This window comes from Streptomyces sp. NPDC057307, from assembly GCF_042667665.1.
Taxonomy (GTDB): Bacteria; Actinomycetota; Actinomycetes; order Streptomycetales; family Streptomycetaceae; genus Streptomyces.
Genome location: NZ_JBHUZM010000058.1, coordinates 1 through 44,050, shown reverse-complemented (window position 1 = coordinate 44,050; position 44,050 = coordinate 1). Strand labels below are relative to the sequence as shown.

Here is a 44,050-nt window from a genome sequence, read left to right as displayed (position 1 = left end):
GGTGCGTACCCGCGGCCCCTCCGGCGAACAGGGCCTAGCCCGCTGGCTCCCGCTCCGCCATGTCCGCCTCGGACAGGCCGAGTTCGGCCAGCACCTCGGCGGTGTGCTCCCCCAGTCCGGGCACCCTCCGGCCGCCCGGCGGCTCCGCCGTGCGGTGCAGCGGTGAGGTGACCACCCGGACCGCCTGTCCGTCCGGCAGGGTCGCCTCCGACCAGCGCCCGGTGGCCGCGGCCTGCGGATGGGCCAGTACGTCGGCGATCTGGTTCAGCCGCGCGTGCGGTACGTCCGCCGCTTCGAGCCGGGCGGTGACCTCGGCGGTGGACAGGGTGATCAGCCGGGCCTGCACGGCCCGTTCGGTGCGTTCACGGTGCCGTACCCGCGCGCTGTTCGAGCGGAAGTCCGGGTCGTCGAGCAGTGCCGTATCGGCGAGCACCGTACGGCAGAGGCGCTGCCACTGCCCCTCGTTCTGCACCGCGATCAGCACGTCCTGGCCGTCGGCCGTCGTGTACGGCCCGTACGGGGCGATGCTGGCGTGCCGCAGTCCGGCGGGCGCGGGCGCCGACCCCGAGTGCAGTTCGGCGAGCAGCAGCGGGCTCATCCACTCCAGCAGCACGTCGAACAGGGCGATGTCGATCCGCTGCCCCAGGCCGGTCCGTTCGCGCGCGTACAGGGCGGAGGTGACGGCGCTGAGCGCGTACGACCCGCCGGCCAGGTCCGCGAGGGAGACCCCGGGCTTGGCGGGGGTCTCGGGCGTGCCCGTGGCGGAGATCGTGCCAGCCTCGCCCTGCACGAGGGCGTCGTACGCCTTGCGGTCGGCGTACGGGCCGGCCGGCCCGTATCCGGAGAGGTAGCAGCGCACCAGGCGCGGGTTCAGCTCCGCGAGCGCCTCGTCGGTGATGATCCGGTTCAGCGCGCCGGGCGCCAGATTGCAGACCAGTACGTCGGCCCCGGCGAGCAGTTGGCGCAGCGCGCGACGCCCCGGCTCGGTCTTCAGGTCGAGTACGACGCTGCGCTTGCCCCTGTTGAGCCAGACGAAGTGGCTGGCCAGGCCGTGCACGCTCTCGTCGTAGCCGCGTGCGAAGTCCCCGCCGCCGGGCCGTTCGATCTTGACGACCTCGGCGCCGAGGTCGGCCAGATGGCGGGTGCACAGGGGTGCGGCGACGGCCTGTTCGACCGCGATCACCCGGATGCCCCGCAGGTCGCCGGTCATCAGCGGCCGAAGCGCAGCACGGTGCCGACCGCGGGCTGCACATAGTTGGCGGACATGTCGGTCGACAGTCGGGTGTGGGTGCGCAGTCCGCTGCAGTGCATCGGCATGACGGTGGCGACCTCCAGCTCGGCGAACGCGGCGGCGGTCAGGTCGACGTTCTCGGCCGGGGTGGTGGGGAAGCCGAGGTGGAAGCCGCCCATCACGGCGCGGACGGGCTTGGGCCCGCACACCGCGCGCGCCTGCTCGATCGTGTTGACGACCCCGGCGTGCGCGCAGCCGGTGAGGACGACGAGGCCCGCGCCGCGTACGTCGATGACGAGGCCCATCTCGTCCATGACCTCGTCGCGGCGGAGCTTTCCCTCCGGCGAGACCTGGTAGAGGCCGGGGTCGCCGGGCTTGAACGCCGGTGCGGCGCCCGCCTCGAAGGCGACCTTCCGGGGGATCACCCCGGTGGTGTGCACGCCGCAGCCGAGGTCGAGGGAGTCCTGGGTCAGGACGGGTACGCCGCCGGACCTCTCGACCTCGCCGAACCGGAACGCGGCGTTGTAGACGGACGAGGTGCGGCCGTCGCCCATGACCGCGTAGCGCGGCAGTTCCGCGTCGGCGTGGGTGGCGACGGGGATACGGCGGCCGGCGAGGTCGAGAAAGCGATGGATTCCACCGAAATGATCGGGGTGGCCATGGCTGATGACGACATGGTCGATGGAGGCGGGGTCGACGCCGAGTACGCGCATGTTGTGTTCGAGCACGGTGCCGGTGAGGCCCACGTCGAACAGGACGCGCACGCTGTGCCGGCCCCGTACCGCCTCGACGAGGAAGCTGATGCCGTTCTCCGCCTGGGGTGGCACGCGCTTGGGGTCGAAGTGCTCGATGAGGCCGTACCGGGAGACGCAGTGGTCGTCCACGGCCCCGTCCGCGCCGCCGGTTCCGTCGCCGGTGGGGCTGGCCTGGTCGGGCAGCAGCATGTCCACCTGGTTCTCGACCAGCACGGTAATCGTCACGCTGTCGGCTTCGAACACGCCGCGGTCCTCCCGTAGTTACGAGTCCGGGTCACGGGCCCGGGCGCCTCGCCCGCTTCCGTACGCGGCACCGGACTTGAAGTATGGTGAGTCGCAAGCTACATCATCGTCATGGAAAATGCATCATCTGATTCATGATGTGCAAGGAGAGTCCATGCCAGTGCCCAGTACGACGCCCGGACCAGTACCCACGCCGCTGCCCGTGCCCGGTCGGCCGCCCCGTTCCCATCTCTATGTACCCGCCGACCAGCCCCGCTTTCTGCGTGCCGCGCCGCGTTCCGGGGCGGACGCGCTGATCCTCGATCTGGAGGACGCCGTCGCGTCGGCGCGGAAGGACGCGGCGCGCGCCGCCGCCGTCGCTTTCGCCGCCTCTTTCGCCGAGGAGCACCCCGCCGGAGGCCCGGAGCTGTGGGTACGGATCAACGAGGGCGCCCGTGGTCGGGACGACGCCCGCGCGCTGGTCGCCACGGGCCGCTTCGACGGGCTCTGGATTCCGAAGGCGACCGCCGGTGCGGACCTGGACGAGCTGATCGGGCTCGTCCCGGACGGGGCGGTCGCGCTGGGGCTGCTGATCGAGAGCGCCACCGGGCTGCTCTCCCTCGGCGCCACGGCGGGCCGCCCCGGCGTACGGCACCTGCAGCTCGGCGAGGTCGACCTGCGGGCGGATCTGCGGATGACACCGGATCCCGGCCCCGGGGACGATCTGCTCGACTGGGCGCGCGGCCTCACGGTCGCGCACACGGCGGCGCACGGTCTCCTCTCGGCCGTCGCGCCCGTCTCGGTGCACACCTCGGACCCCGAGGCGTTCCGCGCGTCGAGCGTGCGGCTGCGCGCGCTCGGCTTCCAGGGGCGGGCCTGCATCCATCCGGCCCAAGTCGCCGTCGCCAACGAGGTGTTCGGCGTCGACCCCGGCGAACTGGCCGACGCGCACGCCCTGCTCGATCTCTTCGAGCACCGGATCGGCGCGGGCAGCGGTGTGTTCCGCGACGGCGAGGGCGCGATGGTCGACGCGGCGACGGTCCGCCGCGCCCGCGAACTCACGGGCAGGACGGGCTGAACAAGCCGGACGGGCTAGGGGGTGTCGCCTGGCGCCGTCTCGGCCGCCAGCCAGGCGAGATACGGCGCGTTGCCCCGTACCACCGGAATCGCCAGGATCTCCGGGGTGTCGTAGTCGTGCGCCGCCGTCAGATGCGCCTCAAGTGCCTCGTAGCGGGCGGCGGTTGTCTTGAGGAGCACCTGCCACTCCTCCGTCGTCTCGATCGCGCCCTGCCAGTGGTAGACGGACGTGACCGGCGCGGAGATCTGCGCGCACGCGGCGAGCCGGGCCTCCACCGCGCCCCGGGCCAGGGCGTCCGCCTTCGCGGCGCTGTCGGTGGTGGTCAGTACGGTCAGAAACTCCGGTCCGGTCATGTGCGCCTTCTCCTTCGGTCGGGTTCAGGCCGCCGCCGCGAACTGCGAGGCGTACAGACGGGCGTACGCGCCCCCGGACGCCAGCAGTTCGTCGTGGGTGCCCTGTTCCACGATATGGCCCGCCTCCATCACCAGGATCACGTCCGCGTCCCTGATCGTGGAGAGCCGGTGCGCGATCACGAAGCTCGTACGGCCCTCGCGCAGTGACGACATCGCGCGCTGGATGAGGACTTCGGTACGGGTGTCGACGGAGCTGGTCGCCTCGTCGAGCACCAGGATGGACGGTTCGACGAGGAACGCCCGTGCGATGGTGAGCAGTTGCTTCTCGCCCGCGCTGAGGCCGCCGCCCTCCTCGTCCACGACGGTGTCGTAGCCGTCGGGGAGCGTACGGATGAACCGGTCGGCGTGCGTGGCCATCGCCGCCTCCATGACGCGTTCGCGCGAGACGTCGCCGGACACGCCGTACGCGATGTTGTCGGCGATGGTGCCGCCGAACAGCCAGGTGTCCTGGAGGACCATGCCGATCCCGGAGCGCAGTTCCTGCCGCGACATCGTGGAGATGTCGACGCCGTCGAGGGTGATCCGGCCGCCGGTCACCTCGTAGAAGCGCATCAGCAGGTTGACGAGGGTGGTCTTGCCCGCGCCGGTCGGGCCGACGATCGCGACGGTCTGGCCCGGTTCGACGGACAGGGACAGCTCCTTGATGAGCGGTTCCGCGACCTCGTAGCTGAAGGCCACCTTCTCGAAGGAGACCCGGCCTGCGGACCTGCCGGGCGCCCCGCCCTGTCCGGTCGGCTCCGCCGACTCCTCCTCCGCGTCCAGCAGATCGAAGACACGCTCCGCCGACGCGACCCCCGACTGGAGGAGGTTCGCCATGGACGCGATCTGGGTGACCGGTCCGTTGAATTCGTAGGAGTACTGGACAAACGCCTGCACGTCGCCGATCGACAGCGTCCCCGACGCGACCCGCAGCCCGCCGACGACCGCGATGAGGACATAGTTGAGATTGCCGACGAAGGTCATGGCCGGCTGGATGAAGCCGGAGATGAACTGGGCCCGGAAACTCGACGCGTACAGCGCCTCGTTGTGCTCCTCGAAGGTGCGTACGGCGTCGTCCTTGCGGCCGAACACCACCACCTCCGCGTGGCCCGTGTACATCTCCTCGACATGCCCGTTGAGCTTGCCCGTCACGGCCCACTGCCTGACGAACTGCGGCTGTGCCCGCTTCCCGATCAGTACGGCGCCGAGCACCGAGACCGGCACGGTCGCCAGCACCACGAGGGCCAGCAGCGGTGAGATCCAGACCATCATCACCAGTACGCCGACGAGGGTGAGCAGCGCCCGCATGATCTGGGCGAAGGCCTGTTGCAGGGTCTGGGTGATGTTGTCGATGTCGTTGGTCGTGCGGGAGAGGACCTCACCGCGTGGCTGCTTGTCGAAGTACGCCAGGGGCAGCCGTGCGAGTTTGCGCTGGGCCCGCTCGCGCAGCCGGTGGCCGGCCCGCTGGACGAGTTCGGCGGTGAGCCGTATCTGCAGCCAGGTGAGCCCGGCGGACACGGTGACCAGGGCGAGTACGAGGAGAAGGCTCTCGCCCACGTCGCGGAAGTCGACGCCACCGGGCCGGCCCGCGCCGGAGACGACGAGGTCGGTGGCATGGCCGAGGATCTTCGGGAGGACGACGGACAGGGCCACCGCTCCCGTACCGGCGGCGAGGATCGAGAGGAGCAGGGTGCGTTCGGTGGCTCCGGGGGTGACCATCCGCAGCAGCCGGAGGCCGGAGCGGCGGAAGTCCAGGGAGCGTTCGAGGGAGGGGGTTCCGGTCGTGCCGGGACCGCGCTGGGGCGCGGGGCCCCGGCGTGCTGGGGCGCTCATGCGGCTTCCTCCTCGCTGAGTTGGGAGAGGACGATCTCCCGGTAGGTGTGGTTGTCCCGCATGAGCTGTTCGTGGCTGCCGGTGCCGACGACCCGCCCCTGGTCGAGGACGACGATCCGGTCCGCGCCACGGATGGTGGACACCCGCTGGGCGACGATCACCACGGTCGCGCCGGTGGCCTCCGTCTCCTCCGCCAGTGCCACGCGCAGTGCCGCGTCGGTCGTGTAGTCGAGCGCGGAGAAGGAGTCGTCGAACAGATACAGCGCCGGTTTGGTCACCAACACCCGTGCGATGGCGAGGCGTTGGCGCTGTCCGCCGGAGAGGTTGCCGCCGCCCTGCGAGACGGGCGCGTCGAGCCCTTCGGGCAGCGCGGAGACGAACTCCCAAGCCTGCGCGGTCTTCAGGGCCTGCCACAGCTCGTCGTCGGTCGCGTCCGGCTTCCCGTAACGGAGGTTGGAGGCGACGGTGCCGGAGAAGAGGTACGGCTTCTGCGGGACGAGACCGACGGTGCGGGCGAGCAGTGCCGGGTCCAGGTCCCGTACGTCGACTCCCCCGATCCGTACCTCGCCCGCCGTGGCGTCGAACAGCCTCGGCACCAGATGGAGCAGCGTCGTCTTGCCGCTGCCCGTGGAGCCGATGACGGCGGTGGTACGCCCCGGAGCGGCCGTCAGGTCGATGCCGGTCAGCACCGGTTCCTCGGCGCCGGGGTAGCTGAAGCCCGCGCCGCGGATCTCCAGCCGGCCGGGCTCCGCGCCACGACCACGCAGTGCGGTCACGGACGCGCCGGCGGACGCCGCCACGGAGGGGGACGGCGGCACGACGCTCGACTCGGTGTCCAGGACCTCCCGGATGCGTTCCGCGCTCACGGCCGCGCGCGGCACCTGCATCAGCAGGAACAGCGTCATCATCACGGCCATCAGGATCTGCATCAGATAACTCAGGAAGGCGATCAGCGAACCGGCCTGCAGCTCACCGGAGTTGATCCGGTGCCCCCCGAACCAGATGATCGTGACCGTCGCCAGCTCCCAGACGAGGATGACGGACGGCATCATCAGCGCCATGAGCCTGCCGACGCGCAGGGCGACGGTCATCAGCTCCCGGTTCGCGCCGCCGTACCGCTCCTGCTCGTGCTCGTCCCGTACGAACGCCCTGATCACCCGGATGCCGGTGATCTGCTCGCGCATCATCCGGTTGACGTTGTCGATGCGCTCCTGCATCCCGCGGAAGAGCGTCGGCATGCGCAGGAGGATCACTCCGACCACTCCCGCGAGGAGCGGGATGAAGATCAGCAGGAGCAGTGCCAGCGGAGGGTCCTGATTGACGGCCATCACGATGCCGCCCACCCAGGTCAGGGGCGCCACGACGAGCACGGTCAGGGCGAGGACGGTGAGCGTCTGCACCTGCTGCACGTCGTTGGTGGTGCGGGTGATCAGCGAGGCGGTGCCGAAGTGGCTCATCTCCCGTGCGGAGAAGTCCTGTACGCGGGAGAAGACGGCGGACCGCAGATCACGGCCGACGCCCATCGCGACGCGGGCGCCGACGTAGACGGCGGCCCCGGCACTGACGATCTGGAGCAGGGTCACGGCGATCATCACGGCCCCGGAGGACAGGATGTGGTCGGTCTCGCCGCGCAGGACGCCGTTGTTGATGATGTCGGCGTTGAGGGTGGGCAGATAGAGCGTGGCCAGGGTCTGGATCAGTTGGAGCACGACGGCGAGGGCGAGCAGTCTTCTGTACGGGCGCAGTTGGGCGCCCAGCAGTCGGATCAGCATGTCGCGCCCCCATCAACCGGCGTACGCGCGGACGGACTTGGCGTCCCGCAGGGCCAGGCCCCACCAGGCGAGCTGGTCGAGCATCGTGGTGGCCGCGGCGTTGGGGCGGTCCGGGTCCAGATGCCGGCCCTCGTCGTCGAAGAGCGCGCCGGCGTTGTGGAAGGAGACGGTGTCGCGTACGGCGACGGCGTGCAGCTCGCCGAAGACCTGCCGCAGATGCTCGACGGCACGCAGCCCGCCGGAGACGCCGCCGTAGGAGACGAAGCCGACGGGCTTGGCCTGCCACTCGGCGAAGTGCCAGTCGATCAGGGTCTTGAGGGAGGCGGGGTAGGAGTGGTTGTACTCGGGGGTGACGACGACGAAGGCGTCGGCCCCGGCCAGCCGGTGGGTGATCCTGTCGAGCTGGTCGCGGACGGGGGCCGTCGGGTTGAAGGAGAGGGCGGTCGGCAGGTCGGTGTCGGCGAGGTCGATCAGCTCGACGGTGAAGTCGTCGCGCCCGGCGGCCCGGGAGACGAACCAGTCGGAGACGACGGGGCCGAACCGTCCCTCACGGTTGCTGCCCATGATGACGGCGAGCTTGAGCGGCGCCCGATCGGGCTGGGCGGCGTCGGCTGCTGGAGCTGCCTGCCGAGCCTCGGTGGTTTTCGGGGTCGCGTCGGTCGTGGAGTTCTGCGTCGTGGAGTTCTGCGTCGTGATGTCCATGGCACGAGCGTGATACTTAAACCATGGTTCAGGTCAAGCTACTCTTGGCCGTATGACCCAACTCGCCTGGAACGCCAAGGAAGCCACAGTCGGTGAACTGGCCGAACGCAGTGGCGTCGCCCCCTCCGCGCTGCGCTTCTACGAGCGCGAGGGCCTGATCACCAGCCGCCGCACCACGGGCAACCAGCGGCGCTACAGCCGCGACACCCTCCGGCGTGTCGCGTTCATCCGCACCTCGCAGCGCCTCGGCATCCCGCTCGCCCTGATCCGCGACGTGCTGGCGCTGCTGCCGGAGGACCGTACGCCCACCGAGGAGGACTGGGCCCGGATCTCCCAGTGCTGGCGCGCGGACCTGGAGGCTCGGATCCGGACCCTCCAGCGGCTGCGCGACAACCTCGCCGACTGCATCGGCTGCGGCTGCCTCTCGCTGGACCGCTGCGTGCTGTCCAACCCCGGCGACGAACTGGCGTCGCACGGCCCCGGACCCCGCAGGCTGATCGAGGACTGACCGGTCCTACCGTGGTCCCATGGCGCCTTCCGAAGCATTCGAAGTCATCGAGGTCAACGGCGAGCCGGCCACGGAGGCCGCGCTGCGGATCCCCGCGCTCAACGGATACGGGCACTTCACCGCGATGCAGGTCCGGGGCGGCCGGGTACGCGGACGGGACCTCCATCTCGCCCGGCTCGACTCGGCCACCCGCGAGCTGTTCGGCGCGGGCCTGGACGGGGAGTACGTACGGGAACTGCTCCGGCACGCGCTCGGTGACGTGTCCGACGCCTCCGCCCGGGTGTATGTGCACTGGCCGGACGGCGACAAGGAGGCGCGGGTGATGGTCACCGTCCGGCCGCCGCAGACCAAGGCCGACCGGCCGCACGGTCTGCTGTCGGTGCCGTACGCCCGCCCGGTCCCGCACATCAAGCACCTGGGCGGCTTCGGACAGACGTACCATCTGCGGGCCGCCGAACGCGCGGGCTTCGACGAGGCGCTGCTGACCGCGCCCGGCGGGCTGGTGACGGAGGGCGCCATCACGAACATCGCCTTCTGGGACGGCACGTCCGTGGTCTGGCCCGAGGCGCCCTCGCTGCTCGGGATCACCATGGCGCTGCTGGAGCCGCGGCTGCCTTCCGTACGGCGCCCGGTGACGCTGGCCGACCTGCCGTCGTACGCGTCGGCGTTCCTCACGAACTCGCAGGGCATCGCGCCCGTCGACCGGATCGACGAGGTGCGGTTCACGGTCGACGCGGAGCTGATGGGGACGGTGTCGGCGGCGTTCGAAGCGGTGGAATGGGACGTGATCTGACCCGCCGCCACTCCTCGGCGGTCGCTCACCCATTCGGCACGACGGGTGACCCGGCGTGTCCCGCGTCCAGCATTCCGCCCTTGACCTGCGGAAACATCAACTGGCAAGCGGGACACGCCGTACGGAACCGGCCAATCTGATCCTCCATCAGCAGGCGTGCGCGCCGGGCTGCGCCTTATCTCGGAAGAGACGAGAACCGCGCCGCCCCGGAGGAAAACCATGCGCACCACCGCCCGCCTGCTGACCGGTACCGCGCTGGCGGCCACCACGCTCGGAGTGTCCCTCGTGGCCTCCACCGCCGCGTTCGCCGGCGACCGGGGTGAGCTGGATCTGTACCCCTCGACCTCCGCGCCCGGCGCGACCGTCACCGTCAACACCACCGCCTGTGGCAAGGACGGCCACGGCAAGGGCGACGCCAGTTCCCTGGGCGCCGGCGATTTCCATCTGCGGCCCGGCGACTACAAGGACATCGTCGTCGGCCAGTTCCGGGTGCCCGAGAACACCCGGGCGGGGAACTACACCATCTTCGTACGCTGCGAGAACGGCCGGGAGGCCCGCGGTGAGCTGACCGTCGAGCACCACCGCGAGCAGCAGCAGCCGTCCGGTCACGTACGGACGGGGGTCGGCGGCAGCGTCGGACCCGACACCACCCAGATCGCGGCGGGGGCGGCCATTCTGGCCGCGGCCGCCGTCGGCGGGACCTGGCTCCTGCGCCGCCGGGCGAGCGGCGCGCAGGGCAGCTGACGGAATCGCGGCCTCCACCGCCTTCCCTGTCCCGCCGTGGCCCCCGCCTCCGTCATGCTCATCGCTGCCGGGGGCGGGGGAACATCTTCCGGAGAACTCATGATCGCGAAGGTCGAACCATGACCGCCAAGGGCAAGGTCTGGCTGATAGCCGGCGCCGCGTGCGTCGGAGTGTGGCTCGTACAGAACGGCTCCCAGAACATCACCCCGCCGATCCCGTCGGCCGCCCAGGCGTTCGCCGCCGGGCCCGGTTTCCACACGGACGCCGCCGCCGACCCGATGCCGGTCTCCTCGCCCGTACGGCTGCGGATACCCGAGATCGGTGTCGACGCGCCCGTCACCCGGCTGGGGCTGACGAAGGACGGCGCTCTGGATGTGCCGCCGGCCGAGAACGGCGATGTCGCGGGCTGGTACGAGCGCGGCGCGACCCCGGGCGCCAAGGGCACGGCGATCGTCGCGGGCCATGTGGACAACGCGCGCGGCCCGGCCGTCTTCTACAGCCTGGGCACCCTCAAGAAGGGCCAGCGGATCGAGGTCACCCGCGAGGACGGGCGGACCGGCGTCTTCACGATCGACGCGGTCGAGGTGTACGACAACGAGGACTTCCCCGACCGGAAGGTCTACGGGAAGACGGACCGCGCCGAGCTGCGGGTGATCACCTGCGGCGGCGGATTCTCCGAGAAGACCGGCTACCAGGGCAACGTCGTGACGTACGCGCACCTCATCGGCGTCCGGCAGCCCTGACGGCGGGCCCGACGGCGGGTCGTCAGGCCCGTCACACCGTCGTCACACCGTTACGCCGTCACGTCGTCACGTCGTCGCACCTTCACGCCGTCCACTGGTCGAAGGCGAGCTTCGCGACCAGCGAGAACACCACGACGAGCAGCACACCCCGGACGAACTCGCTGCCCTTCTTGAGCGCCATCCGGGCGCCGAACATGCCGCCCGCCAGGTTGAACACGGCCATCAGCGCGGCCAGTTGCCACAGCACGGTGCCCTGGTACGCGAACATCGCGAGCGCGCCGCCGTTGGTGCAGACGTTGACGATCTTGGCGGTGGCCGATGCCGTGACCAGATCGAGGTGCAGCACGGCCGTCAGCGCCAGTACGAGGAACGTGCCCGTGCCGGGACCGAACAGCCCGTCGTAGAAGCCGATCCCACCGCCGACGAGGACGACCGCGGTGATGTGCCGGCCACGGGTGGCGGGGCCGCCCGCCTGTGCCCTGCCGAACGCGGGCCGCAGCATCACGAAGGCGGCGACGCCGAGCAGCACCACCATGATCACGGGGCGCAGGACGTCGCTGCTGATCCCGGCGGCGAAGAACGCTCCCGTCATCGACCCGGCGAGCGCCATCAGCCCGATCCGTACGGCGCTCCTCACATCCACCGGCGCCTTGCGCACATAGGTCACGGCGGCGCCCGTGGTGCCGACGATCGCGACGGCCTTGTTGGTACCGAGGATGTGCGCGGCGGGGACGTTCGGCAGACCGAGCAGCAGCGCGGGCAGGAGCAGCAGCCCGCCCCCGCCGACCACGGCGTCGATCCAGCCGGCGGCGGCTGCCGCGAGGCAGAGGACGACGAGCATGGTCAGCGATATGTCGGGCATGATCACGACCTTATGGGACACCTTGGCCGCCCTTCACATCGGCTCGTCCGGCCCCACACCTCGCCCCACGCCTCGCCCGACACTCCGCCTTACGTCTCGTCCCGCACTCCGCCTCACACCCCGCACCGGCCCGCGCTGAGGGCAGCGTTCCGAGCGGGAAACAGTGGTGGTGCCGCCGGGTAACACCGGCCGCGCAGTCTGCGGACATGGCTGCTGGCGGCGGGGCGACGGAGATCGTGGTGATCGGCGGGGGCACGGCCGGGGTCCGGCTGGCCCAGCGCCTCGCCGCGTCCGCGCCCGACTCCGCGTCCGGCTCCGCGCCGAGGGTCACCCTGCTCGGCGAGGAGCCGCACGCCCCGTACAACCGCGTCCTGCTCGCCGAAGTACTCGCCGGGCGGTACGGCCCCGAGGTCGTCGCCCTCCCGCCGGTCCCCGGCGTCGAGCGGCGCGGTGTCCGGGCGGTGCGGATCGACCGGGCCGAGCGGCTGGTGAGGTGCGACGACGGCAGCGTCGTGCCGTACGACCGGCTGGTCCTCGCGACCGGCTCGAACCCCGTGCTGCCACCGCTGCGCGGACTCCGGAAACCTGACGAGGCCGGTCTGCCCGCGGGCGTGCACCCCTTCCGGACCATGGATGACTGCCTGGCGCTCTCGGCGGCCGTTCGGCCGGGGACCCGCGCCGTCGTCATCGGCGGCGGGCTCCTCGGGGTCTCGGCCGCCCGCGCGCTCGCGGAGCGGGGCGCACAGGTCGTGCTGGCGCAGCAGGGCGAGCACCTGATGGAACGTCAACTGGACCGCACGGCATCGCTGTTGCTGCGGCGGAAGCTGGAGTCGTGGGGAGTGGAGGTCCATACGGAGTGCCGGGTACGCGGCCTCGTGCGTACGGACGACGGCGCCGGGGTGGCGGCCGTCGAACTCGCCGACGGCTTCCGTCTCGACGCCGAACTCACCGTTCTGGCCTGCGGCGTACGCCCCCGCACCGGCCTCGCCCGCGCCGCCGGGCTGGATGTCCGGCGAGGCGTCGTCGTGGACGACGAGCTGCGGACGTCGGACCCTCGCATCCACGCGATCGGCGACTGCGCGGAACACGGCGACCGGCTCTACGGTCTCGCCGGTGCCGCACTCGAACAGGCCGACGCACTGGCCCAGTTGCTCGGCGCGGACCCCGCGGCCCGCTACACGGGCACCCGCACCCTCACCCGGCTCACCCTCGCCGCCCTCGGCGGCCACCCGCCCGAAGCCCCACCCGAAGCCCCACCCGAGTCCCCTCCCGAAGCCGCGCCCCAAGCCTCGCCGGAGTCCCCGCCCTCAGCCCCGCTCGACCTCGCCGCGTTCGGCGAGACGACACCCCTCCCCGGCGACGACATCGTCCAGCTGACCGATGCCACCCGCGGCTCCTACCGCAGGGTCGTCGTCCGGGGCGACCGGCTCGTCGGCGGCGTGCTCCTCGGCGATCTGGCCACGATCGGCGCGCTCGCCCGCACCTGGGAGGACGACGAACCGCTGCCGCCCACCACCCCGCTGCTCCACCTGCTCACTCCCGACGGAGGCTCCTGAGATGCCCGACACACTGTCCCGCCCCACCATCGTGGTCGTCGGCCACGGCATGGTCGGCCAGCGGTTCCTCGAAGCTCTCGCCGAGCGCGGCACGACCGGGAGGGCGCGGGTCGTGGTGCTCTGCGAGGAGCCGCGCCCCGCCTACGACCGGGTCCGGCTCACCTCGTACTTCTCCGGCCGCACCCCGGACGAACTCTCCCTGGTCGAACCGGACTTCATGGCCCGTCACGGGATCGAGCTGCGTCTGGACGACCCGGCCGAGTCCGTCGACCGCGCCGCGCGCACGGTCACCTCGCGCGCCGGGCTGACCTTCACGTACGACACGCTCGTGCTGGCCACCGGCTCGTACCCGTTCGTGCCGCCCGTGCCGGGCATGGACGCGACCGGCTGTTTCGTCTACCGCACCATCGAGGACGTACTGGCGATCGAGGAGTACGCGAAGACCGCCCGTACCGGCGTCGTGGTGGGCGGGGGGCTGCTCGGTCTGGAGGCGGCCGGCGCGTTGCAGAGCCTCGAACTCGACACGCACATCGTGGAGTTCGCGCCCCGGCTGATGCCCGTCCAGGTGGACGACGGCGGCGGCGCGGCACTGCTGCGCAGCGTCGAAGGGCTGGGGCTGACCGTCCGTACGGGCGTCGGCACACAGGAGGTCACGACGGACGCGGCGGGCGCCGTCAACGGCATGACGCTGTCGGACGGTTCGGTCCTGGCGGCGGATCTGGTCGTCTTCTCGGCGGGCGTACGGCCCCGGGACCGGCTCGCGCGCGACGCGGGGCTGCGGGTCGGCGAGCGCGGCGGCATCGAGGTCGACGAGCGGTGCCGTACGTCGGACCCCCGGGTCTTCGCGATCGGCGAGTGCGCGCTCGCCGCCGACGGGCGGGTGTACGGACTGGTGGCGCCGGGCTACGAGATGGCGCGGACGGCGGCGGACGCGATCGCCGAAGTCACCGAGGGCGCGGCCGAGTTCACCGGCGCCGATCTGTCCACGAAGCTCAAACTGCTGGGTGTGGACGTCGCCTCGTTCGGGGACGCGCACGGCGCCGCCCCCGGCTGCCTCGACGTCGTGTACGCGGACTCCCGCTCGGGCGTCTACAAGAAGGTCGTCGTCGGCGCGGACGGCACGCTGCTCGGGGGTGTGCTGGTCGGTGACGCCGACGCGTACGGGACGCTGCGCCCGCTGACCGGCTCCGTACCGCCCGTACCGCCGGAACAGCTCGTCCTGCCGCCGGGGGCCGGGGCACCGGTCGCGCTCGGCCCGGCGTCACTGCCGGACACCGCCGTGATCTGCAGCTGTCACCACGTGACCAAGGGCGCGATCACCGCGTGCGCGACGCTGCCCGAGGTGAAGAAGTGCACCAAGGCCGGTACGGGCTGCGGCAGTTGTCTGAAGGTGGTCGGCCAGCTCCTGCCCACGGCGGGCGACGGCGGGCTGTGCGGCTGCTTCCCGCACACACGGGGCGAGTTGTACGAGATCGTGCGCACCCTGCGCGTGACGTCGTACGCCTCGCTGCTCGACTCGCACGGCCGCGAGAGCGCGCGCGGGAGCGACGGCTGCGAGATCTGCAAGCCGGCCGTCGGCTCGATCATCGCCTCGCTCGCACCGACGCTGGGGGTGAGCGGCCATGTCCTGGACGGTGAACAGGCCGCGCTCCAGGACACGAACGACCACTTCCTCGCCAACTTGCAGCGCAACGGCTCGTACTCGATCGTCCCCCGTATCCCCGGCGGTGAGATCACACCGGAGAAGCTGATCGTGATCGGCGAGGTGGCACGGGACTTCGGGCTCTACACGAAGATCACGGGCGGACAGCGCATCGATCTCTTCGGCGCGCGCGTCGATCAACTGCCACAGATCTGGGCGCGGTTGGTGGCGGCCGGTTTCGAGTCGGGGCACGCGTACGGGAAGGCGCTGCGCACGGTGAAGTCGTGCGTCGGACAGACCTGGTGCCGGTACGGCGTACAGGACTCGGTGAAGATGGCCATCGATCTGGAGCTGCGCTACCGGGGTCTGCGGGCGCCGCACAAGCTCAAGTCGGCCGTCTCGGGCTGCGCGCGGGAGTGCGCGGAGGCCCGCGGCAAGGACTTCGGGATCATCGCGACGGCCGAGGGCTGGAATCTGTACGTCGGCGGCAACGGCGGCGCCGAGCCGCGCCACGCGGATCTGCTGGCGCGGGATCTCGACGACGAGGCGCTGGTGCGGCTGATCGACCGCTTCCTGATGTTCTACATCCGCACCGCCGACCGCCTTGAGCGCACGTCGGCGTGGCTGGGCCGGATCGAGGGCGGTCTCGACCATGTGCGGGACGTGGTCGTGCACGACTCGCTGGGCCTCTGCGGGGAGTTGGAGAAACTGATGGCCGATCATGTGACGGGCTACCGCGACGAGTGGGCCCAGACGCTGGACGACCCGGAGCGGCTGCGCCGTTTCGTCTCCTTCGTCAACGCGCCGGACGCGCCGGATCCGACGGTGCGGTTCGTGCCGGAGCGCGACCAGGTGAAGCCGGATCTGACGTTCCTGACCCTGGAAGGAGTGCCGGCCCGATGAGCCCGACCCGCTGCCCCGTACTCCAACTCCGTCTGGGCGACGACTGGTTGCCGGTCTGCGAGCGGTCCGCGCTCATTCCGGGCCGGGGCGTGGCCGCGCTGCTGCCGGACGGCCGGCAGGCCGCGCTGTTCATGGACCGGGCGGGCCGTACGTACGCGATCGACAACCGCGACCCGTACTCCGGCGCCCACGTGCTGTCGCGCGGGCTGACCGGCACCCACGACGGTCGCGCGTTCGTGGCGTCGCCCCTGCTGAAGCAGCGGTTCGATCTGGAGACGGGGCGCTGCCTGGACGACGAGTCGGTGGCGGTGACGGTCTACGCCTCCCGTCTCACACCTCCAACCGTCCTCACGCCGCCATCCATCGAATCTTGACCGAGCGTTCCACAAAGGCTTACTGTCGAGCCTGTGGCCAGGACCAAGGAATTCGATCCGGACGCCGCGCTCCAGTCGGCCCTTGAGCTGTTCTGGCGCCGCGGCTACGAGGCGACGTCCATGGCGGACCTCGTCGAGCACCTCGGCATCGGCCGCGCCAGCATCTACGCGACGTTCGGCAACAAGCACGAGCTGTATCTGAAGGCGCTGGACCGGTACGGAGAGACGCATGACCCGCCGCTGCTCGACGCCCTGTCGAAGCCGGGGGCGGCGCTGCCCGCGGTGCGGGCGGTGGTGCGGATGTTCGCCACCGAGGCGGCCACCGATTCACGCCGCGAGAAGGGCTGCTTCATCACCAACACGGCCGCCGAGCTGGGGCCGCACGACCGCGAGGCGGCCCGCCGGGTCGAGCTGAGCTGGCAGCACATCGAGACGCTGACGCACGCGGCGCTCGTCCGGGCCCAGGGCCAGGGCGAGTTGCCGGCCGACCGCGATCCGCGCGCACTGGCGCGGCTGCTGCTCGTGCTGATGCAGGGCCTGCGGGTGGTCGGCAAGACCTCGCAGGACCCGGCGCGGGTACACGACGCGGCCGAGCAGGCGCTGACCCTGCTCGACTGAGAATCCCGGCGGGACGGCCGCCGGTCTCCACGAGCCCGCCCGAACTCCCCGCCGCCAATTTCCGCCGCCTTCCTTCCGGCGCCTTCTTTCCGCTGCCCTCATAACAGAACGATCGGTCAAGATAAACAGGGGGACGGTACGACCGTGAGCACGACCACCACACCCGGCGTCGGCACGCCCGTCCGGCCGGCCGCCGCGTTCGCCCTCCTGGGCACCGTCCAGGCGACGCTGATCTTCACGCTCGCCGCGCTCGCCGTACCGCTGCCCGACATCGGGCGGGAGTTCGCCCTCGACCGCTCCCAACTGATCCTGCTCAGCGCCGCGTACGGACTCACCTTCGCCGGACTGCTGCTCCTCGGCGGCCGGTTCGCCGACCGGTACGGCGGGCGCCGCGCGCTCACCGCCGGTCTGCTGGTCTTCGCCGCCGCGTCGGCCGCCGCCCCGCTCGCCCCCGGGTACGAGGCACTGCTCGCCGGCCGCTTCGCCCAGGGCGTCGGCGCCGCGCTGGTCGCACCGGCCGCGATGAACGTGCTGCGTACGGTGTTCGGCTCGCCCGCCGCGTACGGCAGGGCCATGGCGACCTGGGGCGGGCTCTCGGTGCTCGGCGCCACCGCCGGCAACCTCGGCTCGGGCGTCATCTCGGCGCTGCTGTCCTGGCGTTGGAGCTTCGCCGTGCCGCTGCTGGTGGCGGGCGCGGCCCTCGCGCTGGCGCCCCGGCTGCTGCCGGACACCCCGCCCGGCGCGGGCCGTTCGCTGGATCTGCCCGGCGCGGTCCTCGCCACCGGCGGGATCACCCTGGCCAGCTACGGCCTCGTGCTCACCGACGCCCACCCATGGGGTTCGCCGGCGGTGCTCGTACCGCTGACGGCCGGAGTGGCGCTCTGCGCGGCGTTCCTGTTCGCCGAGCGCCGCGCCCGTGACCCGCTGCTGCCGCCGCGCTTCGTCCTCGACCGCCGGCGGGCGACGGGCCTCGCCGCCATCGCGCTGACGGCGGCGGGCACCTCCATGACGTTCGTGCTGCTGTCGCTCCATCTCCAGCAGGTGCGCGGCTACTCGGAGTTGGAGACCTCGGCGGCGTTCGTGCCGTTCGCCGCCGCGCTGCTGGTGTCGGGGCGGTCCGCCGGACCGCTGATCGACCGGTACGGGGCGCCGCTCGTCACGGCGGCGGGGCTGGCGACGGGCGCGACCGGTCTCGCGCTGCTCGCGGCGACGGGGCTGGGCACGGGAGCCGTGCCGTACGTCCACGGGCTGCTGCCCGGCCTCGTCCTGCTGCCGGCGGGCGCCGCCGCGTCCTTCGCGGGGGCCGCGGTGCTCGCGACCGACGGGGTCCCCGAGCGGCAGACCGGTCTGGCGGGCGGCGTGCTCAACACGGCCATGGAACTGGGGCCGACGGTGCTGTTCGCCGCGCTGCTGGCCCTCGGCGGCGACGCGGTCTCGCTCGCGGCGACGGCGGGCGCGTTCGTCGCGCTCTCCTGCGCCACGGCGGCCACGGCCGCGCTCGCGGCCCGCACTCACCGTCCATAGCGAAGCCCTCTCACAATCCGTCTCGAAATCCGTCTCACAATCCGTCTCGAAATCCTTATCCGACAAGGGAGTTACCGTGTCCGCTCGCTTCACCGACAAGACCGTCCTCGTCACCGGCGCCGGTTCCGGCATCGGCCGGGCCGTCGCCCTGGCGTTCGCGGCCGAAGGCGCCTCGGTCGTCCTCTCCGGCCGGGGCGCCGCGCCGCTGGAGGAGACCCGCGCCCTGATAACGGCGGCGGGCGGCGACTCGCTCGTCGTCACCGCCGACGTCTCGCGGGCGGCCGACGTACGGGCCCTGGTGCGGACAGCCGTCGACCACTTCGGCGGTCTCGACGTCGCCGTCAACAACGCGGGGATCTTCCGCGGCGGCGCGCCCCTCGCCGACCTCCCCGTCGAGGACTGGCAGGCCCTGCTCGACATCAACGTCACCGGTGTCCTGCACTGCCTCCAGGCGGAGATCGCCCATATGCGGGCCAACGGCGGCGGCGCCATCGTCAACGTCTCCTCCAACCTCGGCGCGCACACGCGCATCCCGAACGTGGCCGGCTATCTCACCTCCAAGGCCGCCGTCTCCACGCTGACCCGGGCCGCCGCCCTCGACCATGTCCGGGACGGCGTCCGGATCAACGCCGTCAGCCCCGGCGCGTCGGACACCACGATGTCCCTGCGGTCCGGCGAGACCGCCGCCGACCGCACGGCGCGGATGAAGGAGGAGTCGCCGCTCGGCCGGGTGTCGACCACGGAGGAGGTGGCGGCGGCCGTGCTGTATCTCGCCTCGCCGGACGCGGCGTCCGTGGTGGGGGCCGACCTGGTCGTGGACGGGGGCGCGGCGGCGTAGTTGTTGGCGGCGATGACCGGCCATGCCGCCCCGATGTTCAGACGGTGGTCATCCGGTCGCCCTACGCTGTTGCGCGCACGCGACCGCACGCCCACCCCACCCCCATGGAGCGGCCCAGTGGAACGTCGCAATTTTCTGCGTGGAGCGATCGTCGGAAGCTCCGCCGCCGCACTCGGCGGCACTCTCTGGCGCGGCGCGGCCTACGCCGATCCCGCGCAGCCCGGCGCGGGACCGTACGGCGCGCTCGGATCGGCCGACGGCAACAACATCCGGCTGCCCGCCGGATTCACCAGCAGAGTCGTCGCGCGGTCCGGGCAGACCGTGCCCGGCACGTCGTACACCTGGCACAACGCCCCTGACGGCGGCGCCTGTTACGCCGACGGCAGCGGCTGGATCTATGTCTCCAACTCGGAGATCAATCCGTCCGGCGGCGCGGGCGCGGTCCGTTTCTCCGCGGCGGGCGCCATCACCGGCGCGTACCGGATCCTCGCGGGCACCCGGCAGAACTGCGCGGGCGGCAGTACCCCGTGGAACACCTGGCTCTCCTGCGAGGAGGTGACCCGCGGCTATGTGTACGAGACGGATCCGTGGGGCGTGAAGGCGGCCGTACGGCGCGACGCGATGGGCCTGTTCAAGCACGAGGCCGCGGCGGCCGACCCGGTGCGCCGGGTGATCTATCTGACCGAGGACGAGACGAACGGGTGCTTCTACCGGTTCGCGCCCACCACCTGGGGCGATCTCTCCTCGGGCACGCTCCAGGTACTGCGGGCCGGTACCGCCACCTCGGGTTCGTTCACCTGGGTGACGGTGCCGGACCCGGACGGTTCGCCGACCCAGACCCGTGACCAGGTCTCGGGCGCCAAGCGGTTCAACGGCGGCGAGGGCTGCTACTACGCGGACGGCTCGGTGTGGTTCACCACGAAGGGCGACAACCGCGTCTGGCGGGTCGATCCGGCGGCGTCCACCTACGAGTTGACGTACGACGACTCGCTCGTCAGCGGCGGCGGTGCCCCGCTGACCGGGGTCGACAACGTCACCGGCTCCTCGTCCGGCGATCTGTTCGTCGCGGAGGACGGCGGGAATCTGGAGATCTGTGTGATCACTCCCGATGACGTCGTCGCGTCGTTCCTGCGCGTCGGCGGGCAGTCGGGCTCCGAGATCACCGGCCCGGCCTTCTCGCCCGACGGATCGCGGCTGTACTTCTCCAGCCAGCGCGGTACGAGCGGCAGTTCGTCGGGCGGCATCACCTACGAGGTGACGGGACCGTTCCGCACATAGGACGGCCCGTTGGACAGCCCCTGGGCGCCGCCGTGCAACAGGGCGGCGCCCAGCGGTGTGAGCGAGTGCAGGACGGCGTTGCCGTGGCGCAGCGTCACCACGAGGCCCGCCTCGCGCAATACGCACGCGTGCTGACTGGCCGAGGCGAGCGACACCCCTGCCCTGCGGGCCAGTTCGCTGGTGGTCGTGCCGTGCTCTATCGCGCTCAGGACGGCGGAGCGCGTACGGCCGACCAGCCGGCCGAGGGACGCTCCCGCGCCCCGGCCGCCGTGCCCCACGGCGACCGGGGCGTCCGCGTACGTGACGGGGTAGACGAGCACCGGAGGCAGCGCCGGGTCGCGGTAGACGACCGGTGTCGCGCGGCAGAAGAACGACGGCTGGAGCAGCAACCCCCGCCCGTCGAGCCACAGTTCGCGGTCGACGGGATAGTCGGCCTCCAGGACCGGCGCACGCCAGCGGATCATCGGCGGGAGTGTGGCGAGCAGTTCGTCGGTCCCGCCGTCGAGCAGCGCCCGGCCCCTGACGACACGGTCCGCCTCGGCGCGGGCTCTGATGTGCGGCCAGTACGGCTCCACGGCGGCCCGGTGGTACGTGCGCAGCGCCCCGGCGAGCCGGCCCAGCTCCGCCGGGTCGTCCTCGCGGAGCGGGACGGACCGGGCGGGCGGCGCGGGCGATGCGGAGGCGAGCAGGGCCAGTTCCGTACGGATCTGCTCCCCCGGTGTCGCGCGCAGCGCCTCCAGCCCCTCCGCGAGGCCGAGGCGACTCTCCGGCGGGTTGAGGAAATCCGGGAAATAGCCGCGCTTCGGCACCAGCGCGCCGAGCAGACGTGTTTCACCTTTCAACCTCACACGCGTTTCCGTGCGCCATTCCCCGAAGACGAGTGCGCCCCGTCGGTCGCGCAATCGGTGAAAGCTGAGAATCGTTTCCCACAACGGGTCGGGACCGGTGGCCATCCGTACCCCGCCGAGGTCTCTCCCCGTGAAATGAATTCGCAGCACCGATCCCCCACTTGTTACTTCTGTGCATCCGCAATCGACCTCAGCGATGAGTATGCATGCCATCACAGGCCGTCACCACGGTGTTTCAGCCACAGTTGAAACGCATCGCGCGGGCCGGGTGCGAAACGAAAGGCTGTACCAGGTCAGGCGCGAAACCCGAGCCACCGGAAAGGCGCAGTGAAGGCCGTGGGGGGCTTTGCTCGCTCGGCGGCGGTCGGTGAGGGTTGCGGCTCCGCGTCCGACTGAAAATGGGGTGCGGCCGATGGGTGGGGATCCACCGGCCGCGCCCCGATTTGTTGGTCTCCCGGCCTTATCCGTTCCGGGAAGGGAGAGTAAGCAATTTCACATTCGGCGCGGCCGCGGAAGCCGGGCCGCGGAAGCCGGGCCGCGGAAGCCGGGCCGCGGTGTCAGCGCGAGTCGCCGGTACCGTCCGACTCCGCCGCCGCGCGCCCGGCCTCCAGGCGTGCCACGGGGATTCGGAACGGCGAGCAGGACACGTAGTCCAGGCCCACCTCGTGGAAGAAGTGCACCGACTCGGGGTCGCCGCCGTGCTCGCCGCAGACGCCCAGCTTCAGATCGGGCCGCGTCCTGCGGCCGGCCTCGCACGCGCTGCGTACGAGCGCGCCGACGCCGTCCATGTCGATCGTCTCGAAGGGGGACACCCCGAAGATGCCCTTCTCCAGGTACGCGGTGAAGAAGCTCGCCTCGACGTCGTCGCGGGAGAAGCCCCACACGGTCTGGGTGAGGTCGTTCGTACCGAAGGAGAAGAACTCGGCGGCTTCCGCGATCTGACCGGCCGTCAGTGCGGCACGCGGCAGTTCGATCATCGTGCCGAGCGACAGCTTGAGGTCGATCCCGGTGGTCTTGCGTACTTCCGCGATGACCTGTTCTGCCTCGTCGCGGACGATCTCCAGCTCCTGGACGGTGCCGACGAGCGGGATCATGATCTCGGCGCGCGGGTCGCCCTTGGCGTTCTTCCGCTCGGCCGCGGCCTCGGCGATGGCCCGTACCTGCATCGCGAACAGTCCGGGGATGACCAGGCCGAGCCGTACGCCGCGCAGTCCGAGCATCGGGTTCTGCTCGTGCAGCTTGTGCACGGCCTGGAGGAGCCGCAGGTCGTTCTCGTTGTGGTCCTCGCGGGACTCGGCGAGCGCGACCCGTACCGACAACTCCGTGATGTCGGGCAGGAATTCGTGCAACGGCGGGTCCAGCAGCCGTACGGTGACGGGCAGTCCGTCCATCGCCTCGAACAGCTCGACGAAGTCCTTCCGCTGGAGCGGCAGCAGGGTCTTCAGTGCCTGCTCGCGCTCGTCGTCGGTGTCGGCGAGGATCAACTTCTCGACCATGGAACGGCGTTCGCCGAGGAACATGTGCTCGGTGCGGCACAGTCCGATGCCCTGCGCGCCGAAGCGGCGGGCCCGCAGCGCGTCCTCGGCGTTGTCGGCGTTGGCGCGCACCCGCAGCCGGCGACGGCGGTCGGCGTACGCCATCATCCGGTGCACGGCCTCGACCAGTTCGTCGGCGTCGTCGGCGCCCGCGTGCATGCGGCCTTCGAAGTACTCGACCACCGGTGAGGGGACGACCGGGACCTCGCCGAGGTAGACCTTGCCGGTCGAGCCGTCGACGGAGACGAGGTCGCCCTCCTCGACGACGGTCTTGCCGACGGTCATCCGGCGCCGCTTGGTGTCGACCTCCAGCTCCTCGGCGCCGCAGACACAGGTCTTGCCCATGCCGCGGGCGACGACGGCGGCGTGCGAGGTCTTGCCGCCGCGCGAGGTGAGGATGCCCTCGGCGGCGATCATGCCGTCCAGGTCGTCGGGGTTGGTCTCACGGCGGATGAGGATGACCCGCTCGCCGGAGCGCGACCACTTGACGGCGGTGTACGAGTCGAAGACGGCCTTGCCGACGGCGGCGCCGGGTGACGCGGCGATCCCGCGGCCCAGCAGTTCGGCACCCTTCCCGCCGTCGTCGAAGCGCGGGAACATCAGCTGGGCGAGCTGGGAGCCGTTGACGCGCTGGAGCGCCTCCGCCTCGTCGATCAGGCCCTGGTCGACGAGCTGGGTCGCGATCCGGAAGGCGGCACCGGCGGTGCGCTTGCCGACGCGGGTCTGGAGCATCCACAACTCGCCGCGCTCGATGGTGAATTCGATGTCGCAGAGGTCCCGGTAGTGGGTCTCCAGGATCTCCATGATCTCCATGAGCCGGTCGTACGACTTCTTGTCGACGGTCTCCAGGTCGGCGAGCGGCACGGTGTTGCGGATGCCGGCGACGACGTCCTCGCCCTGCGCGTTCTGGAGGTAGTCGCCGTACACGCCCTGGTGGCCGCTGGCCGGGTCGCGGGTGAAGGCGACACCGGTGCCGGAGTCGGGGCCGAGGTTGCCGAAGACCATGGAGCAGATGTTGACGGCGGTGCCTAGGTCGCCGGGGATGCGCTCCTGGCGGCGGTAGAGCTTGGCGCGGTCGGTGTTCCAGGACTCGAAGACGGAGCGGATGGCGAGGTCCATCTGCTCGCGCGGGTCCTGTGGGAAGTCACGGCCCGCGTCGCGCGCGACGATCTTCTTGAACTGCTTGACCAGCTTCTTCAGGTCGCCGGCGTCGAGGTCGATGTCGGTGGCGGCCTTCTTCGCCCGCTTGGCCTCCTCCAGCGCCTCCTCGAAGAGGTCGCCGTCCACGCCGAGGACCGTCTTGCCGAACATCTGGATGAGCCTGCGGTACGAGTCCCAGGCGAAGCGCTCGTCACCGGACTGCTTGGCCAGGCCGGCGACGGACTTGTCCGAGAGCCCGATGTTGAGGACGGTGTCCATCATCCCGGGCATGGAGAACTTGGCGCCGGACCGTACGGAGACGAGCAGCGGGTCGTCGGCCTGGCCGAGCTTCTTGCCCATGGTCGCTTCGAGGGCGTCGAGGTGCGCGCTGACCTCGGCACGCAGGGCGGCGGGCTCCGTGCCGGTGGCGAGGTAGACCTTGCACGCCTCGCTGGTGATGGTGAAGCCCGGAGGGACGGGCAGTCCGAGGTTGGTCATCTCGGCGAGGTTGGCGCCCTTGCCGCCGAGGAGGCCCTTGAGATCCTTGTTGCCCTCGGTGAAGTCGTAGACGAACTTCTGGTCCTGTGGGGCGTTGTCCGCCGCTACGTGGGTGTCTTTGCTTTCCGACACGGATCTCGACTCCTCCGGGAGGCGCTGGCTGCCCTGACGGCGAGGAACATACCCAGATCGAAGGTGCCTGGACATGTCCACTTGTCCGTCATACGGCCGCAACCACCCGTCCGCCACTGGATCGAATGCGTATGCCGGGGGGTCACCCGCCCCACCCCCCTTCACGCCTCGAACCGGGCATGACCTTTGCATGACATAACCCGCTCATCTGAGCTGGTATCGCGACTTCTGAGTTCACCTCTCGAACACGGAAGGGGTGGCACCCAGTGCCACCCCTTCCGGAAGTGCAGTCGCACGCCAACCGCTCGTCTGAGCGAAGGATCAATCAGACGTGGCGAGAATCACGCCCTCCAGCACCGCCTCCAGCACCGCCAGATCCACGTCCTCCAGGCTGCCCGCGAAGTACCGGCCCTCCCCCGGTGCCACCGGCAGGAGCGAGGGGACGACGAGGACGGGGCACCCGGCGGCCTCGGCGGAGGCCGTGCCGTCCGGGGAGTCCTCCACGGCCACGCACGCCCCGGCCGCCACACCGAAGCGCTCGGCCGCCGCCCGGTAGGGATCCGGGTGCGGCTTGGTCCGTACGGTGTCGTCCGCCGACAGCGTGAAGGCGAAGGCCACCTCGGCCAGGGAGCCGGCGACGACCGAGTCGACCACGGTCCGCGGTGAGGCGCTGACCAGCGCGAACGGCACCCCCGCGGTTTCCAGCGCGGCCAGCAGCCGACGGGCTCCGGGGCGCGGCGGCGCGCCCGCCTCGACGCGCCGGAGGAAGCAGGCGGCGAGGTCGGCGGCGACCGCGTTCGGGCAGGGACCGTCCGGCGCGGGACCGTCCGGGGCTTCGAGGGACGGCGTGCCCGTCACCCGTACGAGATGCGCGGCCGTGTCGGCGACGGCGCGGCCCACGACCTCGCCCGCGTCGGCGTCCGAAAGGCGGTGGCCGAGGCCAGCGGCGACCTCGGCGGCCGACTCCCACCACAGTGTCTCGGTGTCCACGAGGGTGCCGTCCATGTCGAAGAGCACGGCCGCGGGCGCCCTCACGCGCCCGCCCCGGCCTCGGGAGCGACGACCAGCACCGGGCGGTCGGCGGGCCGGACCGTGGCCCGGACACCCGGTGCCAGTGCCCCCGCGTCCCGTGACGGCATGTCGGCCTTCACGGTGCCGCCGCCGGGCAGATCGAGCAGCACACGCGTCACGGACCCGAAGAACGACGCGGAGACGACCGTGGCCGTCCCCCGTTCGTCGGCGGTCGCCGTGACGTTCTCGGGCCGGATCAGCACGTCCACATCGAGGTCGCGGCCCGCCGGGACCTCGCCGTCCACCGGCAGCGTGACTCCGGCGACCGCCACCCGGCCGCCGTCGGTGAGCCGTCCCGGCAGCCGGTTCATCGTGCCGACGAACTCGGCGACGAAGGCCGTCGCGGGCCGCTCGTACAGCTCGGCGGGCGGCGCGCACTGTTCGAGCCGGCCCGCGTTGAGGACGGCGACCCGGTCGGCCATCGACAGCGCCTCCTCCTGGTCGTGCGTGACGAAGATCGTGGTGATGCCGAGCGAGAGCTGGAGCCGCCGGATCTCCTCGCGCAGGGACAGCCTGACCTTCGCGTCGAGCGCCGACAGCGGCTCGTCGAGCAGCAGGACGCGGGGGCGCAGCGCGAGCGCGCGGGCCAGCGCGACCCGCTGCTGCTGGCCGCCGGACAACTGGTGCGGGAAGCGGTCGCCGTGCGCGGGAAGGCCGACGAGGTCGAGGAGTTCGGCGGCGCGGGTGCGCCGCTCGGCGGCGGACACCTTCCGTACGCGCAGCCCGAAGGCCACGTTGTCGCGGGCGCTCAGATGCGGGAAGAGGCTGTACGACTGGAACACCATGCCCGCGTCGCGGCGGTTGGCCGGGACCCGGGTGATGTCCTGGCCGTCCACGAGCACGTCACCGGCGTCGGGGTGCTCGAAGCCCGCGAGGACGCGCAGCGCGGTGGTCTTGCCGCAGCCCGACGGGCCGAGCAGGGCGAGGAGTTCGCCGGGGCGGGCGGTCAGATCGAGGCCGTCGAGCGCGACCGTGGGGCCGAACTCCCGGCGCAGACCGCGGAATTCGACGAGCGCGCCGGGTGCGTCCGGCGCCGCGGCGGCCCCGTCGCCGGGCAGCGTGGTGGTGGCTGACATGGTGGCTACTCCTTGCCGGAGAGGGGAGTTGGGGCGTCGGCGCCCGCGCGCGCTCCCGCGCGGGACAGGGCCATCAGCAGTGCCCACGCGATCAGCAGGCTGAGCAGCGACACCGCTACCGATGTCTGCGCCTGGGAGCCGGAGATGGTGACGATCCACACCGCGAACGGCTGATAGCCGAGCAGCGCGGCGATCGTGTACTCGCCGAGGACCAGCGCCAGTGTGAGGAACGAGGCCCCCGCGAGCGACGAGCGCAGGTTGGGCAGGACGACGCGGAGGATCACGTACGGCATGCTCGCCCCGCAGTTGCGCGCGGCCTCCACCAGCGTGGGGACGTCGACGGCGCGCAGTCCCGCGTCCAGCGAGCGGTAGACGAACGGCAGCGCGAGCACGGTGTACGCGATCACCAGCACCAGCGGGAACGACTCGTTCTGCACGACGATGAACGTCTGGTAGAGCGGCGTCGTGGACAGGTGCTCCGGTCCCCACCGCAGCACGGTGGTGATCCCGCTGACCAGTGCGATCGGCGGCACCACCAGCGGCAGCATGCAGACGATCTCCACGACGGGCCGCAGCCGCGGCGCCCCGAGCCGTACGGCGACGAGCGCGGGCACGGCCAGCAGCAGGGACAGCGCGATGGTGCAGGCGGCGAGTCCGAGCGACAGCAGCAGGCTGTCCGCGAAGCCGTCCGCCGACAGGATGCCGGTGTACGCCTCGAAGGAGACGCCCTGTCCCGGCGTATGGACGGTGAAGACGAACGACGCGAGCAGGGGTACGACGAAGTAGACCCCGGCCAGGGCCAGTACGGCGCCGCGCCAGACGCGGGGGCGGTTCCTCCTCCGTACGAAGGACACGGCGGGCGCCGCTTCCTTTGAAGGCGCCGTCGGGGTCAGTGCAGCCATCGGGTGCTCCGTCGCTGGAGGGGCAGATAGAGCGCCATCACCGCACCGGCGATCACGATCATGTCGAGGCTCAGCGCGAGCGCCACGTTCTCCTGGCCGACCTGCACGTTCCCGGAGAGCGCGGCGGCGATCTTCAGGGTGACCAGCGGCACGGATCCGCCGACGAGGGCGGCGGCCGTCGCGTACGCGGCGAAGGCGCTGCCGAAGAGCAGCACGAATCCGCCGAGCAGGGTGGGGGCGAGGACCGGCAGCCCGACATGGCGCCAGAACTGCGCGTCCGTGGCCCCGGCGTTCTGCGCGGCCTCGCGCCACCGCGGGCGCAGACCGTCCAGCGCGGGGACGCTGACCAGCACCATCAGCGGCACCAGGAAGTAGAGGTAGATCACGGCGAGTCCGGTGAAGGAGTACAGATTCCAGCCCGCCGCGTCGAGGTGCGCGAGCTGGGTGACGACACCGGAGATGCCGAGGGTCGCGACGAAGGCGAACGCGAGGGGCACGCCGCCGAAGTTGGCGAGGACGCCGGACGCGGTGAGGACGGACTCGCGCAGCGCGCGCCGCCGTGAGGTGACGACGGCCTGGGCGATGAGCATGCCGAGGACGGTGCCGATCAGGGCGGTCAGCGCGGACAGTTCGACGCTCCCGGTGAGGGAGGTGAGATACGGCCCCTGGAGCGAGGTGGTGACGTTCGCGCCGGTGGCCGAAGTGGCCCCGGTGACCGGGTCCTCGGTGGTGAAGGCTCCGTACACGACGGCGGCGGCGGGCAGTCCGAAGCAGACACCGGCGAAGACGAGGAGCGGCAGTGCCCCGAGCCAGGCGCGCGGCCGGGGCGCCCGCCGCCGACGGCGGGTGCCGTCGGCGGTGCCCGGAGCGGGCGGGGAGGCGGCGACGGGCATCAGGAGACGGCCTTGTCCCAGTTCTCGGCGAGCACGGCCTTGACGCTGTCGAGATCGGCGGCCTCGGGGAACGTCGGGTCGCCGTCGACCTTGGGCAGCTTGGTGACGAACGTCTTGTCGACGGAGCCGTCCTCGGTCATCGAGGGCAGCAGTACGGGCCTGGCGTACCCCTTCAGGAAGAGGTTCTGGCCCTCCGTGCTGTACAGGTACTCCATCCACAGGCGGGCGGCGGCCGGGTGCGGCGCGTCCTTGTTGATCGCCTGCGAGTAGTACTGGGCGTACACGCCGTCGGTCGGTACGGCGACCTGCCAGTCGACGCCCTTGCCCTTGAACTGGTCGGCGTAGCCGGCGTTCAGATAGTCCCAGTCGATCGAGATGGGCGTCTCGCCCTTCTGGACCGTCGCGGGGGTGGACTCGACGGGGATGAAGTTGCCGCTCTTCTTCAGCTTGCCGAAGAAGTCGATGCCGGGCTGGATGTCGGTGAAGCTCCCCTTGTTGGCGAGGGACGCCGCGTAGACGCCGCCGAAGGCCGAACCGGACTTGTTCGGGTTGCCGTTGAGCGCGACCTTGCCTTTGTACTCGGGCTTGAGGAGATCCGCGAAGGTGGTGGGGCAGGTCTTGATGCGCTCGGCGTCACAGCCGATGGAGATGTAGCCGCCGTAGTCGTTGTACCAGAGGCCGTTCGGGTCCTTCTGGGCCGTGGGGATCTTGTCGAAGGACGTCACCTTGTACGGGGCGAAGAGGCCCTCGGCGGCGCCGCTGCGGTCGAAGGGGATGCCGAGGTCGACGACGTCGGGGGCGCGGTCCTGGCCCTTGCGGGACTTGATGGCGTTGATCTCGTCGGCGCTGGCGGCGTCCGGCGTCTCGACCTTGACCTCGACCTGGTACTTCGCCTCGAAGGACTTGATGATCTCGCCGTAGTTCGCCCAGTCCGGCGGCAGGGCTATCGCGTTGAGCGTGCCCTCCTTCTCGGCCGCGGCGACGAGGGCGTCCATGCCGCCGAAGTCCGCGACGGACGCGGCCGCGCCGGCCTTCACACCGCCGGCCGTGTCGGCGTCGGCGGACGTGTCGGACTTCGCACCGCAGGCGGTGAGCGTGGTGAGTGCGGCGGTACTGAGCGCCAGGGCGGCGATGAGCCGGCCGTTGGCGCGTACGCGGATACGGGTCACGCGGAGTCTCCCGGAGGCGATGAGGGTTCGAGCCGATGGCTCAACTTGTTCAGACAAGCTGGGATCAGTTCGCCCGGTGCGGATGGCCGGGGGGTGAACGGCCGATGGCCGTCGCAGCACAGGCCGCGGAAGACAAAAACGCCCACAAAGCACCTGATCGGCACAGGAATTCGGGAGGGTGGGGAGCGGGGGCGTGGGAGCGGGTACGGTGCCGGGGAGACATCCGCGTACCGGCGTACGTGTGCACAGCCGGGCCGGCTGACCGACCGGCACGACCGATCGGCGTGGGGGGAGCAACGGCGTGGCGGGTTCACCGAGTTCGGCGGGATCGGCGGGATCGGCTGGTTCGTCGGGGTCAACGGGATCGGCGGGATCGGCGGGTTCGACGGGATCAGCTGGTTCGGCTGGTTCGCGTTATCTGGAGATCGCGGAGTCGCTGCGCCGGTCGATCCTGGACGGCGAGTACCCGATCGGCGCGCGCCTGCCGTCCGAGAGCGATCTCGCGGCCCGGTGGTCCGCCTCGCGCGGCACGGTCCGCCAAGCGGTGGGGCTGCTCGCCTCCGAGGGACTGATCGGCTCCCGCCAGGGGGCCCGCAGAGTCGTCCTGCGCCAGGAGCGGCGTCACAGCTTCCAGCAGCTCAACAGCTTCGCGCAGTGGGCGCGGGCGATGGGCAGCGAGGTCGCCAGCCGCATCCTGACGCGTACGACCCGCCCGGCCACCGCCGAGGAGACGGCCCGCCTCGGCATCACCCCCGGCAGCGAGGTCCTCGACGTGCTGCGGCTGCGCCACCTCGACGGCGAGCCGGTCCTGGTCGAGCGCACCGCCTACACGGACTGGGTGGCCCCGGCCGTCCGGGCGCTGCCCGACGACTGCGTCTCGATCATGGACAGCATCGCGGCGGACGCGGGCATAGTCGCCCACTACGGCGAGCATCTGATCGACGCGCTCGCGGCGGGCAGCGAGGACGCCAGACTCCTGCGGGTCCGCCGGGGCAGCCCGCTGCTGCGCCAGCGGTATCTCACGTACACGGCGGCGGGCCGCCCCATCGAGTGGACCGACGACCGCTACCGCGCGGGCACCGTCGCCTTCAGCGTCTCCAACTCGGCCGCGGCGGCGCCGCTCGAACGCCACGCGGCACCGGGCGTCGCCGGCCGTTGATTGGACTTTCGGCAGTGTCGGAACGTCCTCGCGCTCCGTACGGTCGTACGGGTGAACAGCGCGACGGCCTGCAGGGCCCTCTCCTCCGGGAGTCTTCTGACGGCGGCGGCCTCGGTGGGCGCCGGCTTGAGCGCGGTGAGCCTGTGGTGGACCGTGCCGACGGTGCTCGCCGCGTTCCTGGCGGGGCGCCGGCCCGGCAGGACGGGTCCGACCGCACTCCTGCTGGTCGCGGTGCTCGCGGCCGGGGTGGTGGCGGTGACCACCGTTCCCGCCTGGTACGCGTTCGGGGGCACGTTCGTCGCGGTGGTGACCTTCGGGGGGATGCTGCCGTGGTTCGCGGGGCGGTTCTGGCGCCAGTGGCAGGACCTCACGCAGGCCGGCTGGGAGCGGGCCGAACAGCTGGCACGCGAACAGCGGTTGGTCGCCGAGCAGGCCAGGTCGCGCGAGCGGGCCCGGATCGCCCAGGACATGCACGACGTGCTCGGCCACGACCTCAGCCTGATCGCGCTGTCGGCCGGCGCGTTGAAGCTCGCCCCCGGCCTTGAGGAACAACACCGGGCGGTCGCCGGGGACATCAGAACCAGGGCGGCGGCGGCCGTGGAGCGGCTGGGCGAGGTGATCGGCGTCCTGCGCGAGGAGACCGACGGGGCTCCGGAGGGACAGGGGACGGGTATCGCCCGGCTGGCCGATGAGGCGTCCGCGTCGGGGCTGGCGGTCGAGTTGTGTGTGGACGGTGAGCCGACGGATCTGCCGCCGATGGTCGGGCGGGCCGCCCACCGCGTCGTACAGGAGGCGCTGACGAACGTCGCCAAGCACGCGCCGGACGCGACGGCGACGGTGCGGGTGAGGCATGTGCCCGGGGAAACGACCGTCGCGGTGGAGAACGGTCCCACGCGATCGTCGGCGTCGTTGCCGCCGTCCCGGAAGAGGACAGTGACGGCCGAGGCGGGACGCGGTCTCATCGGCCTGGACGAACGGGTCCGGCTGACCGGCGGCACCTTCGAGTACGGCCCTCGCAACGGAGGCTTCACCGTCCGGGCCCGCATTCCGCACGCCCCGCCGGTCCGACGCCCACCACCGTCCGACCCGCACCGGTCGACCGGCGAGCTGCCCCACGAACACCGCCACGCGCGCCGCCGCGTCACCAGAACCCTGATCGCGGCGGTCATGCTGCCCCTGGTCACGGCGGCGCTGCTGAGCGGGGCGCTCGCCAGATGGGAGATGCTGTCGGCGGCACGGTCGGTGCTCGAACCCGGCGACTACGCCCGTCTGCGGGTGGGGCTCGAAAGGTCCGCGGTGGAACCGCTGTTGCCCGACCGCGAGACGAACCGACGGCCGCCCGGCGCGGAACCGGGAGAGCGAGGAACGACGTGCGAGTACTACGCGATGACGGCCGACCGTTTCGACGATCGCTCCGGCGACGTCTACCGGCTCTGCTACCGGCGGGACACCCTGGTGTCGTTGGACGCCCTCACCCCATGAGCGACCGGACGGGCCCGCGATGATCCGGGTACTGATCGCCGACGACGAACCGATGATCCGCGCCGGAGTGCGTGCCGTGCTGTCCACGTCCCCGGACATGGACGTCGTCGCCGAGGCCGGCGACGGACGCGACGCCGTGGAGCTGACCCGGCGTCACCGTCCAGACGTGGCCGTCCTCGACATCCGTATGCCCGGCCTGGGCGGCATCGAGGCCGCGGCGGAGATCCGCGCCACCGTGCCGGACACGAACGTCATCATGCTGACGACGTTCGGCGAGGACGACTACATCCTCCAGGCGCTCGGCGGCGGCGCGGCCGGCTTTCTGATCAAGTCCGGAGAACCGGAGGAGCTGATCGCCGGAGTCCGCGCGGTGGCCGAAGGCGCCGCCTATCTGTCACCCAAGGTCGCCGCCCGCGTCGTCGCGCATCTCGCGGCGACCGGCGCGGGCGCCATGGCGGGTCGCCGCGCCGCCGCCCGCGCCAGGACCGACGCACTCACCGGCCGGGAACGCGACGTACTGATCTGCCTGGGCGGCGGGCTCTCCAACGGGCAGATCGCCCGCCGCCTGCATGTGGTGGAGGGGACGGTGAAGGCGCACGTGAGCTCGATCCTCGCCCGTTTGGGAGTGGACAACCGGGCGGCGGCGGCGATCGTGGCACACGAGGCGGGGCTTGTGCCGCCCTCGTAGCCGACGCCGCCACAACAGACGTGGCCGCAAGGGGAGTTGGCGCCGGAAGACAGGGACGAGGGTTGACTTTCGTCAGTACGGCGAGCAGTGCCCCGTTCCTAGGCTCCCCCTCATGAACCGAACTCGCCTCAGGGCAGTCACTGTTGTCCTCGCTCTCGCACTGCCGCTGTCGGCCGCCACCGCGTCGCCCGGCGCCCACGCCCAGCCGTCGACCACGACGGCCGAGCCCGCGTCCGCGCCCACGCCCACTCCCCCCGTGCTCCAAATCCCCCGCCCCACCGGCCCGTTCGCGGTCGGCCGGGATGTCCGTCACCTCGTCGACCAGAGCCGCCGTGACCCGTGGGTACCCACGGCCGGCGCGCGCGAGCTGATGGTGTCGATGTACTACCCCGCCCGCGCGGACGGCTCCGGCACCCGTGCCCCCTACCTGACAGCCAACGAGGCCCGGCTGCTCCTGGAGAGCCGGCAGCTCGACGGGGTCGTCACCGTCGAGCAGGTCACCGGCACGCTGACGAACGCGCGCGTCGGCGCGCGTCCCGTCGGCGGCAAGCACCCGCTGGTGGTGCTCTCCCCCGGCTTCAGCCTGACGCGGGGAGTCCTCACCACCCTCTCGGAGGAACTCGCCTCGCGCGGCTACGTGGTGGCCCAGCTGGACCACGCGTACGAATCGTTCGGCACCAGCTTCCCCGGCGGGCGCACCCTCACCTGCGCGGCGTGCGACGTCCTCGCCGCCGCACCGAGCGACGAGGCTTCACGTGACCGGCTGGCCAGGGCCGCCGTCGACCGCGCGGCCGACATCTCCTTCGTCCTCGACGAACTGACCCGTCGTCCGGCGGCCGGAAGGCCCGGGGCCCTTTGGAAGCACGCGGCGATGATCGACCCGAAGCGCGTCGGTGCGGCGGGCCACTCGCTCGGCGGCAACGCCTCGGCCCACGCCATGAGCGCCGACCACCGGATCCGCGCGGGCCTGAACATGGACGGCACGTTCTTCCAGCCGGTCCCCGCCGCCGGCCTCGGCGGCCGCCCCTTCCTGATGCTCGGCGCCCCTGGCAGCCACGCGCCCTCCGGCACGGACACCACCTGGCCCAGCACCTGGCAGCACCTCGACGGCTGGAAGCGCTGGCTCACGGTGCGCGGCTCCGGCCACTTCACCTTCATCGACCTGCCGCTCCTCGCGGGCCAGCTCGGCATGACCGACCCGTCGGCGCCACTGCCCGGCGACCGGTCGGGTGCGATCACCACGGCGTACGTGGGGGCCTTCTTCGACCAGGAGCTACGGGGCGCCCACCAGCCGCTGCTGGACGGGCCGTCCCCGGCTCACCCGGAGGTCACCTTCCAGAATCCCTGAGTCGGCGCCTGCCGCCGTAGCCGTACGGATGCTCAGACGTACGGCTGCCGGTCGCCCAGCACCGGCAGGAGCTGGAGCTTCTGGTGGCTCTCGGTGCCGGGCGTCGCGGTGAAGACGAGCAGGGCCTGCGACTGGTCCGCGTCGTAGAGGACTTGGCAGTGCAGTTCGAGTGTGCCGAGTTCGGGGTGCTGGACGCGCTTGGTGTCGTCCAGACGTCGTACACCGATCTCGTGCTGGTGCCACACCTCCGCGAACTCCTCGCTGCGCTCCAGCAGCGCCTCGACGATCTCACCGGCGCGGGAGCCGGAGCCCTGGTGGGAGTAGGCGGTGCGCAGACCGGCGGTGAGGAACCGGCCCTGCAGCGCGTGGTCCGCCTCCGGGTAGATCCGCCGGGTGCGGGGGTCGGTGAACCACCGGTAGACCTGGCTGCGCTCCAGGCCGGTGAATTCGGTCTCCTTGCCGAGCAGCGCGACGGCGAGACGGGTCTGCACCAGCGTCTCGCCGAGGGCGGTGACGACCTCGGCGGGGGTGTCGCCCAGGCGGTCCAGGATCCGCATGATGCCGGGGTTGACGTGGTCGCCGCGCAGGCTCCGGCTGGGGGTGTTGTGCCCCGCCGTACGGAACAGATGGTCGCGTTCGTCCAGGGACAGGTGCAGACCGCGCGCGATGGCGGCGAGCATCGGCTCGGAGGGCTGCGGGCCGCGCTGCTGTTCCAGACGGCTGTAGTAGTCGGTGGACATGCCGCTCAGCGCGGCGACCTCCTCGCGGCGCAGCCCACGCGTACGGCGGCGGGGGCCGCGCGGCAGGCCGACATCCTCGGGCTGCAGCGCTTCGCGGCGGGTGCGGAGGAAGTCCGCGAGTTGCGCCCTGTCCACGGGGGCCTCCGTCTCGGTCGAGGTCGGGATGGGGGTGGGAGTGGGAGTGGGGGCGGCCGGTGTGGGCCGCCCCCATGCTGGCAGAGCGCGGCGGCGCGTGTACCGGACGGCGCACGCGCCGCCGCTCAGAGCCACCTCTCAGAGCCGCGAACCGCCCGACGCCTCGATCCGCTGCGCCGTGATCCAGCCGGTGCCCGGCGACAGCAGCGAGGCGATCACCCCGCCGATGTCCTCGGACTCGCCGACCCGCCCGAGGGCGGTCTGCCCGCCGAGGGCGGCGCGCACTTCCTTGTTGTCCCGCACCATGCCGCCACCGAAGTCGTTCGCGATCGGGCCGGGAGCGACCGCGTTGACGCTGATGCCGCGCGGGCCCAACTCCTGGGCCAGGTACTTCGTCCAGATCTCGACGGCGCCCTTCGCCGCCGCGTACACGGACATGCCCTCGCCCACGAACCGGGTCAGTCCGGTGGAGAGGTTCACGACACGTCCGCCGTCCGCGATCAGCGGCAGCAGTGTCTGGGTAAGGAAGAAGACGCCCTTGAAGTGCACGTCGACCATCAGGTCGAAGGCTTCGGCCTGCGTCTCGCCGGCCGGGGTGAGTGTCGCCGCGCCCGCGTTGTTCACCAGGAAGTCGAAGCTGTCGCGGTCCCAGGTCGTGCGCAGGGCGTCCCGTACGGAGGCGGCGAAGGCGGGGAACGTGTCGAACCGCGTCGTGTCCAGCTCGACCGCGACGGCGGTACGGCCCAGCGCCGAGACGGCGTCGACGACGGAGGCGGCCTCGTCCTTGCCGGACCGGTAGGTGAGGATCACATCGGTGCCGGCCTCGGCGAGCGCGAGCGCCGTGGCCCGGCCGAGTCCCCGGTTTCCACCGGTGATCAGCGCGACGGTCCGCCGGTCGTCGGTCGTGTTCGCGCTCTGGTTCTCGTTCTGGTTCTCGTTCGTGGTCATGCGACCAACTGTCGTCCGGGCCGGAGCGCGGATGAAGGCACCACCCATCCAGGGACCGCCGATCCCCCCTTGGCCCTTGGCCCTCGGCCTCCGGCCCCCCGGATCAGCCGCCCGACGTGTCCAGTTCCGCGTCCGCGCCGAGGCCCGCGCAGTCGTACGGGTCCTTCAGCCAGCCGTCCGGCAGGACCACCCGGTTGTTCCCCGACGTCCGCCCGCGCGGCCCGTCGGCGCCGTCCGGCCACGGCTGGTCCAGGTCCAACTCACCGAGCAGCGAGTCCAGTTCGGCGAGCGACGAGGTGATCGCGAGCTTCTTGCGCATCTCGGAGCCGACCGAGAAGCCCTTCAGATACCAGGCCACGTGCTTACGGAAGTCGATCACCCCGCGCGCCTCGTCCCCGATCCACTCCCCCAGCAGCTCCGCGTGCCGCCGCATGACCCCGGCGACCTCGCGCAGCGCGGGCCGGGCCAGCTCCCCCGTACCCTCGAAGGCCGCCACCAGATCGCCGAAGATCCACGGCCGGCCGAGGCAGCCGCGCCCCACGACCACACCGTCGCAGCCGGTCTCGCGGACCATCCGGAGCGCGTCGTCGGCCGACCAGATGTCGCCGTTGCCGAGGACGGGGATCTCCGGGACGTGCTCCTTGAGGCGGGCGATGGCGTCCCAGTCGGCCGTACCGCCGTAGTGCTGGGCGGCCGTCCTGCCGTGCAGGGCGATCGCCGTGACGCCCTCCTCGACGGCGATGCGGCCCGCGTCCAGATAGGTGAGATGGCCGTCGTCGATGCCCTTGCGCATCTTCATGGTGACCGGCAGATCCCCGGCGTTCGACACGGCCTCGTGCAGGATCGCGCGCAGCAGGGGCCGCTTGTACGGGAGGGCCGAGCCGCCGCCCTTGCGGGTGACCTTGGGGACGGGGCAGCCGAAGTTCAGGTCGATGTGGTCGGCCAGGCCCTCGTCGGCGATCATGCGGACGGCCTTGCCGACGGTGCCCGGGTCGACCCCGTACAGCTGGATCGAGCGCGGTGTCTCGGTGGCGTCGAAGCGGATGAGCTGCATCGTCTTCTCGTTGCGCTCGACCAGCGCCCGCGTGGTGATCATCTCGCTGACGAACAGCCCCTTGCCGCCCGAGAACTCCCGGCACAGCGTCCGGAACGGGGCGTTGGTGATCCCGGCCATCGGCGCGAGCACCACGGGCGGGCGTACGGGGTACGGGCCGACGGAGAGCGTGCGGGGCGGCGCGGGGGACGGGGCGAGCGGAGCGGTCATCCGTCCATTGTCGCGCATGGCGGGCGAGGGGCCGCCGGGGTGCCGGACTTACCATCGCCCCATGCCAGCTCCCCACCCCACGTCCTCGCCGGAGCCCCCGCCCGAGCCGCCGCCCGAGCCGTCCGAGGAGTCCGCGGCGGAGTGCGGTCCCCGCAGACGGATGGTGATCCTGGGGACCTGCTGCATGAGTCTGCTGATCGTCAGTCTCGACACCACGGTCCTCAACGTCGCGCTGCCGTCCATGGAGAAGGACCTGCACACCACGGTCGCCGGGATGCAGTGGACCATCGACGCGTACACCCTGGTCATCGCCTCGCTGCTGATGCTCGCGGGCTCCACGGCCGACCGTATCGGCAGACGGCGGGTCTTCAAGACCGGGCTGGTGGTCTTCACGCTCGGCTCGGCGCTGTGCTCGGTGGCGCCGAATCTGGAGTCGTTGGTCGCCTTCCGGATGGTGCAGGCCGTCGGTGGCTCGATGCTCAACCCGGTCGCGATGTCGATCATCACCAACGTCTTCACCGAGCGGCGTGAGCGCGCCCGCGCGATCGGGATCTGGGGCGGCGTCGTCGGTATCTCGATGGCGGCGGGGCCGCTCATCGGCGGGCTGCTGGTGGAGACGGTCGGCTGGCGCGCGATCTTCCTGATCAATGTGCCGGTCGGGATCGCGGCGTTCATCCTCACCTGGCGGTACGTCCCCGAGTCGCGCGCCGCGAAGCCGCGCCGCCCCGACCCCGTCGGCCAGCTGCTGGTCATGGCGACCCTCGGCGCGCTGACGTACGCGATCATCGAGGCGCCGACCGCCGGCTGGACGTCGCCGCTGATCCTGGGCTTCGCCGGGGTCGCGGTGTGCGCGCTGACGGGGCTGATCCTGTACGAGCCGAGGCGCGCCGAGCCGTTGATCGATCTGCGTTTCTTCCGCAGCGCGCCGTTCAGCGGGGCGACGGTCATCGCCGTGTGCGCGTTCGGCGCCCTCGGCGGCTTCCTGTTCATGAACACGCTCTATCTGCAGAACGTCCGGAATCTCTCCGCCCTGGACGCCGGTCTCTACATGCTGCCGATGGCGGCGCTCGCCTTCGTCTGCGCGCCCCTGTCGGGGCGGCTCGTCGGCTCGTACGGGGCGCGCCTCCCACTGCTGATCGCGGGCACGGCCCTCGCGGCGAGCGGGCTGATGTTCGCGGTTCTCGAGGCGGAGACACATCTGGGGCTGCTCTTCACGGGCTATGTGCTGTTCGGTATCGGCTTCGGCATGGTGAACGCCCCGATCACCAACACGGCGGTGTCCGGAATGCCGCTGTCGCAGTCGGGGGTGGCCGCCGCGGTCGCGTCGACGAGCCGGCAGATCGGGACGACGCTGGGGGTCGCCGTGATCGGGGCGGTGCTGGCGGCCGGCGCGGCGTCGGCGGTCACGCGGCGCGGCGCCATCGGCAACGCGGCCTTCGCGGACGCGAGCCGCCCCGCGTGGTGGATCATCACCGGGCTCGGTGTGTCGGTGCTGGGGGTCGGCGCGCTGACCAGCGGCAAGTGGGCGCTGGGTACGGCGCGCCGCAACGCGGAACGGCTCGATCCGGCGGGCGTGCCGGACTCCCCGGCCGGAGGGGCGGGGCAGGGCGCCCGGTAACACCCCGCCTCCCATGTTCCAGAGGCTCCTCTGCAGATACTCCTATGCAGAGGAGCCTCTGCAACATACGATGCCGCCATGCCCGACGCACCCGAGCCCTCCTCGCCGCCGCCCGCCCGGCCCACCCGGCGTATCGACGCCCGCAGCCTGCGCGGGCTCGCCCACCCCCTGCGGATGAACATCCTCGAACTGCTCAGCCTCGACGGACCCGCCACCGCCACCGGCCTCGCGGAGCGCCTCGGCGAGAACACCGGCACCGTCAGCTGGCATCTGCGCCATCTCGCCGAGCACGGCTTCATCGAGGAGGAGACCGGACGCGGCACCAAGCGCGAGCGCTGGTGGCGCAGGACCGGCGTCCCGAACGAGCTGAACACCGCGGACTTCCGCGACGACCCGCGCAGCCGGGGCGCGCTCTCCGTCTATCTCCACGAGCTGGTGGGCCAGTACTTCAACCGGGTCACGGACTATCTGAACGAGGACTGGGACGACGGCTGGCGGGCCTCCGGCACCATCTCGGACTGGCACGACCTGCGCCTGACGCCGGATCAACTGCGCGCCCTGAACGCCGAGTTGATGGAGGTCATCGCCCGCCACACACCCGCCCCCACCGACGGCGCGGACCCGGCGACGGACACGGGTACGGGTACGGGCGACCCCGTGGCCCTGCCCGTCGTCGTACAGCTCCAGTCCTTCCCCCGCAAGCGGCGTGACCCCCGGTGAAGTCCGGAACAGGCGCGATACGCGGCGGTCTGCTGCGCCGCCACCACGACTTCCGGCTGCTGTGGCTGGGCGAGACCGCCGGCAAGTTCGGTACGTCGGTGACCGGGGTCTCGATGCCGCTGATCGCCGTCGCCACCCTGGACGCGGGCACGTTCGAGGTCGGTCTGCTGACCGCGGCGACCTGGGCTCCCTGGCTGGTCATCGGCCTGCCGGTCGGCGCCTGGGTGGACCGGACCCGGCACCGGCCGATCATGCTGGCGGCGGCCGCGGTCTCGCTGGTGCTGTTCGCCGCCGTCCCGCTCGCCGCGTGGGCCGGGCTGCTGAGCGTCGGTCTGCTGGTGGGCGTCGCGCTGCTGACGGGCACGTCGGCCGTCTTCTTCCAGACCGCGTACACCGCGTATCTGCCCACCGTCCTGGCCCCCGAGGACCAGCCCGAGGGCAACGCCAAACTGCACGGCAGCGCGTCCGCCGCGCAGATCGCCGGGCTCGGATCGGGCGGTCTGATCGCGCAGTTGGCGGGCGCGGTGAACGGGATGTTCGCCAACGCGGCCACTTTTCTCGTATCGCTCCTGTGTCTGTCGCGCATCCGCCACCGCGAGCCGCGCGTCCCGAGGGGCACCCGCCCGCGCGGCGCGCTGGCCGCCGAGGTCGGCGAGGGTCTGCGGCTGGTGGCACGGGACCCCTGGCTCCGTACGCTGACGCTCTTCGGCGCCGCGTCCAACCTGGCCCTGATGGGGTATCAGTCGATCCTCGTGGTCTTCCTGGTGCGCACCGTCGGCCTGGACCCGGGCCCGGTCGGCGGACTCGTCGCCGCGGCGGGTACGGGCGGCGTGGCCGGGGCGTTCGTCGCGCGCCGCGTCGCGGCGCGGGTTGGCACCGCACGCGCCACGCTGGTCTTCGAGCTGGGCCTGGCCGTGTTCGCGCTGCTGATCCCGCTGACCGTCGGCGGAGCCGGGGTGCTGTTCTACGTCGCGGGCGGATTCTGCGTGGCGGCCGGCGTGGTGGCGGGCAACGTCATCAAGGCGAGCTTCCAGCAGCGCTACTGCCCGCCGGAACTCCTCGGCCGCCTCACCGCGAGCACGGCCTTCCTCAACTACGGCACCATCCCCCTCGGCGCGCTGCTGGGCGGCACGCTCGGGACGGTGCTCGGTATCCGTACGGCGATGTGGATCACCACCGCGGGTGTGCCGCTCGCCGCGCTGATCCTGCTCTTCTCCCCGATCGGCCGCACCAGGGACCTCCCGACATCGCCGCTCCGCCCGCGTCTTTCGTCCAGTTACGGGGCCGTCCGAGCACGCCACTAGGCTCCCGGGCATGGACACCACCGACGCGCACCGCGCACCGGCCCGGCTGCGTGCCACCCCGAGCTGGCTCATCACCCAGACCGCCACGCACGCCGCGCGGCTGACGGGCGAGGCGTTCGACGCGACCGGTGCGGGGCGCTACCACTACGCGCTGCTGGCGGCCCTCGCCGAGTTCGGCCCGTCCAGCCAGGCCGAGTTGGGCCGCAGGTGCGCCATCGACCGCAGTTACGTCGTGGCCGCCGTCAACGAACTCGCCGCCCGGGGGCTGGCGGTACGCGCCCCCGACCCGGCCGACCGGCGCCGTAACGTCATCACGCTCACCCCGGACGGGGAGGCGGCGCTGCGGCGGACCGGTGAGGCTCTCGACGGGGCGCAGGACGCGCTGCTGGCGCCGCTCTCGGCCGAGGAGCGCGACCGGTTGACCGCACTCATGGCCAAGGTGCTCGAACACCACCGGCAAGGGGCCCGCACCGAGGACTGACGCCCCCGGAAGCCGCGGTCAGACCCCGGCGCGCGTCAGCTCGTGCAGCCGCTCCAGGCGTTCGCGGGACTCGTCGTCCACCGGGACGTACGAGACCATGCGGCTGCCCTTGCCCGGACTCAGCCAGAGGTTGGTGTGTTCAAGACTGAGCGCGCCCACCCGCGCGTTGACGAACCTCTTCGTCTTGGAGGCCAGGCCGACGACCTCGTGCCGCTCCCAGATCTCGCAGAACTCGGGCGACGCCGCGCGCAGCCGTCCGAGCAGCGCCTTCCAGGCGGGCTCGGCCAGGTGCTCCGCCATGTCGGCGCGGAACCGGGCGGCCATCAGCCGGACCGTCTCCGCGCGGTTGCCGAGTGCGGACTGCCACTCCTCGTTGGTGAAGGCGAGCCAGAGGCAGTTGCGGTCCTCGGGCGGCAGCGCGTCGAGGTCGCACATCAGCGTGCTGTACGAGCGGTTGTAGGCCAGGATGTCGTACCGCCCGTTCTGCACACAGGCCGGGAACGGATCCAGCCGCTCCAGCATCAGCCGCACGGCGGGCGTGATGGTGGGGCAGGGCGTCCCGGGGGCCGGGTCGACGGCACCCGCCAGCGCGAACAGATGCGCGCGCTCGCTCCTGTCGAGGAGCAGCGCGCGGGCGAGGGCGTCGATCACCTGGGCGGACACCTGGATGTCCCGGGCCTGCTCCAGCCACGTGTACCAGGTGACGCCCACGGCGGAGAGGTGCGCGACCTCCTCGCGGCGCAGGCCAGGGGTGCGGCGGCGGCTGCCGCGCGGCAGGCTGACCTGCTCGGGGGTGATGCGCTCGCGCCTGCTGCGCAGGAAGCCCGCGAGTTCGTGCCGTCGGATGTCCGGTTCGCGGACCACGGTGGTCATCGCCCCAGTCTCTCCCTCACCTCAGCCCATTACCAGGTACTTCCTCTACCAGGATAAAGACACTCTGGTACCAGGGTCCGGGCTGAAGGATTCTCGGTGAGGTGAGTAGAACATCCGCACCTCTCTCCACATCCACCGCGCCGCCCACCGGCACCACGGCAACCACCACCTCGGTATCCACCGGCACCACGGCACCCACCGGCACCGAACCGGCCGTCGTCCACGACCACGGGTCCGTGCTGGGCCCCCTCGGTCTGTTCACCGTGCTCCTGGGTGCCGCGCTCCCGCTGATCGACTTCTTCATCGTCAATGTCGCCCTGCCGACGATCGAGCACGACCTGAACGCGGGCCCCGCCCTGCTGGAGCTGGTGGTCGCCGGCTACGGACTCAGCTACGCCGTCCTGCTCGTCCTCGGCGGCCGGCTCGGCGACATGTTCGGCCGCCGTCGCCTCTTCATGGCCGGCATGGCCGCCTTCGGTCTGACCTCGCTCGCCTGCGGACTCTCGCCCGACGCCTGGACGCTGGTCGGCGCCCGCGTCGCCCAGGGCGCCGCCGCCGCGCTGATGCTGCCGCAGGTGCTGGCCACGATCCAGTCGGCGACGTCGGGGCACCGGCGCGCGAAGGCGCTCAGCCTGTACGGGGCCACCGCCGGGCTCTCCATGGTCATCGGCCAGATACTCGGCGGTGTGCTGGTGGCCGCCGACATCGCGGGCAGCGGCTGGCGCGCGATCTTCCTGGTGAACGTGCCCATCGCCCTCGCGGGGCTGGTGCTCGCCTTCCGTACGATGCCGGAGACCCGCTCCCAGCGGCCCGCGCCCATCGACGTACCGGGCACGGTGCTGCTCGCCGTCGCCCTGATGACGCTCCTCGCGCCGCTCACCGAGGGCCGCGCGGCCGGCTGGCCCGTCTGGACCTGGGTGTCACTGGCGGCCTTCCCGGTCGCGGCGCTCGCCTTCCTGGCCGTGGAGCGGCGCGCCGACCGGCAGGGCCGTACACCGCTGGTCCCGCCGAGCCTGTTCGCGCTCGTCTCGCTGCGCCGGGGACTGGCGCTCGTGCTGCCGTTCTCGATCGGTTTCGGCGGCTTCATGTTCGTCATCGCGATCGCCATGCAGCAGGGGCTGCGTATGACGGCCGTCGCCGCCGGGGTGGCGCTGGTGCCGTGCGCGGTGGCCTTCTTCTTCGCCACGCTGGCCGGGCCGCGGCTCGTACGGCGCCACGGCAGCCTGGTCGTGACGGCGGGCGCGGTGCTCCAGGCGGTCGGTATCGCGCTGCTGGCGTTCACGGTCTGGCGTGACTGGCCCTCGATCGGCGCGCTGGACCTGCTGCCGGGCACCGCGATCGCGGGCTTCGGCCAGGGCCTCCAACTGCCCGTCATCTTCCGGATCGTGCTGTCCGACGTACCGCCCGAGCGGGCCGGTGTGGGCGGCGGCGTGATGATCACGACGCAGCAGTCCGCGCTGGCACTGGGGGTGGCGACGCTGGGGTCGCTCTTCCTGAGCCTGACCGACAGCGCGGGGATGGGCACGGCCCTGACGGTGACGCTGCTGGTGCAGTTGGCGGCCATCGTCCTGACGGGGCTCCTGAGTCTGCGGCTGCCGCGCGAGGTGAAGTAGCGACGCGCTGTACGCGACGACGGCCCGGATCACAGGGGTGATCCG

The 44,050-nt window shown here is 71.7% G+C and carries 39 protein-coding genes; 21 read left to right on the top strand and 18 right to left on the bottom strand.

What is annotated here, in order from left to right; genetic code table 11:
* Window positions 1-34: 34 nt before the first annotated feature.
* A complete protein-coding gene (locus ACFUN8_RS20610; RefSeq protein WP_383639437.1) occupies window positions 35-1,210 on the bottom strand; it encodes a CaiB/BaiF CoA transferase family protein in 1,176 nt (391 codons plus the stop codon).
* Entirely contained in the window at window positions 1,210-2,229 is a 1,020-nt protein-coding gene (locus tag ACFUN8_RS20605; RefSeq protein ID WP_383639434.1) for an MBL fold metallo-hydrolase, read from the bottom strand. Before ACFUN8_RS20605 ends, ACFUN8_RS20610 begins: the two co-directional genes overlap by 1 nt.
* Window positions 2,230-2,383: 154 nt before the next feature.
* Between ACFUN8_RS20605 and ACFUN8_RS20600 the strand changes: the two genes are divergently transcribed.
* Window positions 2,384-3,286, top strand: a complete 903-nt coding sequence (locus ACFUN8_RS20600) for an HpcH/HpaI aldolase/citrate lyase family protein (RefSeq protein ID WP_383639431.1) — start codon at window positions 2,384-2,386, stop codon at window positions 3,284-3,286.
* 14 nt (window positions 3,287-3,300) lie between these two features.
* On the opposite strand, the gene cutA is transcribed toward ACFUN8_RS20600, so the two are convergent.
* From cutA to ACFUN8_RS20580, 4 genes are read right to left on the bottom strand one after another with little or no spacing between them, the layout of a single operon-like run.
* Window positions 3,301-3,639 (bottom strand): divalent-cation tolerance protein CutA, encoded by a 339-nt coding sequence (gene cutA, locus ACFUN8_RS20595; protein ID WP_383639428.1) that lies wholly within the window; start codon window positions 3,637-3,639, stop codon window positions 3,301-3,303.
* 24 nt (window positions 3,640-3,663) lie between these two features.
* Entirely contained in the window at window positions 3,664-5,511 is a 1,848-nt protein-coding gene (locus ACFUN8_RS20590) for an ABC transporter ATP-binding protein (protein WP_383639425.1), read from the bottom strand.
* A complete protein-coding gene (locus ACFUN8_RS20585) occupies window positions 5,508-7,283 on the bottom strand; it encodes an ABC transporter ATP-binding protein (protein WP_383639422.1) in 1,776 nt (591 codons plus the stop codon). The genes ACFUN8_RS20590 and ACFUN8_RS20585 overlap by 4 nt, the downstream gene beginning before the upstream one ends.
* 12 nt (window positions 7,284-7,295) lie before the next feature.
* Window positions 7,296-7,985, bottom strand: a complete 690-nt coding sequence (locus tag ACFUN8_RS20580; RefSeq protein ID WP_383639419.1) for an NADPH-dependent FMN reductase — start codon at window positions 7,983-7,985, stop codon at window positions 7,296-7,298.
* Between the two features lie 52 nt (window positions 7,986-8,037).
* Between ACFUN8_RS20580 and soxR the strand changes: the two genes are divergently transcribed.
* The 4 genes from soxR to ACFUN8_RS20560 all read left to right on the top strand — a co-directional run bounded on the left by soxR (window position 8,038) and on the right by ACFUN8_RS20560 (window position 10,773).
* Entirely contained in the window at window positions 8,038-8,493 is a 456-nt protein-coding gene (gene soxR, locus ACFUN8_RS20575; RefSeq protein WP_383639416.1) for a redox-sensitive transcriptional activator SoxR, read from the top strand.
* A gap of 19 nt (window positions 8,494-8,512) precedes the next feature.
* Window positions 8,513-9,286, top strand: coding sequence for an aminotransferase class IV (locus tag ACFUN8_RS20570; RefSeq protein WP_383639413.1), 774 nt, complete (start codon window positions 8,513-8,515; stop codon window positions 9,284-9,286).
* 219 nt (window positions 9,287-9,505) lie between these two features.
* Window positions 9,506-10,030, top strand: a complete 525-nt coding sequence (locus tag ACFUN8_RS20565) for a hypothetical protein (protein WP_383639410.1) — start codon at window positions 9,506-9,508, stop codon at window positions 10,028-10,030.
* 119 nt (window positions 10,031-10,149) lie between these two features.
* A complete protein-coding gene (locus tag ACFUN8_RS20560) occupies window positions 10,150-10,773 on the top strand; it encodes a class F sortase (RefSeq protein ID WP_383639407.1) in 624 nt (207 codons plus the stop codon).
* Between the two features lie 82 nt (window positions 10,774-10,855).
* Here the strand turns inward: ACFUN8_RS20560 and ACFUN8_RS20555 are convergent, their stop codons facing one another.
* Window positions 10,856-11,635, bottom strand: a complete 780-nt coding sequence (locus ACFUN8_RS20555; RefSeq protein ID WP_383639404.1) for a sulfite exporter TauE/SafE family protein — start codon at window positions 11,633-11,635, stop codon at window positions 10,856-10,858.
* Between the two features lie 206 nt (window positions 11,636-11,841).
* On the opposite strand from ACFUN8_RS20555, the gene ACFUN8_RS20550 reads away from it, so the two are divergent.
* The 7 genes from ACFUN8_RS20550 (at window position 11,842) to ACFUN8_RS20520 (ending at window position 20,368) form a co-directional block, all read left to right on the top strand.
* Entirely contained in the window at window positions 11,842-13,191 is a 1,350-nt protein-coding gene (locus ACFUN8_RS20550) for an NAD(P)/FAD-dependent oxidoreductase (RefSeq protein WP_383639401.1), read from the top strand.
* 1 nt (window position 13,192) lies between these two features.
* Entirely contained in the window at window positions 13,193-15,736 is a 2,544-nt protein-coding gene (gene nirB / locus ACFUN8_RS20545; protein WP_383639398.1) for a nitrite reductase large subunit NirB, read from the top strand.
* Window positions 15,733-16,110: a nitrite reductase small subunit NirD gene (gene nirD, locus ACFUN8_RS20540; protein WP_383639395.1), complete on the top strand. Its 378-nt coding sequence runs from the start codon at window positions 15,733-15,735 to the stop codon at window positions 16,108-16,110. The genes nirB and nirD overlap by 4 nt, the downstream gene beginning before the upstream one ends.
* Before the next feature lie 33 nt (window positions 16,111-16,143).
* The gene (locus tag ACFUN8_RS20535) at window positions 16,144-16,728 is read left to right on the top strand and encodes a TetR/AcrR family transcriptional regulator (RefSeq protein ID WP_383639392.1); all 585 of its coding nucleotides are present in this window, start codon (window positions 16,144-16,146) and stop codon (window positions 16,726-16,728) included.
* A gap of 144 nt (window positions 16,729-16,872) precedes the next feature.
* Window positions 16,873-18,252, top strand: coding sequence for an MFS transporter (locus ACFUN8_RS20530; protein WP_383639390.1), 1,380 nt, complete (start codon window positions 16,873-16,875; stop codon window positions 18,250-18,252).
* A 76-nt stretch (window positions 18,253-18,328) separates the two neighbouring features.
* Window positions 18,329-19,090 carry an SDR family NAD(P)-dependent oxidoreductase gene (locus ACFUN8_RS20525; protein ID WP_383639387.1) on the top strand — a complete coding sequence of 254 codons (762 nt, stop codon included), beginning with the start codon at window positions 18,329-18,331 and terminating at the stop codon, window positions 19,088-19,090.
* A gap of 117 nt (window positions 19,091-19,207) precedes the next feature.
* Window positions 19,208-20,368: an alkaline phosphatase PhoX gene (locus ACFUN8_RS20520; RefSeq protein WP_383639384.1), complete on the top strand. Its 1,161-nt coding sequence runs from the start codon at window positions 19,208-19,210 to the stop codon at window positions 20,366-20,368.
* Here the strand turns inward: ACFUN8_RS20520 and ACFUN8_RS20515 are convergent.
* From ACFUN8_RS20515 to ACFUN8_RS20485, 7 genes are all read right to left on the bottom strand, one after another.
* Complete coding sequence (locus tag ACFUN8_RS20515) at window positions 20,338-21,366, bottom strand: ArsR/SmtB family transcription factor (RefSeq protein WP_383639381.1); 1,029 nt, start codon at window positions 21,364-21,366, stop codon at window positions 20,338-20,340. The two genes, ACFUN8_RS20520 and ACFUN8_RS20515, sit on opposite strands and share 31 nt — an antisense overlap.
* A gap of 407 nt (window positions 21,367-21,773) precedes the next feature.
* Window positions 21,774-24,521 (bottom strand): pyruvate, phosphate dikinase, encoded by a 2,748-nt coding sequence (ppdK, locus tag ACFUN8_RS20510; RefSeq protein WP_383639378.1) that lies wholly within the window; start codon window positions 24,519-24,521, stop codon window positions 21,774-21,776.
* A gap of 321 nt (window positions 24,522-24,842) precedes the next feature.
* A complete protein-coding gene (locus ACFUN8_RS20505) occupies window positions 24,843-25,526 on the bottom strand; it encodes an HAD family hydrolase (RefSeq protein ID WP_383639446.1) in 684 nt (227 codons plus the stop codon).
* A gap of 26 nt (window positions 25,527-25,552) precedes the next feature.
* On the bottom strand, window positions 25,553-26,668 hold the full coding sequence (locus tag ACFUN8_RS20500; RefSeq protein ID WP_383639375.1) for an ABC transporter ATP-binding protein: 1,116 nt from the start codon (window positions 26,666-26,668) through the stop codon (window positions 25,553-25,555).
* A 5-nt stretch (window positions 26,669-26,673) separates the two neighbouring features.
* Entirely contained in the window at window positions 26,674-27,570 is an 897-nt protein-coding gene (locus ACFUN8_RS20495) for an ABC transporter permease (RefSeq protein ID WP_383639372.1), read from the bottom strand.
* Window positions 27,558-28,463: an ABC transporter permease gene (locus tag ACFUN8_RS20490; RefSeq protein ID WP_383639369.1), complete on the bottom strand. Its 906-nt coding sequence runs from the start codon at window positions 28,461-28,463 to the stop codon at window positions 27,558-27,560. Before ACFUN8_RS20490 ends, ACFUN8_RS20495 begins: the two co-directional genes overlap by 13 nt.
* A complete protein-coding gene (locus tag ACFUN8_RS20485) occupies window positions 28,463-29,632 on the bottom strand; it encodes an ABC transporter substrate-binding protein (RefSeq protein WP_383639366.1) in 1,170 nt (389 codons plus the stop codon). Before ACFUN8_RS20485 ends, ACFUN8_RS20490 begins: the two co-directional genes overlap by 1 nt.
* Window positions 29,633-30,050: 418 nt before the next feature.
* Here ACFUN8_RS20485 and ACFUN8_RS20480 point away from each other — a divergent pair, with 418 nt between their 5' ends.
* From ACFUN8_RS20480 to ACFUN8_RS20465, 4 genes are all read left to right on the top strand, one after another.
* On the top strand, window positions 30,051-30,791 hold the full coding sequence (locus ACFUN8_RS20480; protein ID WP_383639443.1) for a GntR family transcriptional regulator: 741 nt from the start codon (window positions 30,051-30,053) through the stop codon (window positions 30,789-30,791).
* 51 nt (window positions 30,792-30,842) lie between these two features.
* Complete coding sequence (locus ACFUN8_RS20475) at window positions 30,843-32,273, top strand: sensor histidine kinase (RefSeq protein ID WP_383639362.1); 1,431 nt, start codon at window positions 30,843-30,845, stop codon at window positions 32,271-32,273.
* Between the two features lie 19 nt (window positions 32,274-32,292).
* The gene (locus tag ACFUN8_RS20470) at window positions 32,293-32,961 is read left to right on the top strand and encodes a response regulator (protein ID WP_383639359.1); all 669 of its coding nucleotides are present in this window, start codon (window positions 32,293-32,295) and stop codon (window positions 32,959-32,961) included.
* Between the two features lie 112 nt (window positions 32,962-33,073).
* The gene (locus ACFUN8_RS20465; protein WP_383639356.1) at window positions 33,074-34,309 is read left to right on the top strand and encodes an alpha/beta hydrolase family protein; all 1,236 of its coding nucleotides are present in this window, start codon (window positions 33,074-33,076) and stop codon (window positions 34,307-34,309) included.
* Window positions 34,310-34,341: 32 nt separating this feature from the next.
* On the opposite strand, the gene ACFUN8_RS20460 is transcribed toward ACFUN8_RS20465, so the two are convergent.
* The 3 genes from ACFUN8_RS20460 to dusB all read right to left on the bottom strand — a co-directional run bounded on the left by ACFUN8_RS20460 (window position 34,342) and on the right by dusB (window position 37,414).
* Entirely contained in the window at window positions 34,342-35,184 is an 843-nt protein-coding gene (locus ACFUN8_RS20460; protein ID WP_383639353.1) for a helix-turn-helix transcriptional regulator, read from the bottom strand.
* Between the two features lie 138 nt (window positions 35,185-35,322).
* Window positions 35,323-36,132 (bottom strand): SDR family NAD(P)-dependent oxidoreductase, encoded by an 810-nt coding sequence (locus tag ACFUN8_RS20455; RefSeq protein WP_383639350.1) that lies wholly within the window; start codon window positions 36,130-36,132, stop codon window positions 35,323-35,325.
* Window positions 36,133-36,235: 103 nt separating this feature from the next.
* Window positions 36,236-37,414 carry a tRNA dihydrouridine synthase DusB gene (gene dusB, locus ACFUN8_RS20450; protein ID WP_383639347.1) on the bottom strand — a complete coding sequence of 393 codons (1,179 nt, stop codon included), beginning with the start codon at window positions 37,412-37,414 and terminating at the stop codon, window positions 36,236-36,238.
* 142 nt (window positions 37,415-37,556) lie between these two features.
* On the opposite strand from dusB, the gene ACFUN8_RS20445 reads away from it, so the two are divergent.
* The 4 genes from ACFUN8_RS20445 to ACFUN8_RS20430 all read left to right on the top strand — a co-directional run bounded on the left by ACFUN8_RS20445 (window position 37,557) and on the right by ACFUN8_RS20430 (window position 41,519).
* The gene (locus ACFUN8_RS20445; RefSeq protein WP_383639440.1) at window positions 37,557-39,014 is read left to right on the top strand and encodes an MFS transporter; all 1,458 of its coding nucleotides are present in this window, start codon (window positions 37,557-37,559) and stop codon (window positions 39,012-39,014) included.
* 78 nt (window positions 39,015-39,092) lie between these two features.
* Window positions 39,093-39,734, top strand: a complete 642-nt coding sequence (locus tag ACFUN8_RS20440; RefSeq protein ID WP_383639344.1) for a helix-turn-helix domain-containing protein — start codon at window positions 39,093-39,095, stop codon at window positions 39,732-39,734.
* Complete coding sequence (locus ACFUN8_RS20435; RefSeq protein WP_383639341.1) at window positions 39,731-41,038, top strand: MFS transporter; 1,308 nt, start codon at window positions 39,731-39,733, stop codon at window positions 41,036-41,038. The genes ACFUN8_RS20440 and ACFUN8_RS20435 overlap by 4 nt, the downstream gene beginning before the upstream one ends.
* A 10-nt stretch (window positions 41,039-41,048) precedes the next feature.
* Window positions 41,049-41,519, top strand: coding sequence for a MarR family winged helix-turn-helix transcriptional regulator (locus ACFUN8_RS20430; protein ID WP_383639338.1), 471 nt, complete (start codon window positions 41,049-41,051; stop codon window positions 41,517-41,519).
* 18 nt (window positions 41,520-41,537) lie between these two features.
* On the opposite strand, the gene ACFUN8_RS20425 is transcribed toward ACFUN8_RS20430, so the two are convergent.
* Window positions 41,538-42,392, bottom strand: coding sequence for a helix-turn-helix transcriptional regulator (locus ACFUN8_RS20425; protein ID WP_383639337.1), 855 nt, complete (start codon window positions 42,390-42,392; stop codon window positions 41,538-41,540).
* Between the two features lie 101 nt (window positions 42,393-42,493).
* Here ACFUN8_RS20425 and ACFUN8_RS20420 point away from each other — a divergent pair, with 101 nt between their 5' ends.
* Window positions 42,494-44,005, top strand: coding sequence for an MFS transporter (locus ACFUN8_RS20420; protein WP_383639334.1), 1,512 nt, complete (start codon window positions 42,494-42,496; stop codon window positions 44,003-44,005).
* The last annotated feature ends 45 nt before the right edge of the window (window positions 44,006-44,050 follow it).

Coding starts and splice junctions, on each gene's coding strand:
- ACFUN8_RS20610 (WP_383639437.1), bottom strand. CDS start 1,210: ATGACCGGCGACCTGCGGGGCATCCGGGTGATCGCGGTCGAACAGGCC.
- ACFUN8_RS20600 (WP_383639431.1), top strand. CDS start 2,384: ATGCCAGTGCCCAGTACGACGCCCGGACCAGTACCCACGCCGCTGCCC.
- cutA (WP_383639428.1), bottom strand. CDS start 3,639: ATGACCGGACCGGAGTTTCTGACCGTACTGACCACCACCGACAGCGCC.
- ACFUN8_RS20590 (WP_383639425.1), bottom strand. CDS start 5,511: ATGAGCGCCCCAGCACGCCGGGGCCCCGCGCCCCAGCGCGGTCCCGGC.
- ACFUN8_RS20585 (WP_383639422.1), bottom strand. CDS start 7,283: ATGCTGATCCGACTGCTGGGCGCCCAACTGCGCCCGTACAGAAGACTG.
- ACFUN8_RS20580 (WP_383639419.1), bottom strand. CDS start 7,985: ATGGACATCACGACGCAGAACTCCACGACGCAGAACTCCACGACCGAC.
- soxR (WP_383639416.1), top strand. CDS start 8,038: ATGACCCAACTCGCCTGGAACGCCAAGGAAGCCACAGTCGGTGAACTG.
- ACFUN8_RS20570 (WP_383639413.1), top strand. CDS start 8,513: ATGGCGCCTTCCGAAGCATTCGAAGTCATCGAGGTCAACGGCGAGCCG.
- ACFUN8_RS20565 (WP_383639410.1), top strand. CDS start 9,506: ATGCGCACCACCGCCCGCCTGCTGACCGGTACCGCGCTGGCGGCCACC.
- ACFUN8_RS20560 (WP_383639407.1), top strand. CDS start 10,150: ATGACCGCCAAGGGCAAGGTCTGGCTGATAGCCGGCGCCGCGTGCGTC.
- ACFUN8_RS20555 (WP_383639404.1), bottom strand. CDS start 11,635: ATGCCCGACATATCGCTGACCATGCTCGTCGTCCTCTGCCTCGCGGCA.
- ACFUN8_RS20550 (WP_383639401.1), top strand. CDS start 11,842: ATGGCTGCTGGCGGCGGGGCGACGGAGATCGTGGTGATCGGCGGGGGC.
- nirB (WP_383639398.1), top strand. CDS start 13,193: ATGCCCGACACACTGTCCCGCCCCACCATCGTGGTCGTCGGCCACGGC.
- nirD (WP_383639395.1), top strand. CDS start 15,733: ATGAGCCCGACCCGCTGCCCCGTACTCCAACTCCGTCTGGGCGACGAC.
- ACFUN8_RS20505 (WP_383639446.1), bottom strand. CDS start 25,526: ATGGACGGCACCCTCGTGGACACCGAGACACTGTGGTGGGAGTCGGCC.
- ACFUN8_RS20500 (WP_383639375.1), bottom strand. CDS start 26,668: ATGTCAGCCACCACCACGCTGCCCGGCGACGGGGCCGCCGCGGCGCCG.
- ACFUN8_RS20495 (WP_383639372.1), bottom strand. CDS start 27,570: ATGGCTGCACTGACCCCGACGGCGCCTTCAAAGGAAGCGGCGCCCGCC.
- ACFUN8_RS20490 (WP_383639369.1), bottom strand. CDS start 28,463: ATGCCCGTCGCCGCCTCCCCGCCCGCTCCGGGCACCGCCGACGGCACC.
- ACFUN8_RS20470 (WP_383639359.1), top strand. CDS start 32,293: ATGATCCGGGTACTGATCGCCGACGACGAACCGATGATCCGCGCCGGA.
- ACFUN8_RS20465 (WP_383639356.1), top strand. CDS start 33,074: ATGAACCGAACTCGCCTCAGGGCAGTCACTGTTGTCCTCGCTCTCGCA.
- ACFUN8_RS20455 (WP_383639350.1), bottom strand. CDS start 36,132: ATGACCACGAACGAGAACCAGAACGAGAACCAGAGCGCGAACACGACC.
- dusB (WP_383639347.1), bottom strand. CDS start 37,414: ATGCGCGACAATGGACGGATGACCGCTCCGCTCGCCCCGTCCCCCGCG.
- ACFUN8_RS20445 (WP_383639440.1), top strand. CDS start 37,557: ATGGTGATCCTGGGGACCTGCTGCATGAGTCTGCTGATCGTCAGTCTC.
- ACFUN8_RS20440 (WP_383639344.1), top strand. CDS start 39,093: ATGCCCGACGCACCCGAGCCCTCCTCGCCGCCGCCCGCCCGGCCCACC.
- ACFUN8_RS20430 (WP_383639338.1), top strand. CDS start 41,049: ATGGACACCACCGACGCGCACCGCGCACCGGCCCGGCTGCGTGCCACC.
- ACFUN8_RS20425 (WP_383639337.1), bottom strand. CDS start 42,392: ATGACCACCGTGGTCCGCGAACCGGACATCCGACGGCACGAACTCGCG.